Source organism: Anaerococcus sp. Marseille-P9784 (genome assembly GCF_902500265.1).
Lineage (GTDB): Bacteria > Bacillota > Clostridia > Tissierellales > Peptoniphilaceae > Anaerococcus.
Window position 1 is genome coordinate 115344 of record NZ_CABVOZ010000002.1, and the last position, 57671, is coordinate 173014.

Here is a 57671-nt window from a genome sequence, read left to right on the forward strand (position 1 = left end):
TTGATTATAAAAATTTACAAATATTTTAAAAATAAAAATAAAAAATTTCCTATTTAATTTTACAAATTTATTTGTACAATTATTTTTTAGTATTATTTTCAATAAAGACAATATTTTGATATACAAAGAAAAAAATTTTTGTTATCTTATTTATGATAATGATTATCATTATGGATTATTTCCTTTGAATTTTTATTTTAAATTTGCTTTTTTAAATTTTTTATTTAAATGATTTGAAATTTAAAAAAATTACTATTTAAATGAAAATCAAATAATCATTATTTATTTAATTATAATTTAATAGAAAAAATTTAACATTATGGAGGTTTAAATTTTGAAAAAGAATAAAAAATACGCTACTGCCCTAATTTTGGCTATGGGCTTGGGGGTTGTTAATCCCGTTTATAATTCATACGCATCTAATAATAATGATAATATGGTTGAATATAGAGAAAATTCTACTGGCATTGCTGATAATTTAAATGAAAAAAATCTTGAAAATGAACTTAGCAAGGCACAAAAAGAATTAGATCTTGCAAATGAAAATTTAAAAGCTAAAGAAAATGAAAAAATAGAACTTGATAAAAAAGTTTTATCTTTACAAAATGAACTTAATAAAGCCATTGAAAATAAGAAAAAAGCTGATAATGATTTTATTTCTGCTTCCAAAAAACAAAGTGAGGCAAGTGAGGACTATATAAATCTTAAGGAAAAAAAGAATAAACAAGTTGAGGCTGACAAAAATTTAGCCAAAGCAAAAGAACAACTTAATATTGCTAAAAATCAACAAGAAAAAGCAAAAGAGAATTTAAATTTAGCTCAAAAAAATGCTGACGAAAAGAAAAAAGCCCTAGACTTGGCAAATAATAAGCTTGATGAGGCTAAGAAAAACGAGAAAGCTCAAGAAGATATTTATGAGAATCAAGCAAAGAAAAAAGCAAGCGATGCCTTGGAGAAAAAAGATAAGGCAAAAAAAGATTTAGACCAAGCGCAAAAAATTTCTGATGAATATTTGGAAAATAAAAAAGAAGATTTGACAGAAAAAAATCAAAATTTTGATAATTTAAAATCAAAAGTTGATGATTCACGCAATTCTTTAAATTCTCACAATGAAGATTTGGATAAACTCTATGCTTCCATTAAAAATTATGAGAAAGACAATACTGATATAAGCGATAAACAGTCAGAACTTAAACAAAAATTGCTAAAAGCCAAAGAGGATCTTAATTGGCTTTCTCCAACAAGTGAAGGATATAAGGCAAAACAAAAAGAAATTGATGAATTAAATAATCAAATAAAAGAAATTGATGAAATTTGCGATAAAATTACTAAAGATTACAAAAATTTAAATGACAAGGCTCAAAATGAACTTGACAAAATAAAAGATTATAACGGTGATTTCCGTGATCTCGAAAAAAATATCAAAGAAAAAAGCCAAGCAAATGCCAAAAATATGGTAATACAAGAAATTTTAGATGAAAAATTAAACAAGGATAATCTAAAAGAAAAAGCTGATGATGCAAATAATAAATTAGGCGACTTGTATTTAGAAAGAAATGGCAAAAGACATGATTACGAAATGATTAAAGATGAATACCACAAGGCTTGGATGAAATTACAACATGCAAGTGAAGTTTTGGAAGGGCAAAAAAATATTGCTTACGATTCAAGTAGAGATGAGATTTTCAAAAATGATGCCAAAAAACTTATAAAAAGATATTCCAAAGAATTTGAAGATAATCTTGCAATATTAAAGGAAAAACTTCCCCTATTAAAGGAGAAAGCTAATATTTATTTAGAGTCTATGGCAGAAGTTGAACAAGCAGAAGCTTATGCAAAAGCTTTAGAAAATGCAAATGATTTGCTTGAACAAGTAGATAAAAATAAAGAAAATCTTAAAAATTTAACCGATTCTTTCAACCAAGCTAATACCCAATACGAACAAGCACAAAAAGAATTAGAAGATGCAAAAAAACTCCTAGATTCTAAGAAAAAAGAAACTGAAGCTAATGAAAATTTGATAGCAAAGGCAAACGAAGACCTAAACACAGCCAGCCAAAATTTGAATAAAACAAAAATCCAAAAAGATCAAGCTGACAAAAAGGTCAAAGAACTTGAAGATTTGATAAAAGATCTTACAAATAATTTGCCAGAAAAAATAGACGATGAAAAAATAAATGAAGCTAAAGAAAAATATAATAAAGCAAAAAACGAAGCTCAAATAGCTCAAGAAATGCTTGAAAAAGCACAAAAAGAAGTTGATGAAATCAAAGCTAGACTTAATAAAGCAGATGATGAAAAAACACAATTGCAAAAAGATATAGACAAGGCAAAAGATGACCTTGATTTAGCAAAAGATAATCTTAAAAATAAAAAAGACGCCCTAAGCTTACAAGAAGAAAAAGAATCTATCCAAAAAGCAAAAGAGTCGCTTGAAAATTTATTAAAAACTAGCAAGAAAATAAATGATAAAGATTTAAATAAGGTAATTGAAGAAATAGAAAAAACCTCTAAAGGCGAAAATCTAACAATAAATGATATTCTTTCATTAAATAACAAATTAACCGATGCCCTAAATAATGTAAAATTAAAGCCAAAAGATCAAACAAATGCATCAAATAATGCTAGTGACAAGGAAAAAAATAAAAATACTCCGGACGAAAAAAATAAAAAACAAGAAGATAAAAATAAAAGAAAGGCTCAAGGAAGAACCAATCCAAAAACAGGAGTTGAAAGCCTATCCTTTGTTGGAACTTCCTTGGCACTTTCCCTATCAGCTCTTTTTGCTTTAAAAAAGAAAAGAAAATAAACTCACAAACTCTTTAATATTTTTTTAAAAAATGAGCATCTACCAAATTCTTAAAGGCAAGGTTGATGCTCATTTTATATTCTTTTGGTTTTACTTTCTTTTCGTCTTTTGGTTTTTCTTCGTTAGTTTCTGGCTTTTCTGTTTTGTCGTCTGGTTTTTCTGGGGCGACATCTGGCTTTTCTGGGGCGACATCTGGCTTTTCTTCTTCGCCTTCATTTACTGGAGCTTTCTTTATAGTGATTTTTTCATTTTCTACATCAAATTTTTCTTATACTTTTACATTTTCACTTGTTTTTTCTGTCTTTTTTAAAGCTTTTCTACTGTTTTTTCTTCATTTGCTTTTGCATTAGGAATTATTAGCCTTACCCCAAGTGCTAAAGCTAGACTAGCACTTATAATTTTCTTATTTTTGTTCATAAATTTTCTACTTTTATTTATTTTTTTAAATATTCTTTCACTAAACTTTATATATTGTAAAATATTTTAAATATTTATCAATAAAATTAAATTCGAAAATTTTGAAACTATTTCCACTAAAAAACATGGGCAAATTAATCAATTTTACCCATGTTTTTGGTGTTTCTTTAGTAGTGAGCCATATATGTCGAATAATTGGGCTACTTTAACAATTTTTTCCATCTAATAATTCCTTGCTGTTTAAAACTCTAAAATAAAACAATTTATAGAATAAAACTAGCCATCAAGAAATTTTCTTGACCTAGCTATTATACGACTAAATAAAAAAGGTGTCAAGGAAAACTCTTGACACCTTTAAATTTTTTATGGTAAGTTGAAAAATGGATTTAATCCCCTTTCTTTCTTATCATTATTTTCTATTTTGTTATCAGGATTTGCTTGTTTATATTGGTCTACTTTTGAAGAATCTAAGGTAAAAGTAAAATCAATATCCATTGTTTTTCCATCTCTATAGACAGTAATTTTTGCACTATCTCCTACCTTATAATTAAGCAGTTGTTTTTTTAGTGAAATCATATCTTTAACTTCGTTTCCATCTATAGCTGTAATTAAATCTCCCTTTTTAAGTAGGTCATTATCATCAAATACACTTGCAACGACAACACCTTTTTTATCTTTTAAATCACCAAGATTTATTTGTGGATATTGTAAAAAGTAGTCTAAGGATTGACCTGTAATTCCCAAATAAACAGAATTAAATTTTCCATTTTGTTTTATTTGATCAATTACTGGCTTTACAATATTTATAGGAATTGCAAAACCGATTCCATCGCTATTACCAGCTTTTGCGGTATTTATAGCAATTTGTTCTCCTTTAGCATTTAGTAAAGCTCCACCAGAATTTCCTGCATTTATGGCAGCATCTGTTTGCATTAATCCATCCATTTGAGCTCCGGTATTAAAGCTTACAGATCTATTTAGGCCTGAAATAATACCACTTGTAACTGTAGATTGTAGCTGTAAGCCAAGTGGATTTCCAATTGCCACTACTCTATCACCTACACCAACTTCATCACTATCGCCCAATTCCATTACTGGTAAATTTTCTTTATCAACTTTAACAACGGCAAGATCTAATGTTGCATCATTCCAAACAAGTTTGGCAGGCGCTTTCGAACCATCAGAAAATAATACATTTATCTCGTTGACATCGCCATCGCTTACTACGTGGGAATTTGTTACTATATATCCATCTTTACTTACAATAGACCCAGATCCAACTCCTTCTGCATAGCCAGATTGTGGTCCAAAAAAAGTATTTTGTACTACTTTTGAAACTGTCGTAATTCCTACTACGCTATCAATTGATTTTTTTACTACAACTGATTCCATTGACTCATTTTCTTTTATTTCTATCTTTTTATTATTAGCCTTAGAAGCATTTTCTACTTCTTCTATTTGTTTACTAGGCTCATTTGAAGCTTTTTGATCATTACTTTTTACTGAAATTGTAGTAGTTAGAACATAAACTAATATTCCACCTACAATAGCACCTAGCAAGGCACTGACAAATGAAGGTAGTCCTTGCTTTTTTGAATTATCTCTATTAGCCATAACTATTCCTTTCCTTTCTAAAATTTCTATACCATTATACTACTCTTTATTAGATTAAGTTTATATAAAGTTCGCTAAAACATGGTAAATTTGACTTATTTGTACAATTTAATATAATTATCTATAAGTTAAATTATCTATAATATAGGAGGATACTATGAGTAAATTTATTGCCGACCAATCATTTTTTGAATTATTTCCAGATGCAAAAATCGGTGTAGTTCTTATGCATGATATAAAAAATAACGAAAGTTCAAGTAAAGAAATTAGACAAATGCTTGATGAAGCCAACGAAAAAGCTTACGATTATTTGACAGAACCGGTTTTTTCAGAAAATAAAGTTATCAAAGTTTGGAGAGATGCTTTCAAGAAATTCAAAACCAAAAAAGGTGCTAGATGTGCCATAGAAGCTTTATTAAAAAGAGTTGATAAAGGTAATCCTGTTGGATCAATTAACCCTTTAGTAGATATTTATAATTCTGTTTCTTTAACATATGCCCTACCTGGTGGAGCAGAAGATATCGATAAATTCGTAGGAAATATGGTTTTAAAAATCACTGATGGTGGAGATAGCTTCCAAGCTTTAGGTGATGATGAAACATCAGAAACCTTACCTGGAGAATTAGCTTATGTTGATGATGAGAGTGCAATCTGCAGATGCTTTAATTGGCGTGATTGTGTAAGGTCAATGATTACTAAAGATACCAAAAATGCCATTTTCTTTATGGAATCAATTGATCCTGATAGAGATGAAGATCAAAAAGAAGCTCTAAAAACAGTTGCAGAAAATTTCGAGAAATATTTAGATTGCCAAACTGAAACAAAAATCTTAACAAAAGATGATCCTGAAATAGTTTTGAAATAAAAATGTAAATGCCAGCAAAATTAATTTGCCGGCATTTTTTTATATTATGACTTTTTTAATATTTTCAAATTTATAAATTTTATATACATTAGAAATTAAAGCAACTGTTAGTATGCTGTGTCCTATTCCCGAAATCAATGAGATTGCCATTGGATTTATTATGTTTTCCCCCTGGGAAACTACTGTGTAAATTCCACCTAGCATCATACTTATTATTGTAATTACAAGTCCTGTCATATAAATATGATAGGATTTTTTTAAGGAATTAATTTTTTCTTTGTCGTAATTTTTAGCTAGCAAATAGAAAATTAATCCTAAGAAAAATCCCAAAGTTAAGCTATGAGTGTGAACGATTCTTATATAATTAAATTCTGTAAAATTATAAAGTTTATTAAATTCTCTTGAAAATACTCCACCCATTATTCCCATAATTAAAAATACTAAGGAGTTTGCCAAAATTGAGAAACTACTATGTTCTCTAACAAAATATTTAAAGCCTAAAATTACTATAAATAAATATGCCAATGTTTTTGGCATCATTAATGCTCCAAGACCTGGATATTTATCGGCAAATAAGACTACTGGAATATAAAAAGCAAAACTTAATAAGATTAGCCACCACATATTTTTAAGTCCAGGTTTTTCTTTTTCCTTATATGACCAAATTATTAGAACAAGACCCAAAATCGCAAATGGAATATTTCTATAAATGCCCCAAATATAAGACTCGTTGGCTTTTCCCCAATTGTTAGCTGGCATTAAAACTAAAATAATTCTGATTATTGCAAGTCCGTAAACTAGGATTTTTTTCTTATTGTCTAAATCTTTTGATTGACTTCTATAAAAATAGTAAAATAAGACGTAAAAAATCGTCATTGTTATGCTTGTTACAAATTTCCCCCAAGATAAAGCCGCAAGATTAGCTTCAAATCCACCAGGACTTAAATGTGAAATTACTCTTGGCAAAAGATGGAAACTATCTCCAGCGCCTAACAAAATTGCCATTATTCCAAATAATTTTGCTTCTTTGTTTTTTTCTAATAATAGCCTTACTCCAAAAGCTATTACCAAAATTAAATATCCTATATCAAAAAAACTTTCACCTAGCTTCATTAAAAATCCCCTCCTTTATCCATTTTATATGGATTTTGTATTTTTCTATAAATAAATCTTTGTCCCATTTTTCTCTAAAATTTCTCTGAATAAGCGCATGGACAACAGCTCTAAAGAAGTTTACTTTTTCTAGGTCAACACCCATTTCTTTTGCCTTGTCAAAAACTTTATTGTAATCCTGGTGATTTTTGATCCGATTTTCTTCTAAATATTCATTCCAATGAAGAAATCTATTTTTGTATAAATTGTAACAAGAATCATCAAAGATTATATCGGCAATTTCATAGCCAAAATCATCAAGACAAAGGCTAATATCGCCATTATTTTTCTTTAAAGTTTTCATAAAAAGCAAATGAATATCGTATGTTTTGTTATCTAAAATATAAAAATACGAATCATAAAGATTTTCAAAATACTGATAAAAACTTCCTCTAGCTATGGATAAATTTTCTACAATTGTCTTAATATTTACATCAGCAAAGGCTTTATCAGAAAATTCTTTTGTCAAAACTTCTGTAATCCTATCTTTTTTTTCCTTTTCTAAATTATAAAATGTATCTTTTGGCAAATAAAACCTCCTTTCATGACACCGTGTCATTTACAGAAAATATTATATGTGACACCATGTCACTTGTCAAGTAAAATTTTTTTATAAATTATTATTCTTTTTTATATTTTAAATTTTATAAACATACAATTCTTCATCTATTTGCTTAAATCCAACGGAAGTAAATGCTCTTTGACTTTGCTTGTTAAAAGAATAAATATTTGCCTTTATTTCTTCTCTTTTTAAATCTTTTGCAAGTTTTATGATTTCTTTAATGCAGAGCTTACCTATTCCCAAATTTTGAAAATCTTTTGCTATAACTATGCTTATTTCATTATCATCTGTTAGACTGATGTCCCCTATCAAGTTTTTTTTATATTCTATATAGTAACAAAGACCATGGTCATTCAAATAATTATACATTCTGATAAGTCTGTCTTTGTAGTAAATATAATCTATATTGTCCACTTGTTTGCATAGATCATAATCTTGATACCAAGTTAATGTAAGCTCATAATTTTCAAAATAAGGAATAAGACTTATTTCATCTGTGATTTTTCTTTCTTTCATATCTTGCCCAGCTCTAATATTAAAATAATATTTTTTAATATTTGCTCAAAAAAATTAATCTACTATTAATTCCATTTTTATATGAGGGATATCATCCAGCAAAAATTCCTCAGAAATTTGCTCAAAGCCTAAATTTTCATAAAATTTTCTTGCATAGCTTTGAGCTTCTATATATATTTTTTCTGCTTTAAAATTTTCTTTGGCAGACTTTATTCCCTCACTTAAAAGTTTGCTTCCAATTCCACATCTTCTTTTTGCAGAAATCACTCTTCCAATTGCAACATCTTCGCTTTCAACTCCCTTATCCAAAATCCTTAGATAGGCGATAATCTCATCAGCTTCTTTAAAATAAACATGAATAGCTTCGTAATCCAAATTATCGATCTCTTCATATGGACAACTTTGTTCAACTACAAAAACATCGACTCTAAGTTTAAGTATTTGATATAGCTCATGGGTTGATAGTTGATCAAAACGTTTTATATAAGTTTGCATATAATCCACCTTTAAAATATGTATTTAATTTATATAGCTAGTTAATTTTACCGTTAACCCTAGCCTATTTTTTCTTTTAAAACAAATCTACATTTTGGAAAATAATTTCCTATAAAAAATTATACTTAATTATCAAAAATTATGTACTTGCCCCATTGGATGATATCTTTGTTTAATCTATTGGTAATCGCTTTGGCAAAAAGTTCGTAGGCTTTTTTATCGTTGGTTTTCAGAAATGAGATGGCTTTTTTGCTGCCAAAATAATACATATCTCTTAATAAATAATAATCTTCTAGGCTTTCTGCCAGAAAAGAAATGGCTCTAAAATCTCCTTCCAAATCTCCTTTTTCTAATCTATTTAATGTTTTTCTAATCCATGAAATAAGAAAATTTTTCTCATTTTCGTCTGTAAAAGTATTTTGATTTACATAATTTTTAACTTTTTCTTTTAAATCTTTGCCAATACCCTTATCTTTTACTATCTCCGCCCAGTAAATTGGCAAAAAAGTATCGACATCAAGCTTTCCTATTTCATCTTTGTCATAGATAAAACAATCTAACCTAACTTTCTCAACTAGGCTGTCGTCGTGGCTTATATTTTTATCTTCGACTATTATCAAGCAATCAAAATCACTAGTAGAATCATTTGTCCCTTCAGCATAGGAACCATATAAAAATATCGTTAACGGATGATATTTTTCTTCCAAATAATTTATAATTTTTTCTTTTATTTCCATAAAATTCTCTTTTTCTAAATCCTCAAAATTTTATTCATCAATTTTATTCCAATTTTTAGATATCAATTTTTCCAAACTATTCTTATTATCCTTAAAAATCTTACCGTCAAAAGGGATCTCGTAGGCAACTTTTTTCCCTATATGTATTAAATTAATAATTGCTTTAGATTTTTTCTGATCCATTGTAAAAGATTCTATTTCATTCCAAGGCATTAATAAAAAATCTCTATTTACTGAATTGCTAATTTCTTCCTCGTAAATTCCTTTGGAAGAAAAATATAAAATAAAAGTTCTACTTGAGTCAAATGTGTACCATAAATTACTGACTAGCAATTTACCAAGACCTGTTTTAAAATCATTGTGCTTAAAAGCAACCAAATAGTTTTCCTTATCTTTAAAACCTTTATAAACTTTCTCGCTAATTTCTTCATTAGTGTTAAATAATAATCCCATTTCTTCTCCTTTATTTAAAAATAAAAACTTCTTTTATATCCTTATCCAGAACTTTGCAAATTTTGTAGGCTGTTTCTAAAGTAGGACTTATGGTTTTATTTTCATAAGCCATAATTGATCTTCTCTTTAGTCCCACAGCTTTTGCCAATTTTGCTTGCGAAAGTCCAAGCTCTTTGCGAAATTCTGCAATTTTATTATCAATTTCTACATCCATAAAATCATCCTATCTAAAAAAATTTTCATTTTCTTAATGTTAAATTTAATCTATTAAAGATAAATTTGTTACATTTATAGTACTTGTTTTTAAAAAAATAGTCAATTTTAACAAAAGATTGGGTATGTATATAAAGATTAAATTTTAGGAGGGATTATGAGAATTGGATTATTAGTTGGATCTTTGAGGAAAGGTTCATGGAATAAAAAACTCGCAAAAGAAGTAGCAGACCTATTAGATGTAGAATCTTATCTAATTGATTTAAGCGATATGCCATTTTACAACCAAGATCTTGATGGAGCAGATCCTTTAGATAAATATCAAAGATTGAGAGAAGATGTGAAAAAATGTGATGGATTTATTTTTATCACTCCAGAATACAACAGATCCCTAGCTCCAGTTTTAAAAAATGCTATTGACATAGCATCAAGAGGTCCAGAGGGTAACTTATGGGCAAAAAAACCTGCAGCAGTATTTAGCTCAACAATAGGTTCAATGGGAGCAGTTTCATCAAATCTTGCTCTAAAACAATCTTTTACTTGTGTAGATCTTATATCAATGAGCAAACCTGAGGTATATATAGCAAGAATCAATGAACTTTTTGACAAAGACGGGAGATTAGTAGAAAATACAAGAAAATTCCTAAAGTCAGCTTGTGATGAGTTTGTAAGCTTTGCTAAGAGGATAATTGGATAAAGACGAATTATAAAGAGGACTGTCGTTAAGAATTTTTTCTTAATATAAAATCCTCTTTTCCTTTACTTATTAATTTTTTTGCTTACTTTCATTTAATAAAAGCTATTGGAGAATCTTATGGAAGAGAAAAAGAAGCTTAAATTTATTGTCTATGCCTTTATACTTTTGATAGTAATTGGCGTATTAGGCTATATGATATTATTAAAAGTTGATTTTGTAGATGCTTTATATATGACCGTCATTACAATATCAACTGTTGGTTTTGGTGAGGTTGGAACAACAAGCGATCAATCTGAAATCTTTTCAATTTTTATGATATTTTTAGGTGTAGGTGTAGTTGGATATACCTTTACAACAGTAGTTGCAATGTTTGTTGAAGGCAAGCTTACAGAATTGTGGAAAGGAAGTAAAATGGAGAAAAAAATTTCCGCTTTAAGTGACCATTATATAATATGTGGATCTGGGGAATTGGCAGAAGTTATAATAAAAAAATTTATTGATGAGAATTTAAATTTTGTAGTAATAACTGATAACATAAAAGACCTTGATGATTATAGTCACCATGACGTTTTAGTAATCGAAGGACATTCTACAGAAGAAAGCATCTTAGAACATGCAGGAATTAAAAAAGCTAAGGGGCTTATTTCGACCTTAGATAGTGAGGTAGATAACATTGTAACGGTTCTTACAGCAAGAAATCTAAATAAAGAAATTTACATCATAGCAAATTCCATCAGCAAATCTGGCAGTGAAAAATTATTAAAAGTCGGTGCAAACAAAACTTTGTCAGCTGTAGAAATAAGCGGCAAAAGAATGGCCTCACTTATGATAAAGCCTAATATTATCTCTTTTTTGGATGTAGTCACAAGAATCGGTGATGTTGAACTTGATTTAGAAGAAGTAATTGTAAAAAAAGCTTCCTATCTGGAAAACAAAACACTATTAGAAGCTCAAATTCCTAAAAAAACTGGTCTGATCGTTCTAGCAATAAAAAAGGTTGAATGTGATCAATTACAATTTAACCCTCCAGTAGATTACATTTTTAAAATTGGAGATGTACTAATTGTTCTAGGAAGAGAAGACCAAATTGATAAATTAAAACATCTAGGAGATGAAATGAAATAAGGCTATGATTTATAGCCTTATTTATCTTTAAATTTCTATAAGTAATACTAAAATTTCTCCAGATTCTCTTTCAAACTTTTCTAATTTACCTTTTTCTCTTAAAATATCCTCTAATTCATTGAATCTAATAGCATTGATTAGCATAAATTCACCCCATTCTTATTAATTCATAAATCCTATCTAAACAATCTTTAGCAATATCGATAATATACACATTTCTATAATCTTTAGAAGCATAGTACTTATAAGGTCTTAATGGATTTTTATCTATAAAATCTGATAAATATATATTCGAAGTATCATCTAAGGCATGAATTATAAGAATCTCTTGAAACTTTCTTATTTCATTCAAATCTAACGTTATATCCACACCTGCTTTTAATTTAAAGGCTCCATATTCATCAGAATTTTGAGACCATACATTGGCAGTCTTACAATTATTACAAAGCCACAAGATATAATCATCGAGATCTTCATATCCAAAAATTATAGAGTCTAAATGTGGATTATATTGTTTTAAAAATTTTTCATTATAATTTAATAAATCTTCTCGATTATAGACAAAATAGACAATACTACCATCATGATCAGTTAGTCTTTTTTTACAAAAAGCGCAAGTTCCTTGCCCCATATATTCTCCCGTAATCAAAATAATATCTTAAATTCATTATAACATTTTAAAGTAATTGAAGTTCATTATCAGCTCAAATATTTTTCCAACTAGAATAGTAAAACCTTACTACTTATTAATAGCAAAAAATATCAACTAAGCATCCACATATTATGTTGACTTACTCCTTATCTATCTTTTTTATTATCTGTATCTTATATTTGTAATTAAATTTACAAAATTTTAAAACTTTATCAAAGAGAAAAATTATTTTAAAATCTTTAAAATTTATTGACTATGATCTGCTATTAGACAAAGTAAATGCATAGTATTTTCTATAAATAAAAAATAAATGAACTAATCAATTTAAAGTAATAAAAATATTTAAAATAAAAACAGGTCTGAAACCTGCTTAAATCTATAATATGAAATTATTTAAAATCACTTGGCGTGCCATTGAGGATTCGAACCCCAGGCCTTCTGGTCCGTAGCCAGACGCTCTATCCAGCTGAGCTAATGGCACAAATAAATTTAAAAAAATAAATGGCGCGCCTGGGAGGAATCGAACCCCCGGCACACGGATTAGAAGTCCGTTGCTCTATCCAGCTGAGCTACAGGCGCACATTATCTTGACTGACATAATTATAACACAAATATCACATTAATGCAAGAAATAATTAAAATTTATATAAAATTAAAAATATTTAAAATTTGGAGCGGATGACGAGATTCGAACTCGCGACCCTCGCCTTGGCAAGGCGATGCTCTACCACTGAGCCACATCCGCAAAATAAAATTATCTACTTAGATTATATCAAAAAAGTCTCAAAATGACAAATACTTATAAAAAAACATAAGTACATTGGCGACTCGGATGGGGATCGAACCCACGACCTCCGCCGTGACAGGGCGGCATTCTAACCAGCTGAACTACCGAGCCATAAACTATTTAAATTCTTTGGAGCTGATGATAGGACTTGAACCTACAACCTATTGATTACAAATCAATTGCTCTGCCAATTGAGCTACATCAGCAACTTGTAATTATCAAAATATTAATTAATTAGTTAAAATATGGTGGAAGTAACAGGGCTCGAACCTGTGACCCCCTGCTTGTAAGGCAGATGCTCTCCCAACTGAGCTATACTTCCATAATGGTGACCCTCCCGGGATTTGTAATCCAGTCCCTTGTAGGGTTTTAAATATTTATATTTAAAATCTTTGAGATGAGCCTTTGGCGAATCCAAAGAACTTACCGCCGTGAACACGGTGATACCCCCGTCAAAGTTGCTATCGTTTTATAACATCAAATAAATTAATTTGGTGACCCTACCGGGATTTGTAACCCAGTCCCTTGTAGGGTTTTAAATATTTATATTTAAAATCTTTGAGATGAGCCTTTGGCGAATCCAAAGAACTTACCACCGTGAACACGGTGATATCCCCGTCAAAGATTGCTATCATTTTATAATATCAAATAAATTGATTTGGTGACCCTACCGGGATTTGAACCCGGGATACCACCGTGAAAGGGTGGTGTCTTAACCGCTTGACCATAGGGCCTTATAGTTTAATAAAAATTGAATTATGGTGACCCCATCGGGATTCGAACCCGAGAACCCGCCGTGAGAGGGCGATGTCTTAACCGCTTGACCATGGGGCCAAAATATTTATAAACTTCTAAATAAAAAAATGGTAGCGAAGAAGAGACTTGAACTCTTGACACTCCGGGTATGAACCGAATGCTCTAGCCAACTGAGCTACTTCGCCACATAAAAAACAATAAATTTTCTTTGGTTGCGGGAGCTGGATTTGAACCAACGACCTCCGGGTTATGAGCCCGACGAGCTACCAAACTGCTCTATCCCGCGATAAAGTAATTATCATTAATATTGTACTTATTGTTATATTTCATTAACCAATATTTTACAAATCATTTATAAATTTATAAATATTGTTGGCGCTCAGGGTGGGACTCGAACCCACAACCTACCGGTTAACAGCCGGGTGCTCCACCATTGAGCTACCTAAGCATATCTTTTTTTTCATTTAATTTCTACTAGCCTATTGGCTAGTAGTTTTTAAATGTTTAGCAGCTTCCTACTCTACCGGGAGGCTTCCCTCCGAGTACCATCGGCGTTGTTGGGCTTAACTTCTGTGTTCGGTATGGTTACAGGTGTATCCCCAGCGCTATCGCCACTATATTCATGACCCTAACCTTTTTGGTTAAGTATTTTTGAACCTTCTAAATAGCAGTCTACCTAGTTATTAGATAAACCCTACTCTATCCTTATCATACGCCGTGATTTGTACTCAAGCTGCTTCGCACCTTGAACAAATCTGGCGGCTGACCTTCCTACGATTCGATTTCATCGAATCGGGATAGGGCAGGCACAATATTTCCAGTCAAGTTTTAATGGTTAGTATCCTTTAGCTTAATACATTACTGTACTTACACCTTGGACCTATCTAAGGTATTTTCTTTACCTTCTTTGAGAAATCTTATCTTGAGGGTTGCTTCGTACTTAGATGCTTTCAGTACTTATCAATTCCATACTTAGCTACCCAGCTATGCTTCTGGCGAAACAACTGGTGCACCAGTGGTATGTCCATCCCGGTCCTCTCGTACTAGGGACAGCTCCTCGCAAATTTCTTACGCCCACGCTGGATAGGGACCGAACTGTCTCACGACGTTCTGAACCCAGCTCGCGTGCCTCTTTAATGGGCGAACAGCCCAACCCTTGGGACCTACTTCAGCCCCAGGATGAGACGAGCCGACATCGAGGTGCCAAACCTCCCCGTCGATGTGGACTCTTGGGGGAGATAAGCCTGTTATCCCCGGGGTAGCTTTTATCCGTTGAGCGATGGCCCTTCCATTCGGAACCACCGGATCACTAAGTCCGTATTTCTACTCTGCTTGATTTGTTTATCTCGCAGTTAAGCTCGCTTGTGCCTTTGTACTCTGCGAATGGTTTCCGTCCATTCTGAGCGAACCTTTGAACGCCTCCGTTACTTTTTGGGAGGCGACCGCCCCAGTCAAACTGCCCAACTGACAATGTCCAATGCCCAGCTTCATGGGTTATTGTTAGAATTTTGATATTAGAGGGTTGGTATCCCAAGGGTGACTTCGCCTACACTGGCGTGCAGGTTTCATTGTCTCCCAACTATCCTGTACGTCTAATCTCAAAATCCAATATCAGCCTACAGTAAAGCTCCACGGGGTCTTTCCGTCCTAGCGTGGGTAAGTCGCATCTTCACGACTACTACAATTTCACCGGATCCTTTGTTGAGACAGTGCCCAAATCGTTACACCTTTCGTGCGGGTCGGAACTTACCCGACAAGGAATTTCGCTACCTTAGGACCGTTATAGTTACGGCCGCCGTTTACTGGGGCTTAAGTTCTAAGCTTCGTCTTACGACTAACTCTTCCCCTTAACCTTCCAGCACCGGGCAGGTGTCAGCTCCTATACTTCATCTTGCGATTTTGCAGAAACTTGTGTTTTTGGTAAACAGTCGCTTGGGCCTGGTTTCTGTGGCCAGATCGCTCTGGCTCCCCTTCTTGCGAACTTACGGGGATATTTTGCCGAGTTCCTTAACAAAGGTTCTTCCGCGCGTCTTGGTATTCTCTACCTCCCTACCTGTGTCGGTTTTGGTACGGGCGCTTTGGTCTTGATAGTGACTTTTCTTGGCAATTTGAATTTAACTATTTCTCTACTTGTGTTTTCGATGCCTATCGCACATTGGCTGCTGATCAGCGGATTTGCCTACTGAAAAGCCTTTGTGTTTAGACTGCCATCCATCAGGCAGCTAGTGTGTCCTCTTGCGTCATCACATCTCTTTTACGACTTTAAGCGGTACAGGATTTTAAACCTGTTGTCCATCGGCTACGCCTTTCGGCCTTGCCTTAGGTCCCGACTTTCCCTGAGGGGACGAGCCTTGCTCAGGAGTCCTTAGGGTTTCGACGGGAGAGATTCTCACTCTCCTTCTCGCTACTCATGCCAGCATTCTCTCTTGTATAGGCTCCACTTTTGTTTTCACTTTGGCTTCTTCGCTTATACAATGCTCCTCTACCACTGATAGAGAGTTTAAATCTATTCATAAGTAACCATGTTTTCGGTTTTGGAATTCTTTTACCAGGTTCATACTTTTGTATGTCTGTTTTTCGGTGATAATTGAGTTTACAACTTACCTTTATCTTTGTGTTTGATATTTGCGTATTTTTTTATAACTCGTTTATCTTGATTGTTTTTTTATATTTCCTAGTTAAGTTTTCTTTTGCCTTTTTTTATGGTTTCCTTTTTATGAGATAGATTTAAATTCTCTATCAATCCGAAGCTTCGGTACTGGATTTTAGCCCCGTTTATTTTCGGCGCAAACCCACTTGACCAGTGAGCTATTACGCATTCTTTAAATGTATGGCTGCTTCTAAGCCAACGTCCTGGTTGTCTTAGTAGGTTCACATCCTTTTCCACTTAATCCAGATTTTGGGACCTTAGCTGTCGGTCTGGGCTGTTTCCCTTTCGACTTAGGAGCTTATCCCTCTAAGTCTGACTCCATGATTTGATTTTTTGGCATTCGGAGTTTGATAGGCTTTGGTACGGTAACCGCCCTAGGCCATTCAGTGCTCTACCTCCTTAAATCTTTGATCATAGGCTAGCCCTAAAGCTATTTCGAGGAGAACCAGCTATCTCCGGGTTCGTTTGGTTTTTCGCCCCTAGCCACAGTTCATCCGATGCGTTTTAAACCGCACCCGGTTCGAGCCTCCAGTGAATTTTACTTCACCTTCACTCTGACCATGGCTAGATCACCCGGTTTCGGGTCTATCATATTAAACTTTCGCCCTGTTAAGACTCGCTTTCGCTTTGACTTCACATCTTAAATGCTTAATCTTGCTTGATATGATAACTCGCTGGCCCATTCTACAAAAGGTACGACATCAATCTTTTGATCTCTGTCTGATTGTAGGCTTAAGGTTTCAGGTTCTATTTCACTCCCCTTGCGGGGTTCTTTTCACCTTTCCCTCACGGTACTTGTTCGCTATCGGTCACATGTTAGTATTTAGCCTTAGGGGATGGGCCCCCTATCTTCACAGCAAATTCCTCGTGTTCACTGCTACTTGCTCCCAAAAATATGCTTTCTTTCGTCTACAAGACTTTCACTTTCTTTGGTTCATTTTCCCAAATGATTTGACTAAAAAACTTATTTCTTATTGGGTTGGGCTGTTTTCTTTTCGCTCGCCGCTACTTGGAAAATCGAGTTTTCTTTCTTTTCCTCCTGCTACTTAGATGTTTCAGTTCGCAGGGTCTTGCTTCATAAGACTATGTGTTTATCTTATGATGTCTAATTCTTCATTAGACGGGTTTCCCCATTCGGAGACCTAGGGGTTATGGCTTTTTGTGAGCTTTCCCTAGTTTTCGTTCACTTACGTCCTTCTTCGCCTTCATGTGCCAAGGCATCCACCTTGAGCCCTTTGTTTCTTGACTGGAAATATTGTTTGCTATTTAGTTTTTTCTCATTTCTGAGTGGTTCGGTTTTCTAGTTAATTAGTTTCCTTTTTAACTAGTTGGTGGAGGTAAAGAGATTCGAACTCTTGACCCCCTGCGTGCAAGGCAGGTGCTCTCCCAGCTGAGCTATACCCCCATGTAATATCAATGATTATTTTTCTTTTCTAATTTTTGAGAATAACCTGTCATTCTCGAAAGCTAGCGGCTTGCCGCTAGCTCTTCCTTAGAAAGGAGGTGATCCAGCCGCACCTTCCGATACGGCTACCTTGTTACGACTTCACCCCAGTTACTGACCCTACCTTCGACTGCTGCATCCTTAACGGTTTGCTCACAGGCTTCGGGTATTGCCAACTCCCATGGTGTGACGGGCGGTGTGTACAAGACCCGGGAACGCATTCACCGCGACATGCTGATTCGCGATTACTAGCAACTCCAACTTCATGATCTCGAGTTGCAGAGATCAATCCGAACTGGGACAGGCTTTTTGAGGTTCGCTTGATTTTGCAATTTCGCTGCTCTCTGTTCCTGCCATTGTAGCACGTGTGTAGCCCAAGTCATATAGGGCATGATGATTTGACGTCATCCCCACCTTCCTCCGGTTTGTCACCGGCAGTATTGCTAGAGTCCCCAACTTAATGATGGTAACTAGCCATAAGGGTTGCGCTCGTTATGGGACTTAACCCAACATCTCACGACACGAGCTGACGACAACCATGCACCACCTGTAATACAGTTGGCCGAAGCCATAAGATAATATCTCTATTACCCTCCGTATTATGTCAAGACTTGGTAAGGTTTTTCGCGTTGCTTCGAATTAAACCACATGCTCCGCTGCTTGTGCGGGTCCCCGTCAATTCCTTTGAGTTTCACACTTGCGTGCGTACTCCCCAGGCGGAGTGTTTATTGCGTTAGCTGCGGCACCCAGATTTACTCCAGACACCTAACACTCATCGTTTACGGCGTGGACTACCAGGGTATCTAATCCTGTTTGCTACCCACGCTTTCGTACCTCAGCGTCAGAATATGACCAGAAAGTCGCCTTCGCCACCGGTATTCCTCCTAATATCTGCGCATTTCACCGCTACACTAGGAATTCCACTTTCCCTTTCATTTCTCAAGTTATACAGTTTTAGAAGCTTACTATAGTTGAGCTATGGGATTTCACTTCTAACTTATTTAACCGCCTACGTACCCTTTACGCCCAATGATTCCGGACAACGCTTGGTCCATACGTATTACCGCGGCTGCTGGCACGTATTTAGCCGGACCTTATTCGTATAGTACTGTCATTTTCTTCCTATACAAAAGATTTTTACAACCCGAAGGCCTTCTAAATCACGCGGCGTCGCTGCATCAGGGTTTCCCCCATTGTGCAAAATTCCCCACTGCTGCCTCCCGTAGGAGTCTGGGCCGTGTCTCAGTCCCAATGTGGCCGTACACTCTCTCAAGCCGGCTACTGATCGTTGCCTTGGTAGGCTTTTATCTTACCAACTAGCTAATCAGACGCAAGTCCATCTTAGAGCGAGATTCTTTGATAAGGCTATCATGCGATCGCTTTATGTTATTGGGTATTATTCTCAGTTTCCTAAGGCTATCCCCATCTCTAAGGCAGGTTACTCACGTGTTACTCACCCGTTCGCCACTAATCCACTTATTTTCATTCCGAAGAATTCAAATGAGTTTCATCGTTCGACTTGCATGTGTTATGCACGCCGCCAGCGTTTATCCTGAGCCAGGATCAAACTCTCATGAAAATTTATGAGAGCTTTTGATTCAAGCTCTTTCATTTACACTGATTTAATCAATGCGTGATTTAAGTTTTATCCATCTATTTATCATAGATTGGAATCATTTTTTAGACAATTTATACTTGTCTTTTTAAGGTTACTCAAATTAATTGATTTTTGTTTAATTACTATTTAATTATTGGATAAGTTTTCTTATCCGGTTCTTTTGTCGCTTGTTAACGACAAGATATATAATACCAGCTTTATTTTATTTGTCAATACTTTTTTTAATTTTTTATTATTTTTAGTATTTTATTTCCTATATTAGACCAAGATAAGCTTTTTATTTCTTCTCTTACTTCATTTGTGAATAAATTTTGATTTATTCTTTTAATTTGTTTTTCTATATTTATGCTAAGTCTTTCTACGTAGGCCTTTTTGTCTTCTTCATAAGCCTTGTCTATGTCGTAAATTCTTGGTAGTTCGGTAAATTCTATTACTTTTGCTTGTTTTGTATTTTCTCCTAATGTTTCTATTAATCCATCTATATGACTTGCTACTACTAGTCTATCGCAGGCTAGTGCTTCTATTGCGATTAAACCTAGGGCTTCAAAGTATGATGGCAAGATAAAAATATCAGATTCTCTTAGCAAGTGTGCTAATTTTTTCTGATCTAGTGCATGGCAAATTATAAGTCTTTTTGAGTAATTGGAGGATTCTTTCATTATATGAATTGATTCTTCGCTAGCATTACCAATTATATATAATCTGATATTTGGATAATTTTTTTCAAGTATTGGCAATGTTTTGCAAAGTTCAAAAACACCTTTTGACTGACTGACTTTTCCTGCATAAACTAAATCTATTGTATCTTTTACGTGGGTAAATTTTGGCGGATAAAATATTTTATCGTTATATCCGCCACCTACATTATGAATCTTTCCTGGATCTACCTTTAATAGTTTGATGATAGCCTCATCTTCTTTGTCTGTAACTGTTAATACATAGTCTAGATCTTTTATGTGGCTTAGTCTTTTTAGAAATTTCTTATGTTTTTTTATTTGCCTAATGTCTGTTCCATGAGATATTCCTACTACTTTTTCCTTATCGAAAATCTCTCTTACCAAATCGCTTATGAAAAATAAATGGTGGGTTATTACAAGATCTGGTTTAAATTCTTCTTTGATTTCTATTAGTCTTTTTTTAAAAGCTTTTAGTAAAATTTCAATCTGCTCATCTGTCATTTCTGAATAAACGGTAGATTCGTATGGCATTTCATCGCTCATTCCACAAATTCTAAAGGGTAATTCCTCTGTGTTGTAGGTAACTGGCAAAGAAATTTTGCAATTTACTTTAACGTCATGTTCTTTTTCATAGCCATATACTGCTGCATTTTCAATGCCTGGTTGATTTAAACTTTCAATTAAATTTGTAAAATAAACTCCACTTCCAGTTTTGGCAGGAAGTTGTGTTAAAACGTGCAATATTTTCATGATATTTTTTCCATTTCGTATGATACTTTAACTTTTTCTCCTGTTTTTTTGTCAAAATTATTGTTTAGTGTTAGCATTTTTAATTTTCGCAAATCATTTGATAGATATATTTCAACAAAGCTTCCAACAAATATTATGTCTGTGATGGTAAATTCTTCTCCATCATCTGCAAATGTGATTTTTTCAGGTCTTACGTAGGAATCATTTACAAAGTTTTTTTGACCAATAAAATCTAAGCTTTCTTTGTTTGAAGGATGATTGTAAATTTTTGAAGGATTTCCTCTGTCTATAATTTTCCCTTTGTTTAATACTATGACTTCATCAGCCATTTTGAAGGCTTCAGCTTGATCGTGGGTTACAAAAATTGTTGTAAGCTTAAATTCCTTGTGAATTTTTCTTATTTCAAGTTGCATTCTTTCTCTAAGTTTTTGATCTAGCGCACTAAAAGGCTCATCCATTAATAAAATTTTGGGTTTTACTACAAGACTCCTTGCTAGGGCAACTCTTTGTTTTTCTCCACCAGAAAGTTCACTTGGTTTTCTATTTTCATATCCTTTAAGTCCCACCATCTCTATGGTTTTTAAGGCTAGATCTTCTTTTTCTTTGTTGGTTAAGGATTTTTGATTAAATTTTAGACCATACATTACGTTTTTCATAACTGTCATGTGAGAAAATAAGCCTAGGCTTTGGAAAACTGTCGCAACTTTTCTATCATTTGGATCCTTGTCTGTTATATCCTCTCCATCTAAAAAAATACTTCCTTCATGATCAATAAAACCGCCAATTGCATGTAAAATCGTACTTTTCCCAGATCCTGAAGGTCCTAGTAAACAAAGAAATTTCCCTTTTTCAAGATCTATATTGATATCATCTAGGACTCTATTTTTTCCATATGTTTTTGAAAGATTTTTAATTTCTAAATACATCATTAAACCTCAACTTATTTTGCGATTGTCTAAATAATAAATTTATTGCCAGGGTAAATAATAAACAAATTATCATAATCAATAGTGCTATTACTGATCCTTCGTTGTACTTGCCACTATTAATAACATCAAACATTACTAGAGTCATAAGTTTTTTTCCTGGATAAACTAAAAATATAATGGATCCAACGGTTGTCATTGTTGTTACAAATGAGTTTATTAGTGAAATTCTAATGGAAGCTTTTATATTCGGGATAATTCCATCTTTTATTTCATAAAAAGTATTGCCACCTAAATCTCTAATTGAGTTTACGATTCCAGGATCAACTGATTTCATAGCTGCATTTCCAACCCTACTAGAAAATGGTAATTGCTTAAACAAAACATTTAAGACTACAATTATACTTGTGCCAGTAATCATAATTGGAGGGGATTTAAAATACAACAAATATCCCAATCCAAAAAATGTGCCAGGAATTATATAAGGTAAGTTTGAAAAAACATCGATGATTTTCATAAACTTGCTATTTTTTATTATTATATAGTAGCCTATTAAAAGTCCTATTAAAGTTCCAAAAAATGCCGAAATCAAGCTATATATGACAGATCTTAGCATGGCCTTGTTTATATAATTTCTAGTTTTTGCAAAGTTTTCCAAAGTTAAAATCAAATGTCCATTTTTCATTCTACTAAAAGCACTTAAAATAATTGATCCATATAGTAAAACTAACAATAGCAAAATAAATATAGATAAAACTCTAAAGATTTTAAATATTAAGCCATCTCTTTTTATATTAACGTCATTTTGAGCGTAAGAATTAGCGACCAAAGTTTTTTCTTTATTAAAAATATTTGAAATAATGAAAACAAGTAGTATCGGAAGCAATAGAAGAATGTTTAGTGTGCTTGCTTTAGCAAGATTTCCATTTGCTATTACTTCAAAATAACTTTCTAGAGCTAATACGTTAAATTTGCCCCCTATAATTGAAGGCGTTGCAAAATCTGACATAGCTTTAAAGAAGCTTAAAAGGAAAACTGTTATAAGTCCATTTTTTAGTTGTGGAATTATTATATCAATTATTATTGAGTTTGTGTCAGCTCCCAAGGATCTTGCTGAGTTTAAGATATCCTTAGACATATTATTTAACAAACCCAACAAAACTAAACAGTTTAGGGATAAAAAAGATAGGGTCTGCATAAAGGAAACGCCCCACATATTATATGGATTAAAACTTAAATGCAAAATATTGTAAGTGATAAAACCTCTTCTGCCGAATAAATTTATATAACTTAGACTTGTTACGAAGGGAGGGCTGATAAGTGTAATTGCCAAAATTACGTTAATAATTTTTTGGATTTTTTTATCTGATAAATATGTGTAAACAGATACTATCACAGAAGTTATGAGAGATAGTAAAGATGTTAAAACTCCTAATTTCAAAGAATTATATAGTAAGTTTTTATTGGCTAAAATATCCTTATAATACTTGAAATTTAAAGATCCATCTATTATAAAGCTTTCTATAAATACGCTTAAAAATGGCATCAGTATAAATAAAATAACGGACAAAGCAAGTAAAAGCTCAAGGCTAAAATCTATTAAGTTTATTTTTTTTGATTTTTTCATAATTTTCTATATACAAATATGGAGCTGATATATCAGCCCCACAATTTTTTAAAATTTATTTTTCGCTTGCTTTATCTCCAGCAAGTTCTTTAAATCTGTTTAGCACTTCTTCTCTCATAGAACCAAATGTTGAAAGATCTTCTTTGATTAGTTTATCTTTTGGTAAACCTAAGTCTAGACCCTCAATTCCTGGAACTATAAGTTGGTTAGAATCTTTTCCATCTATTTCAGCTATCATGCCTTGAGCTTTTTCGCCTAGCATAAAGTCAACAAAAGCTTTAGCCACATCAGCATTTTCGCTATCTTTAAAGATTGCTACGCCTTCTGGAACCCAAGCAATACCATCTTCTGGATAAACAACTGTTAGATTGTTATCTTTTGCAGTGTCAAAAGCCATTTTGTCAACAGGAATAATTCCTATAGCAAATTCACCTTGAGCTGTTTTTTCTTGAGGATCTTTTCCTCTTTTTGAATAGAAGTCTATATTGTCATTGATTTTGCTAAATAAATCCCAACCTTCTTCTTCGCCATATAGGTCAAGAAGTCCTTTTAGTGCAGCGTAGTTTGTACCAGAAATAGCTGGGTTACTCATGATAATTTCGCCCTTATATTTTGGATCTGCTAAATCTTTCCAAGATTTTGGTGCTTCTAGTCCTTTTTCTTCAAGAATAGAATCATTTAACAAAAATCCTACTACTGTAAGTCCTTTTGAGAAATAGAAACCATCTTTATCTTTGTATTCTTCTGGCAATTTATCAGTCATTTCAGATTGATAATTTTCTAAAAGACCATCATCTTTTGCTGCCATAAATGCATCAAGTCCACCACCAAACCATAAGTCAGCCATTGGCTTGCCTTCAGCTTTTGTTCTTGAAATTACTTCTCCACTTGACATAGATAGAAATTCTACCTTTGCTCCAGTTTCTTTGGTAAATTCATCAAAAAGTGGAACATAAGATTCGCTTGTTGCAACTACATTTAGTGTTCTGCCATCAAAGTTGGTTTCTGCTTTTTCTTCATCTTTGTTAGCTTCTTCATTATTGTCGCTATCTTCAGTAGTTTCTTCATTTTCCTTTGTTTGCGCACTTTCTTCTATTTTTGTTTCTTCTGTTTTGCTTTCTTCTTTGTTTGAATTATCAGCTCCACATGAAGTTAATGCAAAAACAGCAATTAGTGCTAGTGATAATCTACTTAAAAATTTAGTTTTCATTCTCTCCTCCTTTAAGTTATAGCATAATTATTATAATGTATAGTAAAGAAAAATCAAGTTATATATCTGGTTTGTCGTTTATATTAATATGACAATATCCATTTGGATTTTTGTCTAGGTAGTCTTGATGATAATCTTCGGCTATAACAAAGTTTTTTAATTTTTCTACCTCTATTGCGATTTTGTTTTTCTCTTTTTCTTGTTTTTTGCTAATAAATTTAATAGCTTTTTCTAGATCGCTTGAATTTGTCAAAAATATGCCTGTTCTATACTGTCTACCTCTATCATTTCCTTGTTTATTTACGCTAAAGGGATCTATTATATAGTAAAAATATTCGAGAATCTTTTCAAAGGTTATTATTGTATCATCATAGGAAATGTAAAGTGTTTCAGCGTGATCGGTTTCTTTTACTTTTCTATAATTAGTATTTTCTGTCTTGCCATTTGCATACCCTACTTCAGTGTCGATAATTCCATCAATTGTCTTAAAATAGGCTTCCATTCCCCAAAAACATCCACCAGCCAAATATATTTCTCTTATCATTTATAATCTCCTAAATAGTTAGTTCTTTTTGTTTGTCTTATTCTATAGCTTTTTAGTGACTTAGAAAATGAACTTGCCAGTAAAACTCCAAAGGCAATGGATCCTGCTATAACAACTGCCCTATAAAAATTACTGATAGCAATGTCTGAATGTCCATTAATAAAACTACTCATGGTATTATATATGGCTTCTCCGGGGCATAGGTTAATAATTCCTGGTATATTAAAAATTGATGCTGGATATCTAAGTCTTCTTGCTTGAATTTCTGCAATTGACGCTATTAAAAGCGAAGACAAGAAAGTTGCAAAATATATACTACCACTAAAATTAAGAGTGAGCTTGTAGATAATCCAACCAATTCCCCCATTTAATCCTGCAACAAGCAGAGCATTTTTTGGAATAGAAAATACTAAACCAAAACCTATTGATGAAAGCGTACTTATTATAAATTCTATTGTATATCTCATAACTTTAAAAACCCAAACAATCCAAGTGGCATTGCAACCCCAAGTGCTAAAGCAATTGATATTAAAATTGCAAGACTTGCTCCAGTCATTCCACTAAGTGCATCTCCACTCATTAAATCTCTAACTGCATTTGTTATCATAATTCCCGGCAAAAAAGCCATAAGCGAACTTATTATTACGACATTTACGCTTATTGGAATAAGGCTATCAATTATCAAAGTCAAGCTTGAAATCAATAGTCCATATAAAAAATGAACTACAAAATAACTTAACTTGTTATTTTCCAAAAACAAGGAAAAGACATAGCCTAAAAATCCAACCAAAAATGAAAATATTACTTCCTTAATACCTGCCCCAATTAGCAGGGAAAAAGCACCTGCTGCAAGAGTTGCTCCAAGTATTTTCAAATTTCTAGAAGTTCCTTCAGATTTTTTAATTTTATCAAGTTCTTCAATGGCTTGGTCAAGTGAATATTTTCCTAAAGAAAATTCCCTAGAAAAAGTATTAAGCTTATCGACATAATATAGGTTGTTGGATCTTGCCTTAACTCTTCTAACATTTGTATGGATCTGACCCTTATAAGAAAAGGAAATTATAATAACATTGAAAGTTGCAAAAATATCCACATCTTTAATCAAAGAATTTGACCTTAATATTATTTCCGCCGTATCTTCAACTCTGTATGTTTCTGCACCATTTGCAAGCATCATAGCACCTGCTCCTGCAGCAATTTCTGATAAAATAAAGGCCTCTTCTAGAGTGCTAATTTTCTCGTTTGCCATAATTTTTACCTAACTAAAATTTTGCTTATATTTTTTGATATTTTCTTCTGTCAAAAATTCATAAGCTTCGTTAATTTTCGTAAACATTTCTGTAGCATTTGGATCTTTATTTATATCTGGATGATATTTTTTAGCTAATTTCCTGTAATTTAGTTTTACTTGGTAGATGTCTGTGTCATAGCCAAGACCTAGAGTTTGACAAGATTTTTCGTATTTTTCCTTAAAGCCAATATTTTGTGGGCCATTATAAGCGCCACCATAGCCTTGATTATTATAATCATTTTGATAATATTCGCCGTAAGCATTTGAATTTGTATAAGAGAATCCTCTCATAAATTCTTCAAATCTTCTATTCATCTCTTCTTGTTGGCGACGAGCAGCTTCTTCTCTTGCTCTTCTTTGAGCTTGTTCTTGTTCATATTTGTATTTGTTTGAATAATCGGAAATACTATCGTATCCTACTTTTTGGCCTGTTATCATAGAGTCAGCCCTATCATACATCCATTCTGTCAGTGTATAATTGGCATATCTTAAAAGAGAGATAAATTTTGGTCCAAGAATTGGTATAAAAATTACCGCAAATATAAAATACATAACTTCTTTTGGCAAAAGTAATGGGATTATTGGAAATATAAAAATAGTCGAACATCCTACAATAAATAACATCAAAAGCAATTGTCTTATCCCTTCAAAGGTTACGACAATTACGTTCATTATATTTATTAAAACGTTGAAAAAGCTCCCAATCCCAGTTGCTAGTCCATGTATTATTTTACCAAAAATCTTTTTCATATATTTTTCTCCATTCTATAAAAGATTTTAAGATTTAAGATAAGGAAAACTAAAATTTAACCAAACAAGTCCTTGTTGTTGCTATAGTACAAATTGTAGTAGATTCCTTTTTGATCTAATAATTGTTTATGGCTTCCTCTTTCAACTATACCATCATAGGTCAAAACTAAAATCTCATCGGCATTAATAATTGTAGATAATCTGTGAGCTATTGTTATTGTGGTTCTTCCTTTTGATAAAATTTCAAGTGATTTTTGGACAATTGCTTCGCTCTTATTATCCAAGGCACTTGTCGCCTCATCCAGGATAAGGATTGGTGGATTTTTCAGAAATACTCTAGCAATGGAAATTCTTTGTTTTTGACCACCAGAAAGTTTTACTCCACGCTCTCCAATATAAGTGTCATATCCATAAGGCAAATCTTTGATAAATTCTGTTGCTCCTGCAAGTTCAGCAGCTCTTTCGATTTCTTCTTCGCTTGCATCTTCCTTGCCATATCTGATATTATCTCTAACACTTCCGCTAAATAAATACACATCTTGTTGGACAATTCCAATATTATCTCTTAAAGATTCTAAAGTTAGATCTCTAATATCTTTTCCATCGATTTTAATCTTTCCACTTTCTATATCATAAAATCTTGGGATTAATTTTGAAATTGTTGTTTTGCCTGCACCAGAAGGGCCAACTAGGGCTATATTTTCACCAACATCAACTGAAAAACAAATATCTTCAAGAACATAAGGCTCATTATCTTGAGTTTCTGGATATTTAAAATACACATTTTCAAAATCAATTTTGCCCTTGACATCTGTTAATTCAATGGCTTTGTCATGGTCAAAAATATTGCTTGTCATATCCATAATGTCGACAAATCTTTCAATACCGGTAGCTCCAGCTTGGTAGACATCGGTAAAATTAATAAGTCTTTCTATTGTTGCAACCAGCATATTTAGATACATTACAAAAGCTATAAGATCTCCTGGAGTAATTTTTTTATTTAAAACAAAATATCCACCAAGGAAAATTAAGACAGCATACATTAGTCCTGAAAAAATTTCATTTATCATGAAAAATCCAGCCATATCAAAATATCTATCTTTTTTAATATCGACAAATTTATTATTATCAACCTTAAATTTACCTTTTTCGATCTCTTCATTGGCAAAAGATTTTACAACAGAAATTCCCAAAAATGTATCTTCAACTGAAGAATTTATATCTCCAATTTGTTTTTTGACATTCATAGTCGCTTGTCTAAATTTACGCCTTTTATTTGTAGAAATTACAAACATCAAAGGAATAATCAAATAAATTACAAGGGCTAGTTGCCAATTTATTGTAAGTAAAACCATAAAGGATAAGATCAATTTTATCATGCCAACCAAAAACTCCTCGGGTACATGGTGAGCAAATTCTGTAATATCAAACAAATCTGTCGTTATTCTACTCATCAAAGCACCAATTCTTGCTTCGTTGAAAAATTCTGTATCCATAGTTAATAAATGGTTAAAAACATCTGCCCTCATATCTCGTTCAATCCTTGCGCCCATGATATGGCCTAAAGATTGCATAAAATATTTTGCAGCTATTTCAATAATTTTAGAAACTAAAAAGACGATTCCTACCTTAATAAGTCTACTAGCATCAAGCAAGCCCAATTGCGCCCAATCTGTTAGATAAGAAAGTAATATAGGTAAAAGCAAACCTGATACTGTAGTAAGTGAAGCAGAAATAAGATCTACTGTTAATATTTTTTTATAAGGTCTATAGTAAGGCAAAAATCTTTTTATAAGATATTTATTGCTATAAGTTTTCTTTTTCATCTAAACTCCTTTAATATTTTTAATAACACATATACCTTACCATTTTACTATGAATTTACTATTAAATAAGTAGTGATTAGTTGAAATTTCTAAAGTCATTTGTTATTATTATATGGGAGGGAATAATGGCAAGAATAATTGAAAAAACTAACTTAAATGATAATACTATAAAATTTGTAGTTAACGCTCCTGATATTGCTAAAAGAGCTTTGCCAGGACAATTTATTATATTAAGATTAGACGAAAAAGGTGAAAGAGTTCCTTTTACCATATCATCAACAGATGGTGAGAATGTTACTATTATCGTTCAAATTGTCGGTGCAACAACAATGAGAATGGATAAACTTAAAGCTGGCGATGGATTCTTAGATTTTGTAGGTCCACTTGGAATTCCAACAGAGCTTGATGAGCTTAAAGGCAAAAATGTTTGTGTAGTTGGAGGCGGACTTGGAACAGCAATTGCTTATCCACAAGCAAAATACCTACACGATATTGGCGCTCATGTTGATGTAATAATTGGTTTTAGAACAAAAGATCTTATTCTTTTAGAAGATGAACTAAAAGAAGCTAGCGAAAATTTATACATAACAACAGATGATGGATCCTACGGTTTCCATGGTTTTGTAACACAAATTTTACAAGAAAATATCGATAAGAGCAAAAAGTACGACCACATCCTAACAATTGGACCAGTTATTATGATGAAAAATGTCGTTGAAGTTGCTCGCCCATACGCAATTCCAGTTACAGTTAGCATGAACTCAATAATGGTCGATGGAACAGGAATGTGCGGTTGCTGCAGACTTACAGTTGACGGAAAAATGAAATTTGCCTGCGTAGATGGTCCAGATTTTGATGGATATAAGGTAGATTTTGCTGAAGCAATGAATAGAGCGAAAAATTATATCAAAGAAGAAAAAGAACATATTTGCAAACTAACTGGGGAGGTAAGAAATGCCTAAATTTAATATGAGTTTAAAAAAGGTTCCTATGCCTGAACAAGACCCAAATGTTAGAAACACAAATTTCAAAGAAGTAACTCTAGGCTACACTCTTGAAATGGCCAAAGAAGAAGCTACAAGATGTATCCAATGTAAAAATAGACCTTGCATGGCAGGATGTCCTGTATCAGTTCATATACCAGAATTTATCCACCATGTAGTAAACGACGATTTAGAAGCTGCTTACGATGCAATAGCTCAAACAAATAACCTACCTGCAATTTGTGGTAGAGTTTGTCCACAAGAAAACCAATGCGAAGGAGTTTGCACAAGAGGAATAAAAGGCGAACCAGTTGCCATAGGTAGACTTGAAAGATTTGTTGCCGATTGGTATATGAATAATTCTTACAACAAACCAGTCGAAGTAACAAGCCAAAATGCAAAAGTAGCAGTTATTGGATCTGGCCCTTCAGGTTTGACAGCAGCTGCAGATTTGGCAAAACTTGGCTATCAAGTTGTAATATTTGAAGCTTTCCACACCGCTGGTGGAGTTTTGATGTATGGTATTCCAGAATTCAGACTTCCAAAACAATTAGTACAAAAAGAACTTAAAAACGTAATTGGACTTGGTGTAAAACTACAAACAAACACAATAGTTGGTAGAACAATTTCTCTAAACGACTTATTTGATCAAGGATTTGAAGCAATTTATGTATCAACTGGTGCTGGTCTTCCATCTTTCTTAGGAATTGAAGGCGAAAACCTAAATGGAGTTTATTCTGCTAACGAATTTTTGACAAGAATGAACTTGATGAAAGCTTACAAATTCCCAGAATACGATACTCCAGTTCATATTGGCAAAAAAGTTTGCGTAGTTGGTGGAGGTAACGTTGCAATGGATGCTGCAAGATCTGCAAAAAGACTTGGTGCTGATGTAACTGTTGTTTACAGAAGATCTTTTGAAGAAATGCCTGCAAGAGTTGAAGAAAGCCACCACGCTATGGAAGAAGGAATAAATTTCCTAAATCTTCACAATCCAGTAGAAATCATCGGCAAAGATGGTTGGGTAAGCGCAGTAAAAGTAGAAAAAATGGAGCTTGGCGAAGAAGATAAGTCTGGACGTAGAAGACCTATTCCAACAGGAGAATATGAAGAAGTTGAATTTGATTCTGTCATAGTTTCCATAGGTCAAACACCTAACCCACTTATCAAACAAACAAACCCAGATATAGAAACCGAATCTTGGGGTGGAATTATCATAAACGAAGATACCACAATGACAACAAAAGATGGAGTTTTTGCTGGTGGTGACGCTGTAAGTGGTGCTGCAACAGTAATTCTAGCAATGGGAGCTGGTAAAAAAGCTGCAGAAAATATCGATAAATACATTAGAAATAAAAAAGCTAATAATTAATAGAAAAATAAAGGATTGTTGCAGAATGAATAAATCGTCCCTTATCAATAGAGGAAGCTCTATGAAAAGTCTAACTTGCCGACAGGCTATACGTCTCTTCAAGCAAGCAGACTAAGTAAAAAGTTTTCTAGGAGAACCCTCTAATGATGGGACGATGGTTAATCATAGCTTTGCAATAATCCCTTTTTTTAAAGCATCTATTTTAACATAAAAACTCGAGCCTTTTGCCCGAGTTTTTTTGCATAAAATTCTATCTTCATGATAGATATTTCTAACATATTATATTAATATTTAAGACAAGTTTAAAACAAATGTTTAATTATTTAGCAAGTAATTCTTTTGCTTCTTTGATTAGGATTTCTTGTTCTTCAACAAGTTTGTCGAGTTTGTCAACAACTTTTGCTATTGTCTTTGGTGTATTTTCTTTTAGGAATCTTACTGCTTCGATTTTGATTTCTGCTTGTCTGATTGCTTCTAGGAGTTTTTCTCTAGTTTCTGCAGAAATTCCCATTTCTTCTTTCTTATCAGAATCTTTTGTAGTTTCTACTGATCTGTAATTATATCCAACTACATCAGCTTCATCGCCAAGAATTTCTCTTACTATTGCTTTGTTTTTCTTGATTTGGCTTATTTCTTCTTCTAGATTTTTAATTTTTTCAGAAGTTTCTTCTTTTTCTTTGTTTATATTTTTGATTTTTTCATCGATTTCTTTGTTTTTAGCTTCTTTTTCGTCTAATACCGCTTCTATTTTATCAAGTTGTTTATCTAATTCTTCTAATTTTTCACTTAAAGGTTTAATTTTTGGAAGATACTCATCATAAGCTTTTTTTGCTTCTGCGGTTATCTTTTCTTGATCGCCCCACTTGAAGGCAAGTTCAGATTTTTTCTTTTCCAATTCCTTATTATTAGGATCAGCTTTATATGCATCATTTGCTGCCTTCCATTGTTCGTATAATTCATTTGATTTTTTTACTTCAGCCTTGTACTTAGCTAGTATTGGTTTAAACTCAGTTAATATTGGTAAATATTCTTTATATAGCTTATCACGTTCTGGCCAAATCTTATCATATTCATCATAATCTTTACTTGTGTCTTCTTTTTGATTTTCTAAGTTAGAAATCTCATCATTTTTTTGAGCTATATCTTTTTTTAATCCATCAATTTCAGCTTCCTTTCTTGGAATTTCAACATCAATTGATAGGTCTTCCTGAGCATAAGCTACATTTTGATTTGCTTCTACAAGATATGCTCCTCCAAGAAGAAGTCCTGCTGATAAAGCAACTGCTAAAACATTATTTTTTTTCATAATTTCCCCCCCTAATTATCGTGTTAAATTTATTTTCTACACAATTATATAATATGCGAATAAATTTTTCAATTAACTAAGCCTTGTTCTTATTTCATATTTCTTATTTCATCAAGCCACTTTTGATCTTCTGGATTTGATGAATATCTTTGTTTTTTATCCAAACTTGCAAGAGCGTTCATATCTTCTACTTCTAAATCGAAATCAAAAATATCTATATTTTCTCTTATCCTTTTTTCATTAATAGATTTGACCAAAACCATTACCCCACGGCTAATGTTCCATTTTAGGGCAATTTGTGCTGGTGTTTTATTGTATTTATTGGCGATTTCTTGTAAAACTTTTTCTTCTAGTAAGCCTGATTTTCCTTGTGTTAGTGGTCCCCAAGCTTGGTGAAGTATTTTATTTTCTTGTAAAAATCTTGCTGTATCTTTATCTTGCAAGTGCAAATGGCTTTCTAATTGGTCTATGGCAGGGATTAGACCTGTTTTTAGTAATTCTGTCATTTGCTTTATTGAAAAATTGCAAACCCCAATTGTTTTTATGAGTCCTTCTTCTTTGTAATCATTTAAAACTTCAAAGGCTTCTCTGAAATTTTCCCCGTACCAATGGAGCAAAGCCACATCCAAATAGTCGACATCCAAATCCTTTAGGCTTTCATCAATTGACTTTTTGCATTTATCTTTATCATAAGAATTTGGCCAAACTTTGCTGGCTATTTGATAGTCGGCTCTTTTTTTGCCTGACATTTTTAAATATTTGCCCAAAATTTTTTCATTTTTATAATATTTCGCAGTATCAAAATAGCTATAACCAGCATCAAAACAGACATTTATAGCTTCTTCCATATCTTTTTCTTCGATTATCTTATAAGTGCCAAAGCCTATAGCCGGTACTTTATTTCCATCATTTAATTTAAAATATTCCATAAATTCTCCTTCTTTTTACATATTTATACCCTAAATACAGAAATATTTTTTTGCTTTCTTACTTATCCCTTTTAAAATCTTTGGATATTTTTGTTAACGCAAAAACTCGAGCATTTCGCCCGAGTTTTCTAAAGATAATAATATCCTCAATGATCATAAGATATAATACTATCTTTTTATTTATATTATAGGTACCCTAATATTTAAAGAGAGTTTTTAATACAAAGTATTAATTTTATTATTTAACAAACAATTTTTTAGCTTCTTTGATTAGGATTTCTTGTTCTGCTACAAGTTGTCTAGTTTGTCTACAACTTTTGCTATTGTTTTTGCTGCGTTTTCTTTATTAGCTTAATTATATGATAAATGTTAAAATTTTGCAACAGCTTAAAGTAATTTGCTGATTATTTTTAAATATATTTTAATATTTTAGAGAAATTCTATTTTTATAAAAATCTATCTTTATGTTATAATCAAATCATGAAAACAGTTTTAATTACAGGATCTTCTCGTGGTATCGGTGCTGCTATCGCGCAAAGATTGAATAATGAATATAAAATAATAATAAATTATAATAATAGTAAAGATGAGGCCTTGAAATTATTAGAAAATTTGAGAAAAACTAATCCTTATGTCATCGCAGTAAAAGCTGATGTTTCTAAGGAAGAAGATGTGAATATGCTTTTTGACCTTGCCGAGAAAAATTTTTCCCATGTAGATATTCTCATAAACAACGCTGGGATCTCTCATTTTTCTCAGATTCAAGATATAGAATTTGAAACTTGGAAAAAAGTCATAAGTACAAATCTAAATTCAGTTTTTCTTTCTAGCAAAAGAGCCATCCCAAATATGATAAAAAACAACTACGGAGTTATTATTAATATGAGTTCTATTTGGGGAGATTTTGGCGCAAGTATGGAAGCTTTGTACTCTACAAGCAAGGGAGCTATAAACACTTTCACCAAAGCTTTGTCAAAAGAGCTTGCCCCTTCTGGGATTAGGGTAAATGCAGTTGCCCCTGGGATTGTCGATACTGATATGATGAGAAATGATTTTTCTTACCAAGAATTGGAAGAATTAAAAAAGGAAGTTTCAGTCAACAGATTTGCAAATCCAGAAGAAATTGCAGATTTGATAAATTATTTGATTTCTGATCAGGCAAGTTACATAACTGGCGATATTATCCATATTAACGGAGGATTTTTTTAAGGGGATATTATTCCCCTTAAATTTCCTCAATTTGCCCAAAATTGTACCAATATATTAATGATTTGCTAACTTTTTTCTTTAGACTTTCTTCGATTGCTCTTTTATAAATTGCTAATTGTTTATCGTAAAAGCCTTGCCTAATTTTCCTATCAGTTTTAAAATCGAGAACTACCGCATAATCTTTAAACTCAAAGATCAAATCTATCTGACCATTTACAAAATAATCCTCGTATTTCATCAAAAATGACTCTTCTTTTCTTATAGATTTAGCATTTTCGTATAAGTTTTTTATGGAAGGATTAGAAAAATATTTTAGAATTTTATCTTTTTCGATCACTTTTAATTCTTCTTTTTTTATTTTATTTTCTTTAATTAACCTTGAAAATTCCTCATCTAATGAGTTTTCATCGTAATTTTTGTAAGTAAGTCCTTGAAAAACTTTATGGATTATTGTTCCTATGTCCGTTGGCTTAAATTCTTTTTTTTCTAGGATGAAATTTGCTTTTCTAAATTCATTTGCTCCAAGTATTTTATCATAAAGTGGAAGTTCATAGCCGTCATTTTCAGGATTAAAATTTTTAGTAATTTCTGTTACCGACTTTTTGATCGATTCCTTGCTATCATTGATAAATTCGTATTCTTTTTCATATAAATTTACAAAATTTTGATAAAGGGCCTTTTCATAATCCTCTGCATCAAGAATTGGTCTTATGTCTTTAAGGCTGAATTTTTTGTAATCTTCCTCCTTATCATAGGCCATAATTTTTACTTCATTAGAAAAATAATTTGTCTTAAAATCTCCATCAAAAATTTCAGATGAAATTTGATCTGTCGAACAAACTGCAAGAATCCAATCTATGTATGAAGTCATATTTTCGTAATCATCTCTTCCATAGATTTTAGAAATGGTTTTTAGATTTTTCGATCCAACTATTATAAGTTTATTTATAGGTCTTGTTAGGGCAACGTATAAAACTCTCATTTCTTCTTTTTTATTATCCAAGCTGATTTTTTCATTTATTAAATCTCTTCTGACAGAGGATAATTTTACTTTATTTTCATAATCGCTAACATTGATTCCTATTCCCAATTCATCGTCAAAAACTATATTTGCACTGAGATGTTTGTTGTTAAATCTTTTTCCCGTATCTGCCAAAATTACGACAGGAAATTCAAGGCCCTTGGACTTATGAATTGTCATAATTCTAACTAGATTTTCATTTTCTGATAATTCTCTTACTGCATTTAGGTTATCAGTTTGGTATAAGGCTAAATTTTCGACATAAGTTAAAAATCCATAGATTCCATCATCATTGTCGTTTTCATATTCACTCATAAGTTCTATAAAAGCTTCAACGTTAGCAACTCTGTCACTTGCCCTATCGCGAGCCAAAAGATAAGTGTAGTAGGTGGATTTTTCAAATATATAATTGCCAAACTCATAAAGATTCATTAGCGATAATTGGTAGCTAAAATCTTCAAATTCAGTTTTAAAATCATTTATTTTTGCAAAAATTTCATCATCTTTATCGTAAGTTTCAAAATTTTCATAGAATTTAGATTTTTTACCATAAAGTTTGATTTTTGCTAAGTCATCTTCAGTAAAATTATAGATATCGCTTCTTAAGACAGCCAAAAGACTTAGGTCATCCTTAGGATTTGCAACATATTTTAGAATATTTGTAAAAAAATTTACTTCACTTGCCGCAAAGGAAATTTTGCTAATATCGTTAAAAAATGGTATGTCAAAATCTTTAAAAGCATTTTCATATTGGTAGGATTTTGCTCCCGAACGCAAAAGGATTGCTATATCTTTATACTCATAACCGTCACTAATCAATCCTTCGATAACATGGGCTATATGATTTGCCTCATCCAAATCCTTATCCAGAATGTGAATTTCGCTTTTTGCCTTTAAGCTTTCAAATTCTTTTGAGGGATTAAGCCTGTGGCCACCATTCTTGTAATCAATTCCAGAAAATTTTTTACTCATAAGTTTATCAAAAATAAAATTATCAAAATTTAAGATGTCTTTATCGGTTCTAAAATTTTCATTTAGGTTAATTCTAGTGGATTTTTCTCCATCATTTTCATAAAGATCAAGCTTTTCTAGGAAAAGTTTAGGATTTGCTCGTCTAAAACCGTAGATGGATTGCTTTACATCGCCCACAAAGAATAAATTCTCATCTGATTTTAATTTTTCAATTATATGGTTTTGAATTTCGTTGCTATCTTGATATTCGTCAAAAAATATATAGATAAATCTTTCTTTTAAAATGCCCAAGGCTTTTTCATTATCTAGAAGTTTTATAAAATAATGCTCCATATCGTTAAAATCCAAATAGGACTTTTCTTTTTTGTAAGCCTGATAAAGATCCATGAATTTTTCTGCAAGAATTGCTAGTTCTTTTAAAATATTGGTCTCTTTTATTGAAAATTTCTCAACTATATCAGAATTTGTGTTTAAGACAAGACTTGCTAGGTCTGTAATTTTTTTCTTGTACAAATCTCTATTCGCTTTTAGGATTGCTTGGATATCTTTTTCGTCTTTTCTTGCCCTAATCATGGACTTAAACTTAATTTTATTAATTTCTTCTATAAATAAGTCCCAGTTTTTTTCAATCAGATCTAGCTTTTTATTTACCAAATTAAAATCTTCGGCAAACAATTTTTTGTATTCATCTCTAAGAGCAAATTTTTCTATTAAATTTTGATTTTCTTCTATTTTTTCTAAAACTTCTTTAAGGCTAGTCCTTATATGATTTTTAAAAATTTCAAAATCAAAAATTCCACTTGTTTTTTCATTTAGCCAAAATAGAGGATCTATTTCTGCCATACTTTTCTCAAAGGTCTTTAAAACAACATCTTTTGCTTCTTTGTCATTTCTCGATGTTGAAAAATTGTGAATAAATTCGTGAAAATTTTCATCGGCAATTTCATATTGGTCAGAAAAAACTTGGTTAATTGCTTTTTGCTTTAGCAAAACATTGGTAGAATCACTTATAACCTTGAAATTTGGAGATAAATTATCAAAAAAATAAAAATATTCTCTTAGCATATCTGAGGCAAAGGAGTGTAGAGTTTGTATGTGTGCGTGCTTTATTAATTTTAGCTGATTTTTTAAAAATTTGTCGGAAGGATCTTTTTCAATTTGCTTTACAATTTCATTTGTGATCCTATCTTTCATTTCTATTGAAGCTTTGTTGGTAAAAGTTACAATAATCATCTTATCGATATCAACTTTATCGTTGATAAGCAAATCAATTACCCTATCAACTAAAACTCTAGTTTTGCCAGAGCCTGCAGCTGCTGATACGATTATATTTTTATTTCTAGTTTTTATAGCCTTTAATTGGCTTTGTGTATAAATAATATCAGCCATCTAAATCTCCTCATTTTCTAAATCTTTTATAGTTTTTTTTGAATCAAAATCTCTATATTTATCAAAATCTATACTTTCATCAAACTTACAAATTCCCTTATAATTGCAATATTGACATTCATTTCTTGAATCATTGTATCTAAGCGGATTAATTTTGATATTTCCAAGTTTGATTTCTTTGATATAAGAACTTACCAATTTTTTGGCAAAATTTTCCAAGATTTCTTCTTCTTCAAGGCTTAAAATATCGGTATTTTTCGTATCGATTACATTCATAGTTTTAATATCTGTAAAATCCTTATCTATAAGCTTAAAAATTTCTTCATTAACTTTTACTATCAAGCCATTTATCCTAAATTTATCTGCATAAATTTCTGAAAGATTATTTTTTTCATAAACTTCATTTAGTTTTAAAAGTTCATCAGCCAATGGCATATAAAATGAACCGATTGGGACAATTTCTTTGTCGCTTTCTTTGGCACTTATCATGTAAATTAGCAGTTGTAAATCAAGACCATTTAATACATTAACAATTTTAAAAGTTTTTTTGCCAGTTTTATAATCTATTATTCTTAGAAAATTTCCTGCCCTATCTATTCTATCAATTCTTCCTCTCAAATAATTTTTATCATCGACAAAAACTTTTGGCAGATCATTTTCTTTGCCATAACCAAAATCCACTTCTACATCAGAAATTCTAAATTCTCCAGATTTTAATTGGCCAAGAACTTCTTTGGAATTGTTTTTTGTGTTTTTTACAATATTGTTTAATATAAAAATATTTCTTGGATCATCTCTACGAGCCTTATCCAAATTATTTTCTATACTTTTGCTAAAATTATCGGCAATAAGATTTTCTAAATCCTCATTTGTAATATCTTCTAAATTTTTATCCTTAATAAGCTTTGAAATTTCCTCATAGCAAGAATGAACAATAGTTCCAAGCTCCATATTATCCACATCAAAGCTTTGATCTCTTTCAATTTTTAGGCCATAATTTATGAAATATCTATAAGGGCATTTTGAATAAGTTTCAATTTCTGTGATATTAAAATGATTTTTCGAATAAAGATTTGCCGCTGTAGCTAAGGACAAATTATTTTTGTCATTGGAATAAAAAAGCGCTGCCAAAATAATTTCATAAAGACCGTAATTTTTTAGATAATTGTTAAAAGCTTTTGTAAATTCTAAGCTTTTCTTATCCAAATTTTCGCCTAATTTTATTTTACATAAATTATCCATGGCAAATTTTGTGGATAAATTTTTAGAAAATTTCAAATCATCTAAGGAAATATTTGTAAAATTAAAGGCCTTTAGTTTTGGAAAAATATTTAAAATTCCATTTAAAACTATGGATTTATTAATTCCTCCTCCATTTTTGTCACTTAGAGCATAGCTTAGATAAATTTTATCCGAGCCTTCAAACATCTTATAAAGATTTAATTTTTCTTTCTCTTCCAAATCCTCTTCGTAAATCTTTAAATCGAGATTGATATTTTTAAGCTTTTCCTTTTCATCTTTTGCCAAAATAAATTCTTTGGTGCTTTTTGATGGGAAAAATGAATCATTAAGACCTAGGGCAAAATTGATTTTTTTGTTAGGAATTCTTGGAGATTGAAAACTAGTTATAGTCAGATGGTCCTTGCTTGGTGGGATAATCCCAATTTCTATGTCGTTACAAAGGGCGTAAATTAGAGTGTAAATATCTTTTAGACTATTTTTTCTATTTCCCATAAGACTTGCAATTTCTTCTAAAATTCCTAAAAATTTATCCCAAACCTGACTATTTTCCTCGAATTTATCAAGGTCAGATTTTTCTTTTAAAATATTTTGATAATTTGTAATTCCTCTAATAAATTTTTCATTGCTAATTAATTCATAAATTGCAGTAACTATTTCTTTGCTTTCAGATTCTTTTTTTGAAAGATCTATTAATTTTGAAAATAAATCAATAATTTGACTTCTGATATCATTTATAAAGCTGTATTCTTCTTCTATTGCGGAAATTTTCTCATCTTTTTGTGGATCATTTTCGTAAAATTTTTGGTAAAAATCATGATCCATAATAAAATATTTATCAGCTAAAAACATAGAGCCTTTTATTTTTCTTGTAAGCAGATAATTTTGCAAAGTAATGGCTTTTTTGTTGGCATTTTCTCCAAAATCAAAAATATTTGACCTTAAAAAATATGAAAGATCCTGATAATCAAAGCCGTAAATCACAATTCTTAAACAAGATAGGAAAGTTTTTATTATGTGATTATTGATTAGTTTATTGGTTTTGTTTAAAAAAATTGGAATATTATATCTTGTAAAAATCTTTTTTATTTCATTTTCATATTCACTTTGATCGCTTATGTAAATTGCAATATCCTTATAACGAATTTTTTCTTTTGCTATGAGTTTATTTATAGTTAATCCCACATTTTCGACTTCTGATTTTGTCGATGTCGATTCTAATAAATATATATTTTTTGGTGTTTTATCATAAATTTTGGGATTATATTTTTCAAAATTCGTACAAAGGTGTCTTATGTCTTCATTATTATTTATTTCTGCCTGTAAATTAATCTCATGAACTTGATCAATTTCCTTTAGACGATGATAAAATTTAATTGCCATATCATAAATTTCTATGTCTTTTGAAAGAGGATTTTCTATAAAATTTTTATCAAGAGTTAGGCAAATGCTAACTTTTGGCGAAATTTTAACCAATTTCTCTATAAAATCCATTTTGATATCTGATACATAGTCAAATTTATCAAAATAAAAATTAGCATCTTTTAGAAAATCACAGCTATCAAGCTTATCGACGACTAATTCTACCATATCTTCAGCATCGATAAAGTGATCCTTGATGGCTTTTTGATAGGCATCAAATATTAGTTTACTTTCCCTAAATTTTAGTTTTAAAACTTCATCGTCAAGATCATTGTCGATTTTTTTAAAAAATTCCTCATCGAAATTATTATCTTTTATATTTGTAATTAAATCTTTTAGGTCATTTACAAAATCAATATTTTGATAGGCATTTTTAAATAAAATAAGTTCATCATTTAAGTCTTTTAAAATATTAGTAATTACCATGAGTTTTCCATTATTCCCTAATATTTCACCATCAAAACCACCAGATCTATCAATAATATAGCGGCAAAAAGAAGAAAATGATAAGACTTTGGCATCCATTATCGTTGTAAAATCAATATTTTCCAAAAGATTTATATCAGATTGCAAAGTATATTGCTCTGGCACTATCAAAAAAGATTTTTCGCCCTTTAAGAGATTTTCCTCGATTTCTTTATAAATAAATTTGCTATTATTATTTGAAGATTTTGATATTATTAGATTTATCATGCTTTAACCTCTATAAAACTTCCCTGGTTACTTGTATATGTGACAAGAATTTTCCCATCTATTGCATCTTTTAATTCCTTAACATGAGATATTAATCCTATAAATTTATTTTCATAGGAAAGTTTTTCAATTTGTTCTATAACATTGCTTAAATAATCTTCTGACAAGGTTCCAAATCCTTCGTCGATAAAAAGTGTATCGATTTTTATCGAGCCATTTTCTGCAGAGATTTCATCTGAAAGACCCAAAGCAAGGGCAAGTGAAGCTAAGAAAGATTCTCCACCAGAAAGAGTTGAGGAAGGTCTTTTTTTGCCAGTATTATAATCAAATATTTCTATATCAAGTCCTTGTTTTTGCCTTAAATCGTTGCCAGTTGAAGATCTAACCATCATAAATTGTCCATTTGACATGGAATCTAGCCTTTTGTTGGCGTAAGATAAGACTTTATCAAAATAATAAGTAAGAACGAAGCTTTCAAAGTCGATTTTTTCTCTGCCTGAAACTTTTCCAAAAGATCCATTTGCAACTTTTGAAAGTTTTGCCAAAATTTCTGCATCTTTTTTCTTATCATCATATAATTTGGAAATTTCTTCTAAATCGCTTATAGTCTGATTTATATTTGATAGATTAATATTTATTTTAAGCTTTTTCTCCCTTAAATCTGACAAAGATTCATTAATTTCAGATAGATTTTCATCGATTTTTTTAGTATCGATTATATCCAAATCTTTATATTGGATGTAATTTTCACTAAGAGTGATTAGCCTTTCTTTGTCTTTGAAAAAACTTGTAATTTCATCTTTGTAGGCATTAATTTCATCAAATAAGTCTAAATATTTTTCAAATTCAGCAAAATTTTCAAATTTTTCTAGCATTCTTTTTTCAAAATCTTCTTTGTAAGAAATCTTATCTGCTTTTGTTTTTTCAATTAGCTCCTTTGTGTTTTTTATATTTATTTTAAGTTCTTGATCTTTTAGCTTAATTTCATCGTATAATTTCTTGCTTTCTTCAATTTCTTTTGAGATTTTTTCAATTAATTTTTGCTTTTCAGCAATTTTTTCTGCTAATAATTTAGAATCAATTTCTTCCATCTTTTCTTTATTTGCCATGTAAGAAATTTTTGTTTTTTCAAAGTCTTGGTTTTTTTCTTCTAAATAGCTTTTATTTTTTTGAAATTCTTCCAATTCCAAAGTGATTTTTGAAATATTAGCTTCATAATTTTTTAATTCTTCTTCGATATTTTCAATTAAAATTTGATTTTCTTCTAAAGATTTTTCATTTTCAGCTAATTTTTTTCCTAAGACTTTTAATTCTTCTAAAAGCTCTGATTTTTCTAAAACTTCTTTTAAGGAATTTTTGAATAAATTATTTTTGCTATTTAAAGTTTCAATATCTGAGCTTACTTGAACTATTTCACTATTTACTTTATCAATATCAATTTCTATAGTTTTAAATTTGGAAAATTTTTTCTGGTGTTTTTCTTTACAAACTGGACAAATACCGCTTTCATTCAGCTCATCAATAAATTTGTTGATTTGTATAAGTCTTTGATTTTCAAAATAAAGTCTTTGTTTTTCTGCTAATTTTGTTTTTTCTTCTTTTTTTATTTCTATTAGCTTTTTATTTTCGGAAATTTTTTCTAAAATCTCTTCATTTTCTTTTATTATATCAAGCTTATTTTTTATACTTTCTTCTTTGTTTTTTTCCTTATAAATTGATTCCTGAATGGCTATTTTATCTGCTTTTAATTGGTTTATTTCTTTAGATTTGTCGATAAATTTATCGTTATTTTCTTTAAGACTGTTATTTAGTTGAATAATATTTCCATCAATTTTTTTTATTTCTTTTTCATCTTCTTCCATAGATAAAAATTTTTCTTTAATAATTTGAAATTCATTAAAATTATCTAACAATTTTTTATTATCATTTAGAGAAATTTTTAATTGATTTAGCTCTTCTTCTTTTTTTGAAAAATTTATCTGATCACTTTTAATTTTTTCTAATTTTTTTGAATTTTCGACAAAAAGCTCTCTTAATTTCCCTAAATCATTTTCTTCTTTTTTAAGATCTGCTCTAGCCTTATTAAAGCTTTGATAATATATTTTTATATTTTCTCCATAAGTCGCTTTTTTCAAATCTTGGTCTAATTTTTTGTATTTTTCATCTTTTGATAAATTTTCTGCCAAATCTTTTGCTATTTGCTTAAATTTTGCGATATTTTCATTTTGAATTTTGGCTTTTTCTTTTTCTTCTATTAGGAGTTTTTCTTTTTTTGAAAGATTTTTTTCATTTTTTTCTAAATTTTCGTATTCTTCTTGAATTTCCTGTTGATAAGTTTTAATTGTTTTTTTGATATTAGCAAAATCATGAACCAAAATATCTTCCCTGTTGATATTTTTTGAAAGATTATCGTATTTATAAATTACATCTTCAAGCCTTCTATCGATGATATCAATATTTTTATTTGCTTCTAAGGCTTCATTTTTAAGCCTTTCTTGGATTTCTTTATATTCATAAGTTTTAAAAATATCGCCAAGGATTTTACTTCTATCATCTGATTTTGCCTTTAAAAATTCTTGAAATTCTCCTTGAGCTAGTAACATTACCTTAGAAAATTGATTTTTATCAAGGCCTATTATTTGTTTAATTTTTTCGTTGACTTCGCCTATTTTTTCAGCAACTATTCTCTTTTCATTTGTTATTTCATAAAGTATTGCTGAATTTTTGATATTTTGATTTTCTTTTGTTTTTTTGGCAAATTGGCTAGGAATTCTTTCTATTTCATAAATTTTTTCATCTACTTGGAATGTTAGATTTACAAAGCTATAGGGATCATTTTCGTTAAGATAATCACTTCTTAAACTATAAGGATCAATGCCTCTTGAAACTTCTCCATAAAGAGCATATTGTATTGCATCAAAAATAGAGGTTTTGCCTGAACCTGTATCTCCAGAAATTACAAAAACTTTTTTGTCGTAAAGTTTAGTAAAATCGATTTCTATTTGATTTTTATAGGTCAAAAATCCTCTTAATTTAAGCCTTATTGGCTTCATGATATCACCTTTTTTATTAGTTGTTCTTCTTCATCGTTCAACTTTTCATTCATCTTAAACTTATAAAATTCTTCAAATAATTCTAGAGAATTTTTGGCTGATAAGTCTATGGAAAAGTCATTTTCTAGATCGAATATTCCCCTATTTTTGTAGGATAATTGCACTATATTTGGGAATTTTTCTTTAAGCTTTGCCATTGGATTTTCAATCGTCATATCATCTTCAAGGATGACTTTTATATAATCATCTGAGGATTCTTCTTTGATAATCTGGTCAAATTTTCCAGTGATTATTCTAAAATCTCTTAAAGCTTTAATTTCAATTTCCTCAATTTCTAGTTTATCTGTCAAATCGATAAGGGTAACAGACTTTGTTTTATTTACCTCATCAAAAGAATATTTCATAAATGTTCCAGCATATCTAATCTTAGGATCAATTACAAATTGTCTATTGTGAAGGTGGCCAAGCGCCACATAATCAAAGTCCATAAATAAATTGGCATCCATGGCATCCGATCCACCAATTGATAAGGGTTTTTGCCCAAGATTATAGGCATTTTCTTCTTCTATGGCGTATTTATTGGCATAACAATGACTTATGAGGACATTTCTATCCTTTAATTTTCTTTTTTTCAGTATTTTTTTATAAATATCTGTATAATTTTCTATATTTTCGTCAAATAAAATTTTCCCCTGGTTAAGAGAAATAAAAGGAATTAAATGAAAATTAATTATTCCATAATCATCTTCAAGACTTATAACTTCATCCTTGAACTCGCCAAATAAATGATAATTATTAGCCTTATAAAATTTAGAATTTACGTCAAGTCTTTTGGCAGAATCGTGGTTGCCAGAAATGGCAAGAACAATTTTTCCCATCTTAAAAATTATTTCTTCAATAAAATCTGAATACAAGGTCAAAGCTTCAACGCTTGAAATTTGCGTATCGAAAATATCTCCTGCAATCATAATTACATCTACATTTTTCTCTTTAATTATTTCAAGTATTTGCTCTAGGCAATATTTTTGATCTTCTATTAGAGAATAATTTCCAATAGTTTTTCCTAAATGAAGATCTGCCAAATGTAGAAGTTTCATCGATTTCTCCTTAGGAAAACTAAATTATTAGCCTTCGATAGATCTTCCTGGTATTTGTAGGAATCTATTTCGATTTTCTTAATTTGATCTATATCCTCTATCTTTTTGCTGATAATTTCTTTTAGCATTTTTCCTCTCATCTGTTTGGTCCAAGCAACTATCGATTTTGCTTTTCCATTCCTATAATCCTTAAAATCAAGGCTTACAAACTTATCTTTATCCTTTAAAAAAGGAGTAATTGTTTTGGAATATTCCTTGCTTGCAAGATTTATTATCAAATCATCATCTTTAAACAATTCCTTGTAGAGTAAATCTCCCCAAAATTTGTACAAATCAAAGTCAGGATTGTCAAAATATAATCTATAATCAGCAATTCCAGTTAATGGTTTTGCCAAACCCCATAAAGCTGAAATTATATAAAGATGATCGTTTAAGTAGGCTAAATCATCAAAATCATCCTTATTAAATTGCTTAAAAACCAAACCGTCATAGGCAAAAATTGCTGGATTGTCCAAATTTTCTAAGTCCATTTCCTGATAATCAAAATAAGCTTTTTCTGTTAATTTATCGTTGGTTTTATTTAAATTGCCCATGTCGTTGAGATTGTAAGTTTTTAGCTTATCTACTAAAATTTTTGTCTTTTCTTTAAATAAGAGTGGCTCGGTTTTTATATTCTTATTTTTCTTAAAACTTTTGGCTGGCGAAATAATTATTTTCATATCTTCCTCCGATATTTATATTATAACATAGAAAAAAGTAGGTCTTAACCTACTTTCTTCAAATTATTTTTTAAATATTTTATTAAGGAAACAAGCAAAAATGTTATAATTGCAATTATCACTATTGCTCCGCCTGGTTTTAGGCCCAAGTAATAGCTTAAACTTATACCAGAAATCATAAAAAATACCGACAATATTATGGAAATTCCATACATTTGCTTGTAGGATTTTGATATTATCATAGAAGTTGCAACTGGTATGCTCATAAGAGATGTAATCATCAAAGCGCCTACAGTTTTTGCTGAAATTGCTACGGTAAGAGCTGTAATAAAGGTAAATAAAATGTTAATTGCTTTAGTATTTACCCCAGCAAGTCTTGCCAAAACTGGATTTATCGATGTATACAAAAGTGCGTAGTAAAGATAAATCGAGCTTATTACTACCAAAATAAAAACCAGCAAAACTATAAAGAGATCTTCGTTTCCAACTGTTGTTATTGAACCGAAAATAAAAGATTCAAAACTATTTCCACCCGGCGAAAAATCTGAAAGTATTGATGCTATGGCAATTCCTGTACTCATTACAATTGCTGTTGCCATGTCCCCATATTTGGGAAATTTTGCCCTTAATATTTCTATGGCAAAACTTGCAAAAATACAAATTAATAAAGAAGATACAAGCAAATTTATGTTTAAGATTAATCCCAAGGCAATTCCTGCCAGCGAACTATGGCTTAAAGCATCGCCAATCATTGAAGTTTTTCTATTTATCATTATAATTCCAATCATAGGAATAATTATTGCAAGCATTATTCCTACAATTAGAGATCTTCTCATAAAGGCAAACTCAAGCATCGATTAACCTACCTTCTTGTATTTTCACAATTTTACTGACGTAATTTTTAATAAGTTCCATCTCATGGCTTATGATAATTATACTTATGCCATGCTTTTTATTTAGATGTTTTAGTAAATTCAAAAAATCTTCCTTATTTGCCTGGTCAATGCCAACAGTCGGTTCATCCAAAATCAAAATATCCGGACTATTTACCAAACATCTTGCAATCATCACTCTTTGCTGTTGGCCACCTGATAATTTATTGAAACTTTTATCTTTCAAACCTTCTATATTTAAAATTTTAAAAATATCGTCGACTTTTTCAAGGTTTTTTTTGCCAGGTCTTTTGAACTTGTTGAAATTATTGTATAAATTTAGTACTACATATTCCTTACAAGTTAGGGGAAATGTGATATTTGACGATTCATTTAGCTGTGGGACATAGCCAATTTTATCAAAGTTATTAAATGAATTTATATCTTCTCCCAAAATTTTCACCATATTATCTTTTACTTTTAATTGCTTGGTTAAAATTTTTACTAAAGTTGTTTTCCCACTTCCATTTTCCCCACTAATTGCAAGAAAATCTCCTTTTTCTAGAAAAAGATTAATGTCATCTAAGAGTAGTTTGTCATCGTAAGCAAATTTTAAATTTTTTATTTCTATAATATTCATATTATTTGACAAGCGATTGGTAAATTGCTTCTAAATTCTCTCTTACAAGTTCTTGATAAGTCGTATCTTTTTTGATATTTTCATCTGTCGCCAATTCAAGAGTATTTAGCGGCTTTGTGTCAGCTCCTATTTCATCAGCCAAAGTTTTGGCATTTTTATCTGATGATCCCATTTCATAAAAAATTGTCTTGATATTTAACTCTTTAGCTTTTAGGCTTGCTTCTTTTAGAGTTTTTGCATCAGTTTCTTCTGTTGATGTTAGGCTTGTAAGAGCTATTTGATTTAGAGAAAAATCTTTTGCCAAATATGAGAAAGCCTTGTGATTTACCAAGAAATTTTTATTTTCACATTCATCAAATTTGTCTTTATATTCAGCTATTAAGGCTTCTAATTCATCTTCAATTTTCTTAAAATTATCCATATAATAATCTTTGTTGCTAGGATCTATCTCTGATAATTTTTCTGCTATTACCTTTGCTTGGGAAATTGCATTTTTTGGACTTAACCAAAGATGTGGATCGTATTCGCCATGGTGGTGATGATGTTCTTCTTCATTAGCATCTTCATGATCGTGATCTTCATCGTGATCATGGTCAGTATCTTCATGATCATTATCTTCATCGTGATCATGGTCAGCATCTTCATGGTCATGATCTTCATCGTGATCATGGTCAGCATCTTCATGGTCATGATCTTCATCGTGATCATGGTCAGCATCTTCATGGTCATGATCTTCATCGTGATCATGGTCAGCATCTTCATGGTCATGATCTTCATCGTGATCATGGTCAGCATCTTCATGGTCATGATCTTCATCGTGATCATGGTCAGCATCTTCATGGTCATGATCTTCATCGTGATCATGGTCAGCATCTTCATGGTCATGATCTTCATCGTGATCATGATGATCTTCTTCACTAGCTTTTATCAAATCTATATCTTTGCTAGTATTTACTAATTCTATGTCTGATGAATTTTTTAGGGAATCTTCCCATTCCTCCATGCCTGCTCCATTTATAAACATCAATTTTGCCTTAGAAACTTCTGCCATATCTTTTGCAGATGGCTCCCAATCGTGGCTTTCAGTTTTTAGATTGGTAAAAGATTTTACCTCGAATTTATCCCCTGCAATTTGCTTAGTTAAATTATAAATTGGATAAAATGAAGCATAAATAGTAGATTTTTCTTCCTTTTCATTTACCTTTGTAGCATTTTCATCACTAGTAACTTTGTTATCATTATTAGCCATATCTTTGCTATTATTGCAAGCTGTGAAAGCTAGAGATAAGGCTAAAATCAAAAATATATTTTTAAATTTCATAAATTCCTCCTAAAAATTCTTGTTGCAAGTGATTTGCATTTATAACTATATATTAATTTTTATCTCTGTCAAATAAATGTATAATAAAATTAGAGGGTACTTATGAGCATAGAAAATATACTAAAAAACAAAAATCTAAAAGTGACAAAACAAAGAAAATTAATACTAGAAACCATAGAAAATCAGACAAATCCTACATCAGCTGAAGATATTTATAAACTATTAAAAAATTGCGATATGGATATTTCAACAATTTACCGCAATCTAAATATTTTAGAAGAAAAAAATGTCTTGTTAAAAACTACAAATATAGACGGAATAAATTATTATCAGCTAAATACAAGTGATCACAAACATTTTATAACATGCAATATTTGCCACAAAAAATACACAATAGAAAACTGTCCAATCCACGATTTGGAGGAAAAAATCGAAAAAGAAACAGGCTTTATAATAAAAGCCCACAATTTTGAATTCTCAGGAATTTGCCCTGAATGTCAAAAGAAAATCAAATAGATTATTTTAAAATTTTACTTTATGAGCTTAATAAAATTTTGTTTATAATTTTTTTAAAATTTTAATATGTAATTTTGTAAATAGAAATATTATTGTCTATTAATATTTTGAAATACTTATTAGCAAAACTTAGTCTTTGCCCTTTCTTCCTCGGCTCTTTCCTCAGCGGTCATCTTTGCCCTTTTCTTTTCCTCGGCAACTCTAGCCTCGACTATTTCGTTGACCTTATCCTTTGTTAAAAGTCCCTTTTTAGCTTCTTCAACCGCTTCTTCAATAGCCTTTTCAAGTTCTTCTTGACTGTAGTTTTTAACTTCTTCTTCCTTAATTTCATCATGACCTGCGATTTGAATATCTATTGTCTTAGGATCTTCTCCTCCCTCAGCAAATCTTTGTAAATCAAATCTTTTAAGTAACAAATCTTTCATAAAAACCTCCATTTATAGTCCGTATGACTTTTTTATTTCTCCATGATTCTTTTACGTCTATCAAGTAAAAGACAATAAAAAAATCGCACGATCATCGCACGATTAATTTGTTGATATTTAATTATTTTGTATTATTTTCACACGATTAACTTACGATTAACCGAATAATTCTCCATTGCTAAACATAATGTTCTTTTGCTTTTGATAGATATCAAAATAAGTTTCTTGCTTATATCCATTTTGTGTACACTCTACATATATCCCATCTAAAAGAGTTGTAGATATTAATATCTTATTATTTTGTAGAATTTTACAAGACCAAACAACAAATATATCTTCAATGTTCATATCCTTCTTAAAATTTTCCTTGTAATACATGATTAACCATTCTTTACAAGCTTTTTGAAATTTATAACTATCCATTTTTACTCCTTTTTTCTACTAAAAAAGCACATCTAACAAGTGCTAGTTGTGCTTATCTTTATTTTTTATTTTTTCATTTAGCCTTTCAAGTTTCGCTTCCCATTCTTCATTTTCTTTCTTTTGCTTTTCGGTTAACTCAAAATGTCCCGTCACCTCAGCTTTAAATGGAGCAGTAAATCGACTTGTTAGTAACTCTTGTTTTTCTTCTTCGCTCAATTCTCTCTTAGTCATTTGTTTTCTCCTCCAACCTAATATGACTGACACCTGCTATATTTTTCTTATCTACTACTAAAAATTCAGCATTACTCTGATACAAAACTTCTTCTTCATCGAGTCCTATACTTGATATATCTTTACCCTTTTTTGAGTTATTTATATAAATTCTAACATTAGCCATATCATTATATGAATTCGCCTTTGTAGTAGATGTATAAGCTTTATAATTAACAGTATTACCGACTTTATGAGCATTTAAAAACTCATTCATACTAATTTTATCAAAGAAAAACAAATCTCTAGTTAAATCACCCTCATAGTCAGGCATTTTCTTTAAGGCATTATCGATATTATTTACCAGTTCTTTTTCCTTGTTACTAAGCTTTGAATTGTTATACATATTTTACACCATCTTATTTATTTGAAAATATAGCCATAGATGGTATACTAACAATAACTAGAGATACTTTCCACCTTCCACCTTCCGCATTTGTGGGGGAGTGAGTAAGTATCTCTATTTTTCTACATATTCTTTTATAACTTTTTTATTTTGTACTATTTATTTTTTCATTTTATGATATATTTTAAATTACAACAAAGCACTTACGTGACCCCCTTAAAAGGATTTTCCTTTTGGTTGAGCCATGTGCTTTGTTTGTTTATATGTTTTTAAAATTTTATTTTTCTCTATCGAAAAATTGTATTATGTATTCTATATGCTTAGATGCAAAAATATAATCTATCTATTTTTCTATATTTTATTGTTAATTTCATATTTTATCTACTAAAAAAGCACATCTAACATTATATAGCTAGTTGTGCTTATTCTAATATTTCTATTTCTATATTTTTAATACTTGATACTGGAATCATATCTGGTCCTTGTTTAGTTCTGATGAAAAACATATCATCTTCTTCACCAATATCTTCTCCGATCTCTAGACCATTTCCAGATGCTAATATTTCTTGATCGTCATATAATTCAATTTTTATTCTTCTAGCATTTTCCGCTTTTTTCCAATCAATCAAAATCATCGCCTCTTATCGGTATAATATGTGTCCCTCTTTTACTTTAATAAATTCTTATTTTGCTGGTAGAATTTTCATTAATAATATCCTACAATTTTACCTACGTCGACTTCTTCAAAGTGTTTAATGCTAAGGAAAAATCACTTTTACAAGTGCTAGTGTGCTGAATTCAGTATTTTCTTAACTATTTTTAAAAAATCTTTCTTTTCTTCTACAAAAATTATATCTACATCAAAAATTTGTTCTAAATACTTTGTCAATCTATCTATGCTTTGATTCGTTTTGACATAAATATTAATTTTACTAATTTCATCCTTATATTCATCTTTTGGAGCAAAAGGTAACAACAAGTACAGATCCCAATCATTTATTATTTTCTCTATATCCATCTTAGTCATTCTCCAAACATTATTTTTAACATCTTTTTATAATATTCTTTCAAATTTTCAAATCCTATATATTTTTTCATTTTCTAAAATCTTTAAAATCTCTTAACTATGACATAAGCTTACGGGATGCTTTTCTAAAAGTTTATTTAATTAATTTTTACACAAAAAGAGAGTCTATACTCTCTTATTTAAACTATTTATAGATATTTTTTCTATGGCCTACATCAATAGCCAAAACTATTAGCTCATCATCTCTTATGTCACAAATAACTCTATAAGCACCGATCCTATATCTCCAAAGTCCTTTATTTTGACCAACAAGAGCCTTGCCAATACTTCTAGGATTTTCAAGACCATCAAGCTTTGCCTTCATTTCTCTAGTCAGCATAAGAGCTAAATGCTTATCCATCTTTTTAATCTTTTTGCTTACATCATCAGAAATCAAAAGTTTATAAGTCATTTTCAAGTTCCGATATCAAATCATCAACAGAATAAGTCTTTGGATTTTCTCTAAAATTTTCTAAAGCCTTTATCCCAGTTTCATAATCAAGTTCATCTTCAATTTGTTCAGCCAAAGCTGACTTGAAAAGCTCAGATAAATTTTTACCAGTATGCTTGGCATAAGTTCTAAAAAGCCTATTCTCTTCTTCATTTAATCTAAGTGATACAACGCTCATAAAATCCTCCAATCTTATGTTTACATTGTACTACAATTATAAATACTAAGCAATATCTACAGAAAAAGACAAGCCTTTAACAACTTGTCCTTTATAAAACTATAGATTTTCTCGCCTAAGCTTGATCCATTCTTCCACTTCTTTCAAATCCTCTTCGTTTGCCCAATCTCTGATATAAATTTTTGTACTGGATTTATATCTCGACCTTTTAATAACTTCAGGATTCTTAGCATTCCATTTCTTACTAGCTCTAATTTGGGCTTTGCTTGTCTTTTTATCTTCCATCTTACTTTTTATTATTTCTATAAGCCATAATAGAAATTATTAAAGCAATCATAGAAATAATCAACGCAATAATTCTTGTCACCATTTAAAATCTAAATGAATTTAATATAATAATAGTAACCCCAATAAGGGCGAGGATAATTTTTTATCCTCTTTTTTACTAGCCTTATAACTGATTATAGCAGCTACTAAACTGATAATCGCCGTTATAAGGCTTATTTTTTTTCAATTAATTCTATATATATAATTTTTTATTGAAAATGAACTACAAAAATATAAGCCAGTTATCGATATATTGCCCACAGACAAAAAAATAAACGTTGATTAATCAACGTTTTCTTTAAAATATTGGTGCCGGTGGTGGGACTCGAACCCACACGCCCAGATGGACAACAGATTTTGAGTCTGTCTCGTCTGCCAATTCCAACACACCGGCTTAATAGTTACCTATTAATTATACCACATATTTTTTACTTGTAAAAAGATAAATTTAATTTTTTTAACTTACCTTCAAAATAAAATTTCATTGTAAAAGTAGATATTAGAAATCCTATTATTAGTCCGCTGATTACATCGCTTGGAAAATGCACATAGAGATATAATCGACTAAAGGCCATAAGGATTGCAAGTGTTAGGGGAAGATATTTAATTAGTTTTGTTTTTCCCATAAAAAATGTTATTGATGCAAAACTTGCTGCAAAGGAAGAATGGCCAGATGGAAATGATCCGTCTGATAATGGCGGAATTAGTAATTTGAAATTATTTACTAGCTCGTAGGGTCTTGTCCTGTCCACAATATTTTTTACCAGCAAATTTACTATTATCAAATTTGCCAAAAATGCCACCATGATTAATTTTGCGGTGGTTTTGTATTCTTTTGTTCCAAGCATTATTATTATAAATCCTATCCATATTATTCCAACATTTCCAAGGCTTGAAATATTTATCATCAAGCCATCTAAAAATGGATTTCTTAGATTTTGTATTGCATCTAGAATTTTTAATTCAAATGTTGTAAATAATCCCACTAGTTAATCACTCCTTGGCTTAGACTTTCATTTGTCATATCAAAGGCTTGTTTGATTCTAGCTCTTTGAATTTCGTTTACTTGATCATATTTTGCTCCACCTTCAAGATATTCGCTTGCCAAATATGTTTGGACACTTCCACCGTAGTCATTGTAAGTAAGCCCTGTCCATAGAGGATTCGCTTCGATCTTTTCAATACTTGTCCTATCTTCAGTGAAATTTTTGGCTAAGGTTATATCATAGCTTACAGATTGTTCTGATCTTATATTTCCTGTTACTTCTTGAAGTTGATAGCTTATTACATTTCCCAAAGCGTAGGCTATAAAAGCAGTTCTGCCATCTAAAGTTTCGATTTTTTCAAAAGGTTGGATTACGTGAGGGTGATTGCCGATAATCAAATCTGCTCCCCATTCAGCCATATCTCTTGCTAATTTTATTTGATCTTCTGTCGGTTGATTTTGATATTCTATGCCCCAATGAGGATAGACAACGACAAAATCAGCTCCCTTATCCTTGGCTTCTTCAATGTCTGCTCTTATTTTTTCTGGATGCAAATAATTTAATTCTTCAACTTCTTCTCTAGGGATAAATAGGTTTTCTATGCCGTTTGTTCCGTAAGTATAGGATAAAAATCCAATTTTTATTCCATTTATTTCTTTCATTAATAATTTTTCGGATTCATCTCTCATTGATCCAACATGATCTAGACCACAATTTTCAATAGCTTCGATAGTTGTAGTAATCCCCTCGATGCCAGAATCTAGGGAATGATTATTTGCTGTTGTTACAATATCAAAACCTGCATCTGCAATGGCTTTTAGATAAGCTTCTGGTGTGTTAAATCTAGGATGACCTGCATAGGCAAGGTTTGGATTGGTGGTTGTTTCGTAATTTGCAATTGAAATATCGCTGTCGCTTACATAATCCTTGATTAAGGCGAAGGAATCTGAATAATCATAAGTTCCAGCCCCTTTGTTGAAAGCGTATTGATTTTGGATAGTATTTGCCATTATATCTCCAAAAACTTTTATCCTAACTTTTGCTATCTTGCTTTCCTTTTTTTCCGCAATTTGGTCATCTTTTTTATCTTCTATTTTTTCTTCTTTTTCTTCTTTTTTATTTTCTTTTTTGGATAATTTTTCTTCCTTAGCTTTTTCTTCTGCCAAAGTTTTCTCGTATTGATCTATATTTTCAATCAAATCAACAGTTCTTGTTGTTTCTTCTTCGGTATTTTCTCTTTTTTCGCTTTTACAAGAAGTTAAAAACGCAAAAACTAAGAATAAGTAAATAATTTTTTTAAAATTTCTCATCGTTTCCTCTAATTTCTAATATTCTATAATTTAACTTTACTAAGATAAAAAATAAGGTCAAATAAATTTAATAATATTAGATTTTTTCTCCAGGTTTTATAATTCTAAGAACCCAGTCTTTTTTGATATGCCAAATATTTGCTTGAACTACAAAGTCTGACCAATTATCTAATTGAAAAATCCTATCCCAAGAATTTCTTATTTTTTCTTCGATTTCTGGATACATTCCCTTATATTTGCCATCTATGAAGTTATATTCGTCATTTACTCCCAGAGCATCAATTTCCTTGTGGTAATTTATCCTATCTTCTTCATCTTTTGGAATATAAATATTATTTAAAACATAGTCCCATTTGCCTCCGTCAAAGTAAATGACTTCACTTTTTGGAACTTCTATTTCATAGACGACCTCTTTTTCTATTGGTCTAAGGCAATTTCTTTTGCTAATAGAACACCAAATCGGATACTCGCTTCCCTCAGGTCTTGGGACGATTTTTTCTGCCATTTTTACAAAAAGTCTGTATTTTTCCATAAAATATGGTGCAATATCTAGCATATGAAGCCTTACATATATTTCTTTATTAGTAATTCTACCCTTGTTTTTTAGCTCATAAAGAGAATTTTCATGCTGCCTTGTGTATAAAATTACCTTATCATTCATAAATACTCCTCTTAATATTGATACCCTTTATGGCTTTCATAAAAAAGTATTTATAAAAAAACAAACCCATTTTCATGAGTTTGTTTTTAGCAATTTTCTAATATAATTTTGCACCCGCAGGGATATTTTTATCAAGCATTATTAAATCAAGCTTTTCTTTTCCATCATATTCACAAATTGCAGATATGATCATGCCCTCAGAGTCAATGCCCATCATTTTTCTTGGTGGAAGGTTTGTTATGGCAAGTAGTGTTTTGCCTATCAATGACTCTGCTGAGTAATATTCCTTGATTCCTGAAAGAATAACTCTTTCTTTTTCAGAACCATCATCTAATGTAAATTTCAATAGTTTTTTTGACTTTGGAACTTCTTCGCAGTTCTTAACTTTTACAACTCTAAAATCAGACTTTGAGAATGTATCAAAATCAACCATATCTTCAAATAATGGTTCAACTTTTATTTTTGAAAAGTCGATTTTTTCTGTCGTAAGTTTCTTTTGACGAATCCATATTTTCTGCCTTTTCTAAGCCTATTGGCTTCATTGTAAAGATATGATGAAGTTTCTTGCAAGTTGGGCATTAGAATTTTTCTCAAATAGTTCTACCGAGTTCCACAAGGTTTTTCGGTCTTTATATTCTTCTGGTGCGTGATCTGGTAAATATATTTCTTTGCTTATTACTCCTTGCTTTTTGGTGTAGTCATGGGTTACACCGTCCCATTCATTTTTTATTTTTTCTCCACTTATATATGCTGCACTTGCTACTGCACTTTTGCCTTTTCCTCTTGATATTATGTTTACTGAAAAATGAAAACTGTCTGCCATTTTTATCACTTCCTTTCTTTCTTTGTTGTTTTAGGTGGAGGCTTAATAAATTTTTTATATCCACTTTGTGAATGAGCGTTTTGAAATACCCTTTGCCTAATCATTTAATCCACTCGCAAGCTCGTGGTGAATGATTGGCAGGGGCAGACCCTGATAGAATTAAAAAAGCCGACTACTGAATTAATTTTTGTTGTTTCAGTATGTCGGCTTAATTGTTTTGTTCATTTCAAATTTTAAAAGTCAAGGGCGAGCCTTAGCGAGTTTATTTACCCTTGACTTTCAATACCCTCGCCTAATTATCTCTACAACTCAAATAAATTTTCGTTGGAGATAATTGGCTGGGGCAGACCCAAAGCGAATGGTTGTTGGTCTCTGCAAGGGTTTGGCTCCGCATGACGCAAGCATCCTTTAGGGTGTATAATTGCGCCCTTAGAAACTAAGAGAGATTTGATTATTATATTTTCCCTAATTTTCTCTTATTATTTTTAG

Annotated in this window: 48 protein-coding genes, 13 tRNA genes, 3 rRNA genes and 3 pseudogenes (1 of these 67 only partly in view); 8 read left to right on the forward strand and 59 right to left on the reverse strand. The window is 31.1% G+C overall.

What is annotated here, in order from left to right; all coding sequences use genetic code 11:
* Nucleotides 1-334: 334 nt before the first annotated feature.
* A complete protein-coding gene (locus GAN53_RS04275) occupies nt 335-2809 on the forward strand; it encodes a hypothetical protein (RefSeq protein WP_151409751.1) in 2475 nt (824 codons plus the stop codon).
* 780 nt (nt 2810-3589) lie between these two features.
* Here the strand turns inward: GAN53_RS04275 and GAN53_RS04285 are convergent.
* Nucleotides 3590-4840: a S1C family serine protease gene (locus GAN53_RS04285; protein WP_151409752.1), complete on the reverse strand. Its 1251-nt coding sequence runs from the start codon at nt 4838-4840 to the stop codon at nt 3590-3592.
* Between the two features lie 157 nt (nt 4841-4997).
* Here GAN53_RS04285 and GAN53_RS04290 point away from each other — a divergent pair, with 157 nt between their 5' ends.
* The gene (locus tag GAN53_RS04290; RefSeq protein WP_151409753.1) at nt 4998-5705 is read left to right on the forward strand and encodes a B3/4 domain-containing protein; all 708 of its coding nucleotides are present in this window, start codon (nt 4998-5000) and stop codon (nt 5703-5705) included.
* Nucleotides 5706-5744: 39 nt separating this feature from the next.
* Here the strand turns inward: GAN53_RS04290 and GAN53_RS04295 are convergent, their stop codons facing one another.
* From GAN53_RS04295 to GAN53_RS04325, 7 genes are all read right to left on the reverse strand, one after another.
* On the reverse strand, nt 5745-6818 hold the full coding sequence (locus GAN53_RS04295) for a DUF2871 family protein (RefSeq protein WP_151409754.1): 1074 nt from the start codon (nt 6816-6818) through the stop codon (nt 5745-5747).
* Entirely contained in the window at nt 6805-7386 is a 582-nt protein-coding gene (locus tag GAN53_RS04300) for a TetR/AcrR family transcriptional regulator (RefSeq protein ID WP_151409755.1), read from the reverse strand. The genes GAN53_RS04295 and GAN53_RS04300 overlap by 14 nt, the downstream gene beginning before the upstream one ends.
* 108 nt (nt 7387-7494) lie before the next feature.
* Nucleotides 7495-7935, reverse strand: coding sequence for a GNAT family N-acetyltransferase (locus tag GAN53_RS04305; RefSeq protein ID WP_151409756.1), 441 nt, complete (start codon nt 7933-7935; stop codon nt 7495-7497).
* A 54-nt stretch (nt 7936-7989) separates the two neighbouring features.
* Nucleotides 7990-8430, reverse strand: a complete 441-nt coding sequence (locus GAN53_RS04310) for a GNAT family N-acetyltransferase (protein ID WP_151409757.1) — start codon at nt 8428-8430, stop codon at nt 7990-7992.
* A 125-nt stretch (nt 8431-8555) separates the two neighbouring features.
* The gene (locus tag GAN53_RS04315; RefSeq protein ID WP_225791816.1) at nt 8556-9167 is read right to left on the reverse strand and encodes a nucleotidyltransferase domain-containing protein; all 612 of its coding nucleotides are present in this window, start codon (nt 9165-9167) and stop codon (nt 8556-8558) included.
* A 30-nt stretch (nt 9168-9197) separates the two neighbouring features.
* A complete protein-coding gene (locus GAN53_RS04320) occupies nt 9198-9620 on the reverse strand; it encodes a histidine kinase (RefSeq protein ID WP_151409758.1) in 423 nt (140 codons plus the stop codon).
* Between the two features lie 10 nt (nt 9621-9630).
* A complete protein-coding gene (locus GAN53_RS04325; RefSeq protein WP_099320925.1) occupies nt 9631-9834 on the reverse strand; it encodes a helix-turn-helix transcriptional regulator in 204 nt (67 codons plus the stop codon).
* Between the two features lie 156 nt (nt 9835-9990).
* Here GAN53_RS04325 and GAN53_RS04330 point away from each other — a divergent pair, with 156 nt between their 5' ends.
* Both GAN53_RS04330 and GAN53_RS04335 read left to right on the forward strand, forming a co-directional pair.
* Nucleotides 9991-10530: an NADPH-dependent FMN reductase gene (locus GAN53_RS04330; protein WP_151409759.1), complete on the forward strand. Its 540-nt coding sequence runs from the start codon at nt 9991-9993 to the stop codon at nt 10528-10530.
* A gap of 117 nt (nt 10531-10647) precedes the next feature.
* On the forward strand, nt 10648-11655 hold the full coding sequence (locus GAN53_RS04335; protein ID WP_151409760.1) for a potassium channel family protein: 1008 nt from the start codon (nt 10648-10650) through the stop codon (nt 11653-11655).
* A 148-nt stretch (nt 11656-11803) separates the two neighbouring features.
* Here GAN53_RS04335 and GAN53_RS04340 read toward each other — a convergent pair whose 3' ends face one another.
* The 25 genes from GAN53_RS04340 to GAN53_RS04460 all read right to left on the reverse strand — a co-directional run bounded on the left by GAN53_RS04340 (nt 11804) and on the right by GAN53_RS04460 (nt 29163).
* Nucleotides 11804-12286, reverse strand: coding sequence for a hypothetical protein (locus GAN53_RS04340; protein WP_151409761.1), 483 nt, complete (start codon nt 12284-12286; stop codon nt 11804-11806).
* Nucleotides 12287-12711: 425 nt separating this feature from the next.
* Nucleotides 12712-12788, reverse strand: a tRNA-Arg gene (locus GAN53_RS04345).
* Between the two features lie 21 nt (nt 12789-12809).
* Nucleotides 12810-12886: transfer RNA gene (locus GAN53_RS04350), tRNA-Arg, on the reverse strand.
* 91 nt (nt 12887-12977) lie between these two features.
* Nucleotides 12978-13052, reverse strand: a tRNA-Gly gene (locus tag GAN53_RS04355).
* Between the two features lie 76 nt (nt 13053-13128).
* Nucleotides 13129-13205 (reverse strand) — tRNA-Asp (locus GAN53_RS04360).
* A gap of 19 nt (nt 13206-13224) precedes the next feature.
* Nucleotides 13225-13300, reverse strand: a tRNA-Thr gene (locus GAN53_RS04365).
* Between the two features lie 40 nt (nt 13301-13340).
* Nucleotides 13341-13416, reverse strand: a tRNA-Val gene (locus GAN53_RS04370).
* 337 nt (nt 13417-13753) lie between these two features.
* Nucleotides 13754-13828: transfer RNA gene (locus GAN53_RS04375), tRNA-Glu, on the reverse strand.
* A gap of 25 nt (nt 13829-13853) precedes the next feature.
* Nucleotides 13854-13928 (reverse strand) — tRNA-Glu (locus GAN53_RS04380).
* A 30-nt stretch (nt 13929-13958) separates the two neighbouring features.
* Nucleotides 13959-14035: transfer RNA gene (locus tag GAN53_RS04385), tRNA-Met, on the reverse strand.
* 24 nt (nt 14036-14059) lie between these two features.
* Nucleotides 14060-14136, reverse strand: a tRNA-Met gene (locus GAN53_RS04390).
* 87 nt (nt 14137-14223) lie between these two features.
* A tRNA-Asn gene (locus tag GAN53_RS04395) sits at nt 14224-14298 on the reverse strand.
* A 54-nt stretch (nt 14299-14352) separates the two neighbouring features.
* A 5S ribosomal RNA gene (gene rrf, locus GAN53_RS04400) occupies nt 14353-14469 on the reverse strand.
* Nucleotides 14470-14667: 198 nt separating this feature from the next.
* A 23S ribosomal RNA gene (locus GAN53_RS04405) occupies nt 14668-17748 on the reverse strand.
* A gap of 81 nt (nt 17749-17829) precedes the next feature.
* Nucleotides 17830-17905: transfer RNA gene (locus tag GAN53_RS04410), tRNA-Ala, on the reverse strand.
* Between the two features lie 91 nt (nt 17906-17996).
* A 16S ribosomal RNA gene (locus GAN53_RS04415) occupies nt 17997-19523 on the reverse strand.
* The 16S, 23S and 5S rRNA genes sit together here with 12 tRNA genes alongside, the layout of an rRNA operon.
* A 260-nt stretch (nt 19524-19783) precedes the next feature.
* The gene (locus GAN53_RS04420) at nt 19784-20989 is read right to left on the reverse strand and encodes a glycosyltransferase family 4 protein (protein ID WP_151409762.1); all 1206 of its coding nucleotides are present in this window, start codon (nt 20987-20989) and stop codon (nt 19784-19786) included.
* Nucleotides 20986-21918, reverse strand: a complete 933-nt coding sequence (locus GAN53_RS04425; RefSeq protein WP_225791817.1) for an ABC transporter ATP-binding protein — start codon at nt 21916-21918, stop codon at nt 20986-20988. The genes GAN53_RS04420 and GAN53_RS04425 overlap by 4 nt, the downstream gene beginning before the upstream one ends.
* Nucleotides 21899-23542 carry an ABC transporter permease gene (locus tag GAN53_RS04430; RefSeq protein ID WP_151409763.1) on the reverse strand — a complete coding sequence of 548 codons (1644 nt, stop codon included), beginning with the start codon at nt 23540-23542 and terminating at the stop codon, nt 21899-21901. Before GAN53_RS04430 ends, GAN53_RS04425 begins: the two co-directional genes overlap by 20 nt.
* Before the next feature lie 55 nt (nt 23543-23597).
* Nucleotides 23598-24752, reverse strand: a complete 1155-nt coding sequence (locus tag GAN53_RS04435; protein ID WP_151409764.1) for an ABC transporter substrate-binding protein — start codon at nt 24750-24752, stop codon at nt 23598-23600.
* A gap of 58 nt (nt 24753-24810) precedes the next feature.
* Entirely contained in the window at nt 24811-25296 is a 486-nt protein-coding gene (gene msrA / locus GAN53_RS04440; RefSeq protein ID WP_151409765.1) for a peptide-methionine (S)-S-oxide reductase MsrA, read from the reverse strand.
* Nucleotides 25293-25763, reverse strand: coding sequence for a threonine/serine exporter family protein (locus GAN53_RS04445; protein ID WP_151409766.1), 471 nt, complete (start codon nt 25761-25763; stop codon nt 25293-25295). Before GAN53_RS04445 ends, msrA begins: the two co-directional genes overlap by 4 nt.
* Complete coding sequence (locus GAN53_RS04450; RefSeq protein ID WP_151409767.1) at nt 25760-26545, reverse strand: threonine/serine ThrE exporter family protein; 786 nt, start codon at nt 26543-26545, stop codon at nt 25760-25762. Before GAN53_RS04450 ends, GAN53_RS04445 begins: the two co-directional genes overlap by 4 nt.
* Nucleotides 26546-26554: 9 nt before the next feature.
* Nucleotides 26555-27337 carry a J domain-containing protein gene (locus GAN53_RS04455; protein ID WP_151409768.1) on the reverse strand — a complete coding sequence of 261 codons (783 nt, stop codon included), beginning with the start codon at nt 27335-27337 and terminating at the stop codon, nt 26555-26557.
* A 56-nt stretch (nt 27338-27393) separates the two neighbouring features.
* Nucleotides 27394-29163, reverse strand: coding sequence for an ABC transporter ATP-binding protein (locus tag GAN53_RS04460; RefSeq protein ID WP_151409769.1), 1770 nt, complete (start codon nt 29161-29163; stop codon nt 27394-27396).
* Between the two features lie 125 nt (nt 29164-29288).
* On the opposite strand from GAN53_RS04460, the gene GAN53_RS04465 reads away from it, so the two are divergent.
* Both GAN53_RS04465 and gltA read left to right on the forward strand, forming a co-directional pair.
* Nucleotides 29289-30125 (forward strand): sulfide/dihydroorotate dehydrogenase-like FAD/NAD-binding protein, encoded by an 837-nt coding sequence (locus GAN53_RS04465; protein WP_151409770.1) that lies wholly within the window; start codon nt 29289-29291, stop codon nt 30123-30125.
* Nucleotides 30118-31518 carry an NADPH-dependent glutamate synthase gene (gltA, locus tag GAN53_RS04470; RefSeq protein WP_151409771.1) on the forward strand — a complete coding sequence of 467 codons (1401 nt, stop codon included), beginning with the start codon at nt 30118-30120 and terminating at the stop codon, nt 31516-31518. Before GAN53_RS04465 ends, gltA begins: the two co-directional genes overlap by 8 nt.
* Before the next feature lie 319 nt (nt 31519-31837).
* On the opposite strand, the gene GAN53_RS04475 is transcribed toward gltA, so the two are convergent.
* A complete protein-coding gene (locus GAN53_RS04475; protein ID WP_151409772.1) occupies nt 31838-32824 on the reverse strand; it encodes a hypothetical protein in 987 nt (328 codons plus the stop codon).
* Between the two features lie 89 nt (nt 32825-32913).
* A complete protein-coding gene (locus tag GAN53_RS04480; protein ID WP_151409773.1) occupies nt 32914-33753 on the reverse strand; it encodes an aldo/keto reductase in 840 nt (279 codons plus the stop codon).
* A gap of 480 nt (nt 33754-34233) precedes the next feature.
* Here GAN53_RS04480 and ymfI point away from each other — a divergent pair, with 480 nt between their 5' ends.
* On the forward strand, nt 34234-34962 hold the full coding sequence (gene ymfI, locus GAN53_RS04485; protein WP_151409774.1) for an elongation factor P 5-aminopentanone reductase: 729 nt from the start codon (nt 34234-34236) through the stop codon (nt 34960-34962).
* 16 nt (nt 34963-34978) lie between these two features.
* Here the strand turns inward: ymfI and GAN53_RS04490 are convergent, their stop codons facing one another.
* The 8 genes from GAN53_RS04490 to GAN53_RS04525 are packed head-to-tail and all read right to left on the reverse strand — an operon-like array spanning nt 34979 to nt 49400.
* Complete coding sequence (locus tag GAN53_RS04490) at nt 34979-38344, reverse strand: UvrD-helicase domain-containing protein (RefSeq protein ID WP_151409775.1); 3366 nt, start codon at nt 38342-38344, stop codon at nt 34979-34981.
* Nucleotides 38345-41698 (reverse strand): PD-(D/E)XK nuclease family protein, encoded by a 3354-nt coding sequence (locus tag GAN53_RS04495; protein ID WP_151409776.1) that lies wholly within the window; start codon nt 41696-41698, stop codon nt 38345-38347.
* Nucleotides 41695-44751, reverse strand: coding sequence for an AAA family ATPase (locus tag GAN53_RS04500; protein WP_151409777.1), 3057 nt, complete (start codon nt 44749-44751; stop codon nt 41695-41697). The genes GAN53_RS04495 and GAN53_RS04500 overlap by 4 nt, the downstream gene beginning before the upstream one ends.
* The gene (locus GAN53_RS04505) at nt 44748-45848 is read right to left on the reverse strand and encodes an exonuclease SbcCD subunit D (RefSeq protein ID WP_151409778.1); all 1101 of its coding nucleotides are present in this window, start codon (nt 45846-45848) and stop codon (nt 44748-44750) included. Before GAN53_RS04505 ends, GAN53_RS04500 begins: the two co-directional genes overlap by 4 nt.
* Nucleotides 45845-46567 (reverse strand): YaaA family protein, encoded by a 723-nt coding sequence (locus GAN53_RS04510; RefSeq protein ID WP_151409779.1) that lies wholly within the window; start codon nt 46565-46567, stop codon nt 45845-45847. The genes GAN53_RS04505 and GAN53_RS04510 overlap by 4 nt, the downstream gene beginning before the upstream one ends.
* A 44-nt stretch (nt 46568-46611) precedes the next feature.
* Entirely contained in the window at nt 46612-47421 is an 810-nt protein-coding gene (locus GAN53_RS04515; RefSeq protein WP_099320133.1) for a metal ABC transporter permease, read from the reverse strand.
* Entirely contained in the window at nt 47414-48079 is a 666-nt protein-coding gene (locus GAN53_RS04520) for a metal ABC transporter ATP-binding protein (protein WP_151409780.1), read from the reverse strand. Before GAN53_RS04520 ends, GAN53_RS04515 begins: the two co-directional genes overlap by 8 nt.
* Nucleotide 48080: 1 nt before the next feature.
* Nucleotides 48081-49400, reverse strand: coding sequence for a metal ABC transporter solute-binding protein, Zn/Mn family (locus GAN53_RS04525; RefSeq protein ID WP_151409781.1), 1320 nt, complete (start codon nt 49398-49400; stop codon nt 48081-48083).
* A gap of 102 nt (nt 49401-49502) precedes the next feature.
* On the opposite strand from GAN53_RS04525, the gene GAN53_RS04530 reads away from it, so the two are divergent.
* Nucleotides 49503-49916 (forward strand): Fur family transcriptional regulator, encoded by a 414-nt coding sequence (locus tag GAN53_RS04530; RefSeq protein WP_151409782.1) that lies wholly within the window; start codon nt 49503-49505, stop codon nt 49914-49916.
* Nucleotides 49917-50035: 119 nt separating this feature from the next.
* On the opposite strand, the gene GAN53_RS04535 is transcribed toward GAN53_RS04530, so the two are convergent.
* From GAN53_RS04535 to GAN53_RS04610, 16 genes and pseudogenes are all read right to left on the reverse strand, one after another.
* Complete coding sequence (locus GAN53_RS04535; RefSeq protein ID WP_151409783.1) at nt 50036-50341, reverse strand: hypothetical protein; 306 nt, start codon at nt 50339-50341, stop codon at nt 50036-50038.
* A 156-nt stretch (nt 50342-50497) separates the two neighbouring features.
* Nucleotides 50498-50764, reverse strand: coding sequence for a DUF6275 family protein (locus tag GAN53_RS04540; RefSeq protein ID WP_151409784.1), 267 nt, complete (start codon nt 50762-50764; stop codon nt 50498-50500).
* 42 nt (nt 50765-50806) lie between these two features.
* Nucleotides 50807-50995 carry a hypothetical protein gene (locus GAN53_RS04545; RefSeq protein WP_151409785.1) on the reverse strand — a complete coding sequence of 63 codons (189 nt, stop codon included), beginning with the start codon at nt 50993-50995 and terminating at the stop codon, nt 50807-50809.
* Complete coding sequence (locus GAN53_RS04550) at nt 50988-51380, reverse strand: hypothetical protein (protein WP_151409786.1); 393 nt, start codon at nt 51378-51380, stop codon at nt 50988-50990. Before GAN53_RS04550 ends, GAN53_RS04545 begins: the two co-directional genes overlap by 8 nt.
* A 422-nt stretch (nt 51381-51802) precedes the next feature.
* Nucleotides 51803-52009: a hypothetical protein gene (locus tag GAN53_RS04555; protein ID WP_151409787.1), complete on the reverse strand. Its 207-nt coding sequence runs from the start codon at nt 52007-52009 to the stop codon at nt 51803-51805.
* A gap of 155 nt (nt 52010-52164) precedes the next feature.
* Nucleotides 52165-52398, reverse strand: coding sequence for a DUF1871 domain-containing protein (locus tag GAN53_RS04560; RefSeq protein ID WP_151409788.1), 234 nt, complete (start codon nt 52396-52398; stop codon nt 52165-52167).
* A gap of 193 nt (nt 52399-52591) precedes the next feature.
* Nucleotides 52592-52858 (reverse strand): type II toxin-antitoxin system RelE family toxin, encoded by a 267-nt coding sequence (locus tag GAN53_RS04565; RefSeq protein ID WP_151409789.1) that lies wholly within the window; start codon nt 52856-52858, stop codon nt 52592-52594.
* Complete coding sequence (gene relB, locus GAN53_RS04570; protein WP_151409790.1) at nt 52848-53075, reverse strand: type II toxin-antitoxin system RelB family antitoxin; 228 nt, start codon at nt 53073-53075, stop codon at nt 52848-52850. The genes GAN53_RS04565 and relB overlap by 11 nt, the downstream gene beginning before the upstream one ends.
* A gap of 99 nt (nt 53076-53174) precedes the next feature.
* On the reverse strand, nt 53175-53360 hold the full coding sequence (locus GAN53_RS04575) for a hypothetical protein (protein ID WP_151409791.1): 186 nt from the start codon (nt 53358-53360) through the stop codon (nt 53175-53177).
* A gap of 349 nt (nt 53361-53709) precedes the next feature.
* Nucleotides 53710-53796 (reverse strand) — tRNA-Leu (locus GAN53_RS04580).
* 34 nt (nt 53797-53830) lie between these two features.
* Nucleotides 53831-54388 (reverse strand): phosphatase PAP2 family protein, encoded by a 558-nt coding sequence (locus GAN53_RS04585; RefSeq protein ID WP_225791818.1) that lies wholly within the window; start codon nt 54386-54388, stop codon nt 53831-53833.
* Entirely contained in the window at nt 54388-55698 is a 1311-nt protein-coding gene (locus tag GAN53_RS04590) for a CapA family protein (protein ID WP_151409792.1), read from the reverse strand. Before GAN53_RS04590 ends, GAN53_RS04585 begins: the two co-directional genes overlap by 1 nt.
* 76 nt (nt 55699-55774) lie before the next feature.
* Nucleotides 55775-56359 (reverse strand): DUF3841 domain-containing protein, encoded by a 585-nt coding sequence (locus GAN53_RS04595; protein WP_151409793.1) that lies wholly within the window; start codon nt 56357-56359, stop codon nt 55775-55777.
* A 97-nt stretch (nt 56360-56456) separates the two neighbouring features.
* Nucleotides 56457-56904, reverse strand: a pseudogene (gene metG, locus GAN53_RS04600) (methionine--tRNA ligase subunit beta); the annotation flags it as partial.
* Nucleotides 56904-57182, reverse strand: a pseudogene (locus GAN53_RS04605) (MobA/MobL family protein); the annotation flags it as partial. The pseudogenes metG and GAN53_RS04605, both read right to left, overlap by 1 nt.
* Before the next feature lie 465 nt (nt 57183-57647).
* Nucleotides 57648-57671: pseudogene (locus tag GAN53_RS04610) on the reverse strand (DUF3847 domain-containing protein); it runs 266 nt beyond the window's last position.

Bases quoted from the DNA above. Each gene is read 5' to 3' on its own strand.
- GAN53_RS04285 (WP_151409752.1), bottom strand. From the start codon at position 4,840: ATGGCTAATAGAGATAATTCAAAAAAGCAAGGACTACCTTCATTTGTC.
- GAN53_RS04290 (WP_151409753.1), top strand. From the start codon at position 4,998: ATGAGTAAATTTATTGCCGACCAATCATTTTTTGAATTATTTCCAGAT.
- GAN53_RS04295 (WP_151409754.1), bottom strand. From the start codon at position 6,818: ATGAAGCTAGGTGAAAGTTTTTTTGATATAGGATATTTAATTTTGGTA.
- GAN53_RS04305 (WP_151409756.1), bottom strand. From the start codon at position 7,935: ATGAAAGAAAGAAAAATCACAGATGAAATAAGTCTTATTCCTTATTTT.
- GAN53_RS04310 (WP_151409757.1), bottom strand. From the start codon at position 8,430: ATGCAAACTTATATAAAACGTTTTGATCAACTATCAACCCATGAGCTA.
- GAN53_RS04315 (WP_225791816.1), bottom strand. From the start codon at position 9,167: ATGGAAATAAAAGAAAAAATTATAAATTATTTGGAAGAAAAATATCAT.
- GAN53_RS04320 (WP_151409758.1), bottom strand. From the start codon at position 9,620: ATGGGATTATTATTTAACACTAATGAAGAAATTAGCGAGAAAGTTTAT.
- GAN53_RS04325 (WP_099320925.1), bottom strand. From the start codon at position 9,834: ATGGATGTAGAAATTGATAATAAAATTGCAGAATTTCGCAAAGAGCTT.
- GAN53_RS04330 (WP_151409759.1), top strand. From the start codon at position 9,991: ATGAGAATTGGATTATTAGTTGGATCTTTGAGGAAAGGTTCATGGAAT.
- GAN53_RS04335 (WP_151409760.1), top strand. From the start codon at position 10,648: ATGGAAGAGAAAAAGAAGCTTAAATTTATTGTCTATGCCTTTATACTT.
- GAN53_RS04340 (WP_151409761.1), bottom strand. From the start codon at position 12,286: ATGGGGCAAGGAACTTGCGCTTTTTGTAAAAAAAGACTAACTGATCAT.
- GAN53_RS04420 (WP_151409762.1), bottom strand. From the start codon at position 20,989: ATGAAAATATTGCACGTTTTAACACAACTTCCTGCCAAAACTGGAAGT.
- GAN53_RS04425 (WP_225791817.1), bottom strand. From the start codon at position 21,918: ATGATGTATTTAGAAATTAAAAATCTTTCAAAAACATATGGAAAAAAT.
- GAN53_RS04430 (WP_151409763.1), bottom strand. From the start codon at position 23,542: ATGAAAAAATCAAAAAAAATAAACTTAATAGATTTTAGCCTTGAGCTT.
- GAN53_RS04435 (WP_151409764.1), bottom strand. From the start codon at position 24,752: ATGAAAACTAAATTTTTAAGTAGATTATCACTAGCACTAATTGCTGTT.
- msrA (WP_151409765.1), bottom strand. From the start codon at position 25,296: ATGATAAGAGAAATATATTTGGCTGGTGGATGTTTTTGGGGAATGGAA.
- GAN53_RS04445 (WP_151409766.1), bottom strand. From the start codon at position 25,763: ATGAGATATACAATAGAATTTATAATAAGTACGCTTTCATCAATAGGT.
- GAN53_RS04450 (WP_151409767.1), bottom strand. From the start codon at position 26,545: ATGGCAAACGAGAAAATTAGCACTCTAGAAGAGGCCTTTATTTTATCA.
- GAN53_RS04455 (WP_151409768.1), bottom strand. From the start codon at position 27,337: ATGAAAAAGATTTTTGGTAAAATAATACATGGACTAGCAACTGGGATT.
- GAN53_RS04460 (WP_151409769.1), bottom strand. From the start codon at position 29,163: ATGAAAAAGAAAACTTATAGCAATAAATATCTTATAAAAAGATTTTTG.
- GAN53_RS04465 (WP_151409770.1), top strand. From the start codon at position 29,289: ATGGCAAGAATAATTGAAAAAACTAACTTAAATGATAATACTATAAAA.
- gltA (WP_151409771.1), top strand. From the start codon at position 30,118: ATGCCTAAATTTAATATGAGTTTAAAAAAGGTTCCTATGCCTGAACAA.
- GAN53_RS04475 (WP_151409772.1), bottom strand. From the start codon at position 32,824: ATGAAAAAAAATAATGTTTTAGCAGTTGCTTTATCAGCAGGACTTCTT.
- GAN53_RS04480 (WP_151409773.1), bottom strand. From the start codon at position 33,753: ATGGAATATTTTAAATTAAATGATGGAAATAAAGTACCGGCTATAGGC.
- ymfI (WP_151409774.1), top strand. From the start codon at position 34,234: ATGAAAACAGTTTTAATTACAGGATCTTCTCGTGGTATCGGTGCTGCT.
- GAN53_RS04490 (WP_151409775.1), bottom strand. From the start codon at position 38,344: ATGGCTGATATTATTTATACACAAAGCCAATTAAAGGCTATAAAAACT.
- GAN53_RS04495 (WP_151409776.1), bottom strand. From the start codon at position 41,698: ATGATAAATCTAATAATATCAAAATCTTCAAATAATAATAGCAAATTT.
- GAN53_RS04500 (WP_151409777.1), bottom strand. From the start codon at position 44,751: ATGAAGCCAATAAGGCTTAAATTAAGAGGATTTTTGACCTATAAAAAT.
- GAN53_RS04505 (WP_151409778.1), bottom strand. From the start codon at position 45,848: ATGAAACTTCTACATTTGGCAGATCTTCATTTAGGAAAAACTATTGGA.
- GAN53_RS04510 (WP_151409779.1), bottom strand. From the start codon at position 46,567: ATGAAAATAATTATTTCGCCAGCCAAAAGTTTTAAGAAAAATAAGAAT.
- GAN53_RS04515 (WP_099320133.1), bottom strand. From the start codon at position 47,421: ATGCTTGAGTTTGCCTTTATGAGAAGATCTCTAATTGTAGGAATAATG.
- GAN53_RS04520 (WP_151409780.1), bottom strand. From the start codon at position 48,079: ATGAATATTATAGAAATAAAAAATTTAAAATTTGCTTACGATGACAAA.
- GAN53_RS04525 (WP_151409781.1), bottom strand. From the start codon at position 49,400: ATGAAATTTAAAAATATATTTTTGATTTTAGCCTTATCTCTAGCTTTC.
- GAN53_RS04530 (WP_151409782.1), top strand. From the start codon at position 49,503: ATGAGCATAGAAAATATACTAAAAAACAAAAATCTAAAAGTGACAAAA.
- GAN53_RS04535 (WP_151409783.1), bottom strand. From the start codon at position 50,341: ATGAAAGATTTGTTACTTAAAAGATTTGATTTACAAAGATTTGCTGAG.
- GAN53_RS04540 (WP_151409784.1), bottom strand. From the start codon at position 50,764: ATGGATAGTTATAAATTTCAAAAAGCTTGTAAAGAATGGTTAATCATG.
- GAN53_RS04545 (WP_151409785.1), bottom strand. From the start codon at position 50,995: ATGACTAAGAGAGAATTGAGCGAAGAAGAAAAACAAGAGTTACTAACA.
- GAN53_RS04550 (WP_151409786.1), bottom strand. From the start codon at position 51,380: ATGTATAACAATTCAAAGCTTAGTAACAAGGAAAAAGAACTGGTAAAT.
- GAN53_RS04560 (WP_151409788.1), bottom strand. From the start codon at position 52,398: ATGGATATAGAGAAAATAATAAATGATTGGGATCTGTACTTGTTGTTA.
- GAN53_RS04565 (WP_151409789.1), bottom strand. From the start codon at position 52,858: ATGACTTATAAACTTTTGATTTCTGATGATGTAAGCAAAAAGATTAAA.
- relB (WP_151409790.1), bottom strand. From the start codon at position 53,075: ATGAGCGTTGTATCACTTAGATTAAATGAAGAAGAGAATAGGCTTTTT.
- GAN53_RS04575 (WP_151409791.1), bottom strand. From the start codon at position 53,360: ATGGAAGATAAAAAGACAAGCAAAGCCCAAATTAGAGCTAGTAAGAAA.
- GAN53_RS04590 (WP_151409792.1), bottom strand. From the start codon at position 55,698: ATGAGAAATTTTAAAAAAATTATTTACTTATTCTTAGTTTTTGCGTTT.
- GAN53_RS04595 (WP_151409793.1), bottom strand. From the start codon at position 56,359: ATGAATGATAAGGTAATTTTATACACAAGGCAGCATGAAAATTCTCTT.